At 48.8% G+C, this 52,926-nt stretch carries 75 protein-coding genes (1 of these 75 only partly in view); 16 read left to right on the forward strand and 59 right to left on the reverse strand.

What is annotated here, in order from left to right; genetic code table 11:
* Nucleotides 1–447 precede the first annotated feature (447 nt).
* Nucleotides 448–1,002 carry a gamma carbonic anhydrase family protein gene (locus LVQ79_RS02175; RefSeq protein ID WP_232863760.1) on the forward strand — a complete coding sequence of 185 codons (555 nt, stop codon included), beginning with the start codon at nucleotides 448–450 and terminating at the stop codon, nucleotides 1,000–1,002.
* On the opposite strand, the gene LVQ79_RS02180 is transcribed toward LVQ79_RS02175, so the two are convergent.
* From LVQ79_RS02180 to dprA, 6 genes are read right to left on the reverse strand one after another with little or no spacing between them, the layout of a single operon-like run.
* Nucleotides 978–1,235 carry a DUF1488 family protein gene (locus LVQ79_RS02180; protein WP_232863761.1) on the reverse strand — a complete coding sequence of 86 codons (258 nt, stop codon included), beginning with the start codon at nucleotides 1,233–1,235 and terminating at the stop codon, nucleotides 978–980. The genes LVQ79_RS02175 and LVQ79_RS02180 overlap by 25 nt on opposite strands.
* Complete coding sequence (gene aroE, locus LVQ79_RS02185) at nucleotides 1,232–2,050, reverse strand: shikimate dehydrogenase (protein WP_232863762.1); 819 nt, start codon at nucleotides 2,048–2,050, stop codon at nucleotides 1,232–1,234. Before aroE ends, LVQ79_RS02180 begins: the two co-directional genes overlap by 4 nt.
* A 3-nt stretch (nucleotides 2,051–2,053) precedes the next feature.
* Nucleotides 2,054–2,626: an L-threonylcarbamoyladenylate synthase type 1 TsaC gene (tsaC, locus tag LVQ79_RS02190; protein WP_232863763.1), complete on the reverse strand. Its 573-nt coding sequence runs from the start codon at nucleotides 2,624–2,626 to the stop codon at nucleotides 2,054–2,056.
* 5 nt (nucleotides 2,627–2,631) lie between these two features.
* On the reverse strand, nucleotides 2,632–3,174 hold the full coding sequence (locus LVQ79_RS02195; RefSeq protein WP_034461750.1) for a DNA topoisomerase family protein: 543 nt from the start codon (nucleotides 3,172–3,174) through the stop codon (nucleotides 2,632–2,634).
* 24 nt (nucleotides 3,175–3,198) lie between these two features.
* A complete protein-coding gene (gene smg, locus LVQ79_RS02200; protein ID WP_064542994.1) occupies nucleotides 3,199–3,672 on the reverse strand; it encodes a DUF494 family protein Smg in 474 nt (157 codons plus the stop codon).
* Nucleotides 3,644–4,768 (reverse strand): DNA-protecting protein DprA, encoded by a 1,125-nt coding sequence (gene dprA / locus LVQ79_RS02205; RefSeq protein ID WP_232863764.1) that lies wholly within the window; start codon nucleotides 4,766–4,768, stop codon nucleotides 3,644–3,646. The genes smg and dprA overlap by 29 nt, the downstream gene beginning before the upstream one ends.
* Nucleotides 4,769–4,896: 128 nt before the next feature.
* Here dprA and def point away from each other — a divergent pair, with 128 nt between their 5' ends.
* The 5 genes from def to mscL all read left to right on the forward strand — a co-directional run bounded on the left by def (nucleotide 4,897) and on the right by mscL (nucleotide 9,738).
* On the forward strand, nucleotides 4,897–5,406 hold the full coding sequence (gene def, locus LVQ79_RS02210) for a peptide deformylase (protein WP_064514237.1): 510 nt from the start codon (nucleotides 4,897–4,899) through the stop codon (nucleotides 5,404–5,406).
* Between the two features lie 21 nt (nucleotides 5,407–5,427).
* Nucleotides 5,428–6,375 carry a methionyl-tRNA formyltransferase gene (gene fmt, locus LVQ79_RS02215; RefSeq protein ID WP_232863765.1) on the forward strand — a complete coding sequence of 316 codons (948 nt, stop codon included), beginning with the start codon at nucleotides 5,428–5,430 and terminating at the stop codon, nucleotides 6,373–6,375.
* Between the two features lie 76 nt (nucleotides 6,376–6,451).
* Complete coding sequence (gene rsmB / locus LVQ79_RS02220; RefSeq protein WP_232863766.1) at nucleotides 6,452–7,741, forward strand: 16S rRNA (cytosine(967)-C(5))-methyltransferase RsmB; 1,290 nt, start codon at nucleotides 6,452–6,454, stop codon at nucleotides 7,739–7,741.
* Between the two features lie 47 nt (nucleotides 7,742–7,788).
* On the forward strand, nucleotides 7,789–9,165 hold the full coding sequence (gene trkA / locus LVQ79_RS02225) for a Trk system potassium transporter TrkA (protein WP_034461757.1): 1,377 nt from the start codon (nucleotides 7,789–7,791) through the stop codon (nucleotides 9,163–9,165).
* 159 nt (nucleotides 9,166–9,324) lie between these two features.
* A complete protein-coding gene (mscL, locus tag LVQ79_RS02230) occupies nucleotides 9,325–9,738 on the forward strand; it encodes a large-conductance mechanosensitive channel protein MscL (protein WP_034461758.1) in 414 nt (137 codons plus the stop codon).
* Here the strand turns inward: mscL and LVQ79_RS02235 are convergent.
* The 31 genes from LVQ79_RS02235 to rpsJ form a co-directional block, all read right to left on the reverse strand.
* Nucleotides 9,692–9,955 (reverse strand): alternative ribosome-rescue factor A, encoded by a 264-nt coding sequence (locus LVQ79_RS02235; protein ID WP_232863767.1) that lies wholly within the window; start codon nucleotides 9,953–9,955, stop codon nucleotides 9,692–9,694. The genes mscL and LVQ79_RS02235 overlap by 47 nt on opposite strands.
* A gap of 61 nt (nucleotides 9,956–10,016) precedes the next feature.
* Complete coding sequence (gene zntR / locus LVQ79_RS02240; RefSeq protein WP_232863768.1) at nucleotides 10,017–10,436, reverse strand: Zn(2+)-responsive transcriptional regulator; 420 nt, start codon at nucleotides 10,434–10,436, stop codon at nucleotides 10,017–10,019.
* Nucleotides 10,437–10,438: 2 nt separating this feature from the next.
* On the reverse strand, nucleotides 10,439–10,807 hold the full coding sequence (locus LVQ79_RS02245; RefSeq protein ID WP_232864018.1) for a DnaJ family domain-containing protein: 369 nt from the start codon (nucleotides 10,805–10,807) through the stop codon (nucleotides 10,439–10,441).
* 113 nt (nucleotides 10,808–10,920) lie between these two features.
* Nucleotides 10,921–11,307, reverse strand: coding sequence for a 50S ribosomal protein L17 (rplQ, locus tag LVQ79_RS02250; RefSeq protein WP_034461760.1), 387 nt, complete (start codon nucleotides 11,305–11,307; stop codon nucleotides 10,921–10,923).
* A gap of 40 nt (nucleotides 11,308–11,347) precedes the next feature.
* Complete coding sequence (locus LVQ79_RS02255; protein ID WP_034461761.1) at nucleotides 11,348–12,337, reverse strand: DNA-directed RNA polymerase subunit alpha; 990 nt, start codon at nucleotides 12,335–12,337, stop codon at nucleotides 11,348–11,350.
* A gap of 25 nt (nucleotides 12,338–12,362) precedes the next feature.
* Complete coding sequence (gene rpsD, locus LVQ79_RS02260; RefSeq protein WP_034461762.1) at nucleotides 12,363–12,983, reverse strand: 30S ribosomal protein S4; 621 nt, start codon at nucleotides 12,981–12,983, stop codon at nucleotides 12,363–12,365.
* A 31-nt stretch (nucleotides 12,984–13,014) separates the two neighbouring features.
* Complete coding sequence (gene rpsK, locus LVQ79_RS02265; protein ID WP_004138423.1) at nucleotides 13,015–13,404, reverse strand: 30S ribosomal protein S11; 390 nt, start codon at nucleotides 13,402–13,404, stop codon at nucleotides 13,015–13,017.
* A 16-nt stretch (nucleotides 13,405–13,420) separates the two neighbouring features.
* Entirely contained in the window at nucleotides 13,421–13,777 is a 357-nt protein-coding gene (rpsM, locus tag LVQ79_RS02270) for a 30S ribosomal protein S13 (protein ID WP_034461763.1), read from the reverse strand.
* Nucleotides 13,778–13,923: 146 nt separating this feature from the next.
* Entirely contained in the window at nucleotides 13,924–14,040 is a 117-nt protein-coding gene (gene rpmJ, locus LVQ79_RS02275) for a 50S ribosomal protein L36 (protein ID WP_000868187.1), read from the reverse strand.
* A gap of 30 nt (nucleotides 14,041–14,070) precedes the next feature.
* The gene (gene secY / locus LVQ79_RS02280; RefSeq protein WP_034461764.1) at nucleotides 14,071–15,402 is read right to left on the reverse strand and encodes a preprotein translocase subunit SecY; all 1,332 of its coding nucleotides are present in this window, start codon (nucleotides 15,400–15,402) and stop codon (nucleotides 14,071–14,073) included.
* 7 nt (nucleotides 15,403–15,409) lie between these two features.
* Nucleotides 15,410–15,844: a 50S ribosomal protein L15 gene (rplO, locus tag LVQ79_RS02285; RefSeq protein WP_034461765.1), complete on the reverse strand. Its 435-nt coding sequence runs from the start codon at nucleotides 15,842–15,844 to the stop codon at nucleotides 15,410–15,412.
* Between the two features lie 3 nt (nucleotides 15,845–15,847).
* Nucleotides 15,848–16,027 (reverse strand): 50S ribosomal protein L30, encoded by a 180-nt coding sequence (gene rpmD, locus LVQ79_RS02290; RefSeq protein WP_004846568.1) that lies wholly within the window; start codon nucleotides 16,025–16,027, stop codon nucleotides 15,848–15,850.
* A 6-nt stretch (nucleotides 16,028–16,033) separates the two neighbouring features.
* Nucleotides 16,034–16,534 carry a 30S ribosomal protein S5 gene (rpsE, locus tag LVQ79_RS02295; RefSeq protein WP_034461766.1) on the reverse strand — a complete coding sequence of 167 codons (501 nt, stop codon included), beginning with the start codon at nucleotides 16,532–16,534 and terminating at the stop codon, nucleotides 16,034–16,036.
* Between the two features lie 14 nt (nucleotides 16,535–16,548).
* Complete coding sequence (rplR, locus tag LVQ79_RS02300; RefSeq protein ID WP_034461768.1) at nucleotides 16,549–16,902, reverse strand: 50S ribosomal protein L18; 354 nt, start codon at nucleotides 16,900–16,902, stop codon at nucleotides 16,549–16,551.
* Nucleotides 16,903–16,911: 9 nt separating this feature from the next.
* The gene (gene rplF / locus LVQ79_RS02305; protein WP_034461769.1) at nucleotides 16,912–17,445 is read right to left on the reverse strand and encodes a 50S ribosomal protein L6; all 534 of its coding nucleotides are present in this window, start codon (nucleotides 17,443–17,445) and stop codon (nucleotides 16,912–16,914) included.
* A gap of 13 nt (nucleotides 17,446–17,458) precedes the next feature.
* Nucleotides 17,459–17,851 carry a 30S ribosomal protein S8 gene (rpsH, locus tag LVQ79_RS02310; protein ID WP_034461770.1) on the reverse strand — a complete coding sequence of 131 codons (393 nt, stop codon included), beginning with the start codon at nucleotides 17,849–17,851 and terminating at the stop codon, nucleotides 17,459–17,461.
* A gap of 30 nt (nucleotides 17,852–17,881) precedes the next feature.
* The gene (rpsN, locus tag LVQ79_RS02315; RefSeq protein ID WP_034461771.1) at nucleotides 17,882–18,187 is read right to left on the reverse strand and encodes a 30S ribosomal protein S14; all 306 of its coding nucleotides are present in this window, start codon (nucleotides 18,185–18,187) and stop codon (nucleotides 17,882–17,884) included.
* 13 nt (nucleotides 18,188–18,200) lie between these two features.
* Entirely contained in the window at nucleotides 18,201–18,740 is a 540-nt protein-coding gene (rplE, locus tag LVQ79_RS02320) for a 50S ribosomal protein L5 (protein WP_034461772.1), read from the reverse strand.
* A 14-nt stretch (nucleotides 18,741–18,754) separates the two neighbouring features.
* Entirely contained in the window at nucleotides 18,755–19,069 is a 315-nt protein-coding gene (gene rplX, locus LVQ79_RS02325; protein ID WP_034461774.1) for a 50S ribosomal protein L24, read from the reverse strand.
* 10 nt (nucleotides 19,070–19,079) lie between these two features.
* Complete coding sequence (gene rplN / locus LVQ79_RS02330) at nucleotides 19,080–19,451, reverse strand: 50S ribosomal protein L14 (RefSeq protein ID WP_002438705.1); 372 nt, start codon at nucleotides 19,449–19,451, stop codon at nucleotides 19,080–19,082.
* Between the two features lie 166 nt (nucleotides 19,452–19,617).
* On the reverse strand, nucleotides 19,618–19,872 hold the full coding sequence (gene rpsQ, locus LVQ79_RS02335) for a 30S ribosomal protein S17 (RefSeq protein ID WP_034461775.1): 255 nt from the start codon (nucleotides 19,870–19,872) through the stop codon (nucleotides 19,618–19,620).
* A complete protein-coding gene (gene rpmC, locus LVQ79_RS02340) occupies nucleotides 19,872–20,063 on the reverse strand; it encodes a 50S ribosomal protein L29 (RefSeq protein ID WP_008457158.1) in 192 nt (63 codons plus the stop codon). The genes rpsQ and rpmC overlap by 1 nt, the downstream gene beginning before the upstream one ends.
* Nucleotides 20,063–20,473: a 50S ribosomal protein L16 gene (gene rplP, locus LVQ79_RS02345; protein WP_008927134.1), complete on the reverse strand. Its 411-nt coding sequence runs from the start codon at nucleotides 20,471–20,473 to the stop codon at nucleotides 20,063–20,065. The genes rpmC and rplP overlap by 1 nt, the downstream gene beginning before the upstream one ends.
* A gap of 11 nt (nucleotides 20,474–20,484) precedes the next feature.
* Nucleotides 20,485–21,186, reverse strand: coding sequence for a 30S ribosomal protein S3 (gene rpsC, locus LVQ79_RS02350; RefSeq protein ID WP_000529945.1), 702 nt, complete (start codon nucleotides 21,184–21,186; stop codon nucleotides 20,485–20,487).
* Nucleotides 21,187–21,203: 17 nt separating this feature from the next.
* Nucleotides 21,204–21,536, reverse strand: a complete 333-nt coding sequence (gene rplV, locus LVQ79_RS02355; RefSeq protein WP_034461779.1) for a 50S ribosomal protein L22 — start codon at nucleotides 21,534–21,536, stop codon at nucleotides 21,204–21,206.
* A gap of 13 nt (nucleotides 21,537–21,549) precedes the next feature.
* Entirely contained in the window at nucleotides 21,550–21,828 is a 279-nt protein-coding gene (gene rpsS / locus LVQ79_RS02360) for a 30S ribosomal protein S19 (protein WP_001138115.1), read from the reverse strand.
* 16 nt (nucleotides 21,829–21,844) lie between these two features.
* Nucleotides 21,845–22,666 (reverse strand): 50S ribosomal protein L2, encoded by an 822-nt coding sequence (rplB, locus tag LVQ79_RS02365; protein WP_034461780.1) that lies wholly within the window; start codon nucleotides 22,664–22,666, stop codon nucleotides 21,845–21,847.
* Between the two features lie 17 nt (nucleotides 22,667–22,683).
* Nucleotides 22,684–22,986: a 50S ribosomal protein L23 gene (gene rplW, locus LVQ79_RS02370; protein WP_034461781.1), complete on the reverse strand. Its 303-nt coding sequence runs from the start codon at nucleotides 22,984–22,986 to the stop codon at nucleotides 22,684–22,686.
* Nucleotides 22,983–23,588 (reverse strand): 50S ribosomal protein L4, encoded by a 606-nt coding sequence (gene rplD, locus LVQ79_RS02375; protein WP_034461782.1) that lies wholly within the window; start codon nucleotides 23,586–23,588, stop codon nucleotides 22,983–22,985. The genes rplW and rplD overlap by 4 nt, the downstream gene beginning before the upstream one ends.
* Before the next feature lie 10 nt (nucleotides 23,589–23,598).
* Nucleotides 23,599–24,228: a 50S ribosomal protein L3 gene (rplC, locus tag LVQ79_RS02380; RefSeq protein ID WP_064514251.1), complete on the reverse strand. Its 630-nt coding sequence runs from the start codon at nucleotides 24,226–24,228 to the stop codon at nucleotides 23,599–23,601.
* A 31-nt stretch (nucleotides 24,229–24,259) separates the two neighbouring features.
* Nucleotides 24,260–24,571, reverse strand: coding sequence for a 30S ribosomal protein S10 (rpsJ, locus tag LVQ79_RS02385; RefSeq protein ID WP_034461784.1), 312 nt, complete (start codon nucleotides 24,569–24,571; stop codon nucleotides 24,260–24,262).
* 386 nt (nucleotides 24,572–24,957) lie between these two features.
* On the opposite strand from rpsJ, the gene LVQ79_RS02390 reads away from it, so the two are divergent.
* Complete coding sequence (locus LVQ79_RS02390; protein WP_255666926.1) at nucleotides 24,958–25,470, forward strand: prepilin peptidase; 513 nt, start codon at nucleotides 24,958–24,960, stop codon at nucleotides 25,468–25,470.
* On the opposite strand, the gene bfr is transcribed toward LVQ79_RS02390, so the two are convergent.
* The 11 genes from bfr to fkpA all read right to left on the reverse strand — a co-directional run bounded on the left by bfr (nucleotide 25,454) and on the right by fkpA (nucleotide 33,630).
* The gene (bfr, locus tag LVQ79_RS02395) at nucleotides 25,454–25,930 is read right to left on the reverse strand and encodes a bacterioferritin (protein ID WP_064514255.1); all 477 of its coding nucleotides are present in this window, start codon (nucleotides 25,928–25,930) and stop codon (nucleotides 25,454–25,456) included. The two genes, LVQ79_RS02390 and bfr, sit on opposite strands and share 17 nt — an antisense overlap.
* A 72-nt stretch (nucleotides 25,931–26,002) precedes the next feature.
* Nucleotides 26,003–26,197, reverse strand: coding sequence for a bacterioferritin-associated ferredoxin (gene bfd, locus LVQ79_RS02400; RefSeq protein ID WP_034461786.1), 195 nt, complete (start codon nucleotides 26,195–26,197; stop codon nucleotides 26,003–26,005).
* Between the two features lie 150 nt (nucleotides 26,198–26,347).
* Entirely contained in the window at nucleotides 26,348–27,532 is a 1,185-nt protein-coding gene (gene tuf / locus LVQ79_RS02405) for an elongation factor Tu (protein WP_232863769.1), read from the reverse strand.
* A gap of 73 nt (nucleotides 27,533–27,605) precedes the next feature.
* The gene (gene fusA / locus LVQ79_RS02410; RefSeq protein WP_034499038.1) at nucleotides 27,606–29,720 is read right to left on the reverse strand and encodes an elongation factor G; all 2,115 of its coding nucleotides are present in this window, start codon (nucleotides 29,718–29,720) and stop codon (nucleotides 27,606–27,608) included.
* Nucleotides 29,721–29,813: 93 nt separating this feature from the next.
* On the reverse strand, nucleotides 29,814–30,284 hold the full coding sequence (rpsG, locus tag LVQ79_RS02415) for a 30S ribosomal protein S7 (RefSeq protein WP_034499040.1): 471 nt from the start codon (nucleotides 30,282–30,284) through the stop codon (nucleotides 29,814–29,816).
* A gap of 90 nt (nucleotides 30,285–30,374) precedes the next feature.
* Nucleotides 30,375–30,749: a 30S ribosomal protein S12 gene (gene rpsL, locus LVQ79_RS02420; protein WP_003023654.1), complete on the reverse strand. Its 375-nt coding sequence runs from the start codon at nucleotides 30,747–30,749 to the stop codon at nucleotides 30,375–30,377.
* A gap of 126 nt (nucleotides 30,750–30,875) precedes the next feature.
* Nucleotides 30,876–31,163: a sulfurtransferase complex subunit TusB gene (gene tusB, locus LVQ79_RS02425; protein ID WP_151993636.1), complete on the reverse strand. Its 288-nt coding sequence runs from the start codon at nucleotides 31,161–31,163 to the stop codon at nucleotides 30,876–30,878.
* A 6-nt stretch (nucleotides 31,164–31,169) separates the two neighbouring features.
* Nucleotides 31,170–31,529: a sulfurtransferase complex subunit TusC gene (gene tusC, locus LVQ79_RS02430; protein WP_232863770.1), complete on the reverse strand. Its 360-nt coding sequence runs from the start codon at nucleotides 31,527–31,529 to the stop codon at nucleotides 31,170–31,172.
* Nucleotides 31,529–31,915: a sulfurtransferase complex subunit TusD gene (tusD, locus tag LVQ79_RS02435; RefSeq protein WP_064514263.1), complete on the reverse strand. Its 387-nt coding sequence runs from the start codon at nucleotides 31,913–31,915 to the stop codon at nucleotides 31,529–31,531. Before tusD ends, tusC begins: the two co-directional genes overlap by 1 nt.
* A complete protein-coding gene (locus LVQ79_RS02440) occupies nucleotides 31,915–32,637 on the reverse strand; it encodes a helix-turn-helix transcriptional regulator (RefSeq protein ID WP_034460202.1) in 723 nt (240 codons plus the stop codon). The genes tusD and LVQ79_RS02440 overlap by 1 nt, the downstream gene beginning before the upstream one ends.
* 177 nt (nucleotides 32,638–32,814) lie before the next feature.
* On the reverse strand, nucleotides 32,815–33,630 hold the full coding sequence (gene fkpA / locus LVQ79_RS02445; RefSeq protein ID WP_232863771.1) for an FKBP-type peptidyl-prolyl cis-trans isomerase: 816 nt from the start codon (nucleotides 33,628–33,630) through the stop codon (nucleotides 32,815–32,817).
* Between the two features lie 226 nt (nucleotides 33,631–33,856).
* Here fkpA and LVQ79_RS02450 point away from each other — a divergent pair, with 226 nt between their 5' ends.
* Nucleotides 33,857–34,075: a protein SlyX gene (locus LVQ79_RS02450; protein WP_034460204.1), complete on the forward strand. Its 219-nt coding sequence runs from the start codon at nucleotides 33,857–33,859 to the stop codon at nucleotides 34,073–34,075.
* Nucleotides 34,076–34,127: 52 nt separating this feature from the next.
* On the opposite strand, the gene slyD is transcribed toward LVQ79_RS02450, so the two are convergent.
* The 4 genes from slyD to kefG form a co-directional block, all read right to left on the reverse strand.
* Entirely contained in the window at nucleotides 34,128–34,718 is a 591-nt protein-coding gene (gene slyD / locus LVQ79_RS02455; RefSeq protein WP_064514268.1) for a peptidylprolyl isomerase, read from the reverse strand.
* A 99-nt stretch (nucleotides 34,719–34,817) separates the two neighbouring features.
* Complete coding sequence (locus LVQ79_RS02460) at nucleotides 34,818–35,018, reverse strand: YheV family putative zinc ribbon protein (RefSeq protein WP_034460208.1); 201 nt, start codon at nucleotides 35,016–35,018, stop codon at nucleotides 34,818–34,820.
* A 14-nt stretch (nucleotides 35,019–35,032) separates the two neighbouring features.
* On the reverse strand, nucleotides 35,033–36,841 hold the full coding sequence (kefB, locus tag LVQ79_RS02465) for a glutathione-regulated potassium-efflux system protein KefB (protein WP_064514272.1): 1,809 nt from the start codon (nucleotides 36,839–36,841) through the stop codon (nucleotides 35,033–35,035).
* Nucleotides 36,841–37,392, reverse strand: a complete 552-nt coding sequence (gene kefG / locus LVQ79_RS02470) for a glutathione-regulated potassium-efflux system ancillary protein KefG (protein ID WP_064514274.1) — start codon at nucleotides 37,390–37,392, stop codon at nucleotides 36,841–36,843. Before kefG ends, kefB begins: the two co-directional genes overlap by 1 nt.
* Nucleotides 37,393–37,517: 125 nt before the next feature.
* Between kefG and LVQ79_RS02475 the strand changes: the two genes are divergently transcribed.
* Nucleotides 37,518–39,422: an ABC transporter ATP-binding protein gene (locus tag LVQ79_RS02475; protein ID WP_232863772.1), complete on the forward strand. Its 1,905-nt coding sequence runs from the start codon at nucleotides 37,518–37,520 to the stop codon at nucleotides 39,420–39,422.
* A 250-nt stretch (nucleotides 39,423–39,672) separates the two neighbouring features.
* Nucleotides 39,673–40,614, forward strand: coding sequence for an omptin family outer membrane protease (locus LVQ79_RS02480; RefSeq protein ID WP_232863773.1), 942 nt, complete (start codon nucleotides 39,673–39,675; stop codon nucleotides 40,612–40,614).
* A 56-nt stretch (nucleotides 40,615–40,670) separates the two neighbouring features.
* On the opposite strand, the gene LVQ79_RS02485 is transcribed toward LVQ79_RS02480, so the two are convergent.
* A complete protein-coding gene (locus LVQ79_RS02485) occupies nucleotides 40,671–41,270 on the reverse strand; it encodes a LysE family translocator (RefSeq protein ID WP_232863774.1) in 600 nt (199 codons plus the stop codon).
* A gap of 62 nt (nucleotides 41,271–41,332) precedes the next feature.
* Between LVQ79_RS02485 and LVQ79_RS02490 the strand changes: the two genes are divergently transcribed.
* The 3 genes from LVQ79_RS02490 to LVQ79_RS02500 all read left to right on the forward strand — a co-directional run bounded on the left by LVQ79_RS02490 (nucleotide 41,333) and on the right by LVQ79_RS02500 (nucleotide 43,564).
* Nucleotides 41,333–42,349 (forward strand): hydrolase, encoded by a 1,017-nt coding sequence (locus LVQ79_RS02490; RefSeq protein WP_232863775.1) that lies wholly within the window; start codon nucleotides 41,333–41,335, stop codon nucleotides 42,347–42,349.
* A 1-nt stretch (nucleotide 42,350) separates the two neighbouring features.
* Nucleotides 42,351–42,569, forward strand: a complete 219-nt coding sequence (locus LVQ79_RS02495) for a YheU family protein (protein WP_034460225.1) — start codon at nucleotides 42,351–42,353, stop codon at nucleotides 42,567–42,569.
* A 113-nt stretch (nucleotides 42,570–42,682) separates the two neighbouring features.
* Nucleotides 42,683–43,564 carry a phosphoribulokinase gene (locus LVQ79_RS02500; protein ID WP_151993645.1) on the forward strand — a complete coding sequence of 294 codons (882 nt, stop codon included), beginning with the start codon at nucleotides 42,683–42,685 and terminating at the stop codon, nucleotides 43,562–43,564.
* Between the two features lie 19 nt (nucleotides 43,565–43,583).
* Here LVQ79_RS02500 and LVQ79_RS02505 read toward each other — a convergent pair whose 3' ends face one another.
* Complete coding sequence (locus LVQ79_RS02505; protein WP_034460229.1) at nucleotides 43,584–43,988, reverse strand: OsmC family protein; 405 nt, start codon at nucleotides 43,986–43,988, stop codon at nucleotides 43,584–43,586.
* A gap of 315 nt (nucleotides 43,989–44,303) precedes the next feature.
* On the opposite strand from LVQ79_RS02505, the gene crp reads away from it, so the two are divergent.
* Together crp and LVQ79_RS02515 are read left to right on the forward strand one after the other, a co-directional pair.
* The gene (crp, locus tag LVQ79_RS02510; protein ID WP_151993646.1) at nucleotides 44,304–44,936 is read left to right on the forward strand and encodes a cAMP-activated global transcriptional regulator CRP; all 633 of its coding nucleotides are present in this window, start codon (nucleotides 44,304–44,306) and stop codon (nucleotides 44,934–44,936) included.
* A 190-nt stretch (nucleotides 44,937–45,126) separates the two neighbouring features.
* The gene (locus LVQ79_RS02515) at nucleotides 45,127–47,211 is read left to right on the forward strand and encodes a YccS/YhfK family putative transporter (RefSeq protein ID WP_232863776.1); all 2,085 of its coding nucleotides are present in this window, start codon (nucleotides 45,127–45,129) and stop codon (nucleotides 47,209–47,211) included.
* Nucleotides 47,212–47,214: 3 nt separating this feature from the next.
* Here the strand turns inward: LVQ79_RS02515 and argD are convergent, their stop codons facing one another.
* From argD to ppiA, 4 genes are all read right to left on the reverse strand, one after another.
* Nucleotides 47,215–48,435, reverse strand: a complete 1,221-nt coding sequence (gene argD / locus LVQ79_RS02520) for a bifunctional acetylornithine/succinyldiaminopimelate transaminase (protein WP_232863777.1) — start codon at nucleotides 48,433–48,435, stop codon at nucleotides 47,215–47,217.
* A 97-nt stretch (nucleotides 48,436–48,532) separates the two neighbouring features.
* Nucleotides 48,533–49,096 carry an aminodeoxychorismate synthase component 2 gene (gene pabA, locus LVQ79_RS02525; protein ID WP_151993649.1) on the reverse strand — a complete coding sequence of 188 codons (564 nt, stop codon included), beginning with the start codon at nucleotides 49,094–49,096 and terminating at the stop codon, nucleotides 48,533–48,535.
* 33 nt (nucleotides 49,097–49,129) lie between these two features.
* On the reverse strand, nucleotides 49,130–49,732 hold the full coding sequence (locus LVQ79_RS02530; RefSeq protein WP_232863778.1) for a putative adenosine monophosphate-protein transferase Fic: 603 nt from the start codon (nucleotides 49,730–49,732) through the stop codon (nucleotides 49,130–49,132).
* A gap of 109 nt (nucleotides 49,733–49,841) precedes the next feature.
* Complete coding sequence (ppiA, locus tag LVQ79_RS02535; protein WP_064514292.1) at nucleotides 49,842–50,414, reverse strand: peptidylprolyl isomerase A; 573 nt, start codon at nucleotides 50,412–50,414, stop codon at nucleotides 49,842–49,844.
* A gap of 280 nt (nucleotides 50,415–50,694) precedes the next feature.
* Here ppiA and tsgA point away from each other — a divergent pair, with 280 nt between their 5' ends.
* A complete protein-coding gene (tsgA, locus tag LVQ79_RS02540; RefSeq protein ID WP_151993651.1) occupies nucleotides 50,695–51,876 on the forward strand; it encodes an MFS transporter TsgA in 1,182 nt (393 codons plus the stop codon).
* A gap of 78 nt (nucleotides 51,877–51,954) precedes the next feature.
* Here tsgA and LVQ79_RS02545 read toward each other — a convergent pair whose 3' ends face one another.
* A protein-coding gene (locus LVQ79_RS02545) for a cytosine deaminase (RefSeq protein ID WP_232863779.1) crosses the window boundary here: on the reverse strand, nucleotides 51,955–52,926 show its 3' portion. Its footprint extends 312 nt past the window's final position; 972 of the gene's 1,284 nt are visible here — the last part of the coding sequence; its start codon lies beyond the right edge, outside the window — the gene reads right to left on this strand; the stop codon is at nucleotides 51,955–51,957.

Consider the following 52,926-nt stretch of genomic DNA (forward strand, 5'->3'; position numbering starts at 1 on the left):
CTAAATGAATTACTGCTTGGTCACTCTTCAAGACTTGATATTTTTTTGATACCCGAAGGTATCTGAGATATCAATCCTGCGAGTGCCCACACAGATTGTCTGATAAATTGTTAAAGAGCAGTGAGTTACGCGCTTTCGCTTGCTAACTCGAGGTGGCGTATATTACGCTTTCCTCTTTCAGAGTCAACCCTTAATTTCAGGATATTTGACTCTCATCGCCGCGTTACTCTGTGATGTTGTTCACATGTTCCGTGTCGATGGAGGCGCATTATAGGGATCTCTTTTTATAGCACAACCCTTTTTTCGATCTTTTCTTCCGACTGATTAGTTTTCGCCCTTTTCGCTGCGATCATGTCCAATTCGCCTTATTTTTGATGCTTTACCTCCTTGCCATCGGTTAAGAAAGCAGCCACAGTCTATCTACGAAGAGAACTTTCAGAGGTATTTATGTCTGCAGTATTACGTCCTTTTCAAAAAACCTATCCTGAAGTTGGCCAAAGAGTGATGCTTGATAGTTCAAGTGTTGTGATTGGTGACGTGCGTCTTGCTGATGATGTGAGCATTTGGCCACTAGTTGCTATCCGTGGCGACGTTAACTATGTGGCTATTGGTGCTCGTAGCAATATTCAGGATGGGAGTGTGTTGCATGTAACGCATAAATCTTCCTATAACCCGGAAGGCAATCCACTTATTGTCGGTGAAGATGTGACTGTGGGACATAAGGTCATGCTGCACGGCTGCACGATCGGTAACCGCGTGCTCGTAGGAATGGGATCGATTTTGCTGGATGGTGTAGTAATAGAAGACGATGTAATGATCGGTGCAGGAAGTTTGGTGCCGCAAAATAAACGTCTTGAGAGCGGCTTCCTTTATCTGGGTAGCCCAGTAAAGCAGATCCGCCCTCTTACGGCTGGAGAACTGGAAGGCTTAAAATACTCAGCCAATAACTACGTTCGCTGGAAAGATGAGTATCTTGATCAGGAAAGCCAAACGCAGCTTTGATTGTCATGTTCACCAGTTGCAATTAACTCCTCTGCTTCGTCTTCCAAATCCCAACGATTAAGACGAAAGAGCTCGAGCCATGATTCTTTATTATCGCCACCATAACGGCTGGCGATAGTTTCCCCGGTAATACCGCACATCATCTGAAAGCCATTTACTAATGCAGGAAAGCAGACCGCCAGAAGTTGATCGTCCCATTGCTCGCGATCGGGAAACTGGATCGACTGGTTCACTTCGACATTTCCTGCTTTAGCTTCTCTATTACTGGCGCGATTTCTGGTAACACACCGTGCCACAAGAAAAAGGCATGTGCAGCCTGACCCACCAGCATTCCTAAACCATCGGCATAATGTTGAACACCATGTTGTTTGCACCAATGCAAGAACGGTGTATCGCCCTTTTGATAGAACATGTCATAGCAATGAACATTATGCGAAAGCAACGAAGTTGGAATGACAGGAATATCACCAGCAATGCCGCTAGAGGTGGCATTAATAATAAGATCGAACTCATGCCCCTCCAGCTCAGACTGCTCTAACGCCTGAATACTGCCAGTGTGGCTAAATAGTTGTGCGAGCTCCATGGCTCGAGAAAATGTCCGGTTGGTTATCGTTACAGAGCAATCAAGCGAGAGCAAAGGTAGTAAAACGCCCCGTGCCGCGCCACCAGCCCCCAACAGTAAAATTCGCCGACCCGGTTTGATCAGCGATAAACGCTCCAGATCGGTTAAAAGACCAATCCCATCGGTGTTATCGCCGAGCAGGCGCCCATCGTCCAGGCGCTTAAGCGTGTTCACCGCACCGGCTAATGCAGCACGCTCGGTCAGTTCATCAGCACGGGCAAATGCTTGCTCTTTAAAAGGAACAGTAATATTGACGCCTTTACCGCCCGCCTGGAAAAAATGCTCAAGAGTTTCAATAAAAGCATCAACAGGTGCCAACACACGGCCATATGGATGCTCTATTTTTAACTGCTCAGCAAACATCTGATGAATTTGCGGTGATTTGCTGTGCTGAATTGGGTTACCAAAAACGGCAAAGGTGTTCATTAATTACCCCTGGCGGAAAAGTTCGCCGGTCAAAGCGTCACGAATTTCAGACGGATTCAGCCTGCCTCCGGTATCGCCACGCAGTACCGGGAAGCCATCACCAAATTGAGCCAGGACTTCATCAGCCGTACGACAAGGTGGTAAACCAGATAAATTGGCACTGGTAGAAACCAAAGGTTTGCCAAAAACCAGGCATAAATCACGAACCAATGGATGATCAGTGACCCTCACGGCTAAGGAATCAAATCGACCCGTTAGCCAGCGCGGTGTTGAAGGAAGAGCTGGGAAAACAAAGGTCACAGGCCCTGGCCAACGAGAGAATACGGTTTCTCGCTGCATTTGCGAAAGCACGGAGCTATCTATATATGGAACAAGTTGCTCGAAACTCGCAGCTATCAGGATAAGGCCTTTGTCTACGGGGCGATGTTTTAACTCTAGTAAACGCGTAACTGCCAGCTCACTGTCAGGATCACAACCGACGCCAAACACTGCTTCGGTTGGATAAGCGATCACTTGTTGTTGTTTTAAGGCGGCAACGATCTCTTGGAGTTGCTCTGTTTGCAGGTTTGTCTTCACAAGCTTTATTCCGCCGTTACCGGCTTTCCACATTGTTTGCTGGCACAGAATTGTTTCAATCCCTGCGCCGTTTTCTTTTCGATGAGTAACGGATAGTGACACGCAGGGCATTCGCCTGCCACTGGTTTGCTATTAATGACGAATTGACAGGTCGGATAGCTATCACATGACCAAAAGGTTTTACCAAACCGAGAGCGTCTTTGGACTAATTTACCTTTCTGGCATTGAGGGCAATTGATTGCAGTTTCATCGGGTTTGTCGATAACTTCGGTATGATCACAAGTTGGGTAATTGCTGCAACCAATGAACATGCCGAAACGCCCCTGGCGTAATACCAGGTTTTCCTGGCATACAGGACAGTGTTGACCTTCAAGTACTTTAACCACATGGCCATCAGCCAGGCTTTTTAGCGGGCGAACATAATCACATTCCGGGTAATGGGAACAGCCAAGAAAAGGGCCGTGTTTACCAGAACGAATGACTAACCCTGCCCCACATTGGGGACAGGGTTCATTTTTAGGCACAGTGAACAGTGCTGATTTGGTCATAACATCTCATGCCGCGGCTTTAATTTAATGCAGCATACCTTCATTTACTTCGAAGAGTAATTCTTCCATTTGCTGATATGCATTTTCGCACCCCGGAATGTTGAACAGTACCATTAGCACCACCCACTTTAAGTCTTCCAGTTCGAACTCAGCGGTGTCTAATGCTAATACTCGTTCAATGACCATTTCACGGGTTTCGAGGTTCAGCACCTGAATCTGTTCAAGGAACAGTAAAAACCCCCGACAAGTTGCATCAAGTCGCTGGCATTCATCTGCGGTATACATACGCATTGAAAGTGGGTCAGCGGCCAGTTGCATGGGTTCAGTCAGACCTTCCTGATAGTCCGCCAGTTTTTCAAGCCATACAAGAGCGTTATAAATGTCTTCATGATCAAAACCGGCGTCGGCGAGATCACGCGTCAATTTATCTTGATCAACTCGCATTTCCACTTCGTTGTGGATGTAGGTTTCAAATAAGTACATTAGTACGTCGAACATGGCATGCCCTCCTCAATCGGACATAGCCGCCGGGTACAGCTGCGATCCATCCTGCTAACTCCAGTTCGAGTAGCTGGGCTACCGTCTCTGGCACAGGTTGGCCGGCACGTTCAGCGACGACGTCAACAGGTGTAACCTCATCTCCTACGTTAGCCAACAGCTCAGGAAATGGCAATGTGCGATCCCCTTCATTGTGTGAATATATTAATGCTTTGTGAGGTGAAGGAAGCCATTGCAGTTCGTTTTCCAGGTGCTCGAGTATGTCCGAAGGATGGCTTACCAGTGTAGCGCCTTGCTTAATCAACCAGTGTGGCCCTTCACTGCCGGGGCTACCCACTGCGCCTGGTAACGCAAACAGTTCCCTGCCTTGCTCGAGTGCATAACGGGCCGTGACCAGCGACCCACTGCGCTCACTGGCTTCGACAACAAATACCGCACGACTCAGCCCACTGATGATGCGATTTCTGCGCGGAAAATTGCCCGGATAGGGAGAGGTCGTTAGGGGAAATTCAGAGATGATCGCCCCTCCTTCCGCAATTATCTGTTCGGCCAATTGCTTATGGCGCCTGGGGTAAATTCCAGCCAGCCCATTCCCCAATACCGCGATGGTTTTCCCGTGAATGTTGATTGCCGCGCGGTGTGCCACAGCGTCGATACCCAGAGCCAAACCACTGGTTATCGTTAACCCGGCAGTAGCTAATGGTTCGCAAAACATCCGGCACCAACGCTCACCATATTGGGAAATATTCCGATTACCGACCACGGCGAGTTGGTTACTGGAAAGAAGCCGAATATCCCCCCTGACAAATAAGGCTGCAGGGTAGCAATCTATTGCACGCAACTGAGCGGGATAATGCTCACAGTCGGCCGTGAGAAGATGATGATCAGGTACTTCAAGCCAGTCCAATGACTCTTCCAGTTCTTTGTCACTAAATTCCAGAAAATGAGAAATCTGCTGGGTAGATAAGCCTGCACTCGTCAGAGAAACAACCGAACACTCAGGCTCCTTCAACAAGAAATGGGCAATTTTTAATAGCTTATCGCCACTCAGGCTTTGAACCGCCATCAGGCGTAGCCAAATCTCCATTGGTGACATAATTCCCTCCTGCCATAAGCTATAAAAGCAATCCTTGCGATTGGTCACTGATGCTGTCAATCAGGCCGGGAAATGTCTAGAATAGAGGTAATAATCTTTCTATCAATTGAACACAGCTCTGGATATTTATGTCAGTTTTGCAGGTATTACATTTTCCGGACGAGCGCCTTCGCACTGTGGCGGCTCCGGTCAAAGAGGTGAATGCTGAAATTCAGCGGATTGTCGATGATATGTTCGAGACAATGTACGCAGAGGAAGGTATTGGCCTTGCAGCAACACAGGTGGATATCCATCAACGTATCATTGTGATTGATGTTTCTGAAAACCGCGACGAGCGCCTGGTTTTGATTAACCCTGAGTTGCTGGAAAAAAGCGGCGATACTGGTATCGAAGAGGGTTGCCTGTCCATACCAGAACAACGTGCTCTTGTTCCTCGAGCGGAAAGAGTCAAAATTCGCGCTCTGGACCGTGAAGGTAAGCCATACGAACTGGAAGCTGATGGCCTGCTTGCCATTTGTATTCAACACGAGATGGATCACCTGGTTGGCAAACTCTTCGTTGATTACCTTTCACCGTTGAAGCGTCAGCGTATTCGTCAGAAACTGGAAAAAATGGCTCGTCTGAATAAGAGTGCCTAATCCATCACACAAGGGAATAATGTGTCTGATTCACTGCGTATTATTTTCGCTGGCACTCCTGACTTTGCAGCGCGTCATCTTGACGCGCTGTTGTCTTCTCAGCACCAGGTAGTTGGCGTATTCACACAACCCGATCGTCCTGCTGGGCGTGGCAAAAAGTTGATGCCAAGCCCAGTTAAAGTACTGGCGACTGAAAGGGATATCCCTGTATTTCAACCAGCCTCTTTGCGCCCTGCTGAAAATCAGGAACTGGTTTCCAGCTTGAACGCTGATGTCATGGTGGTTGTAGCTTACGGTCTGATTCTGCCAAAAGCGGTTCTGGATATGCCACGCCTGGGCTGTATTAATGTTCATGGTTCGCTGCTGCCACGCTGGCGTGGTGCTGCACCTATCCAGCGTTCGTTATGGGCTGGTGATGCCGAAACAGGCGTGACCATTATGCAGATGGACGTGGGTCTGGATACTGGCGATATGCTGGTGAAACTCTCCTGCCCAATTGAAGCCACTGATACCAGCGCAACGCTCTACGATAAGCTGGCAAACCTTGGCCCTGTGGGGTTATTAGAAACGTTAAATCAGTTGGCTACAGGCCATGCAAAACCTGAAGTTCAAAATGAAGAACTGGTGACGTACGCTGAAAAACTCAGCAAGGAAGAGGCACGTATCGACTGGTCGCTTTCTGCCTCACAACTTGAGCGGTGCATCCGCGCTTTTAATCCGTGGCCAATGAGTTGGCTGGAAATTGACGGGCAGCCCGTTAAAGTCTGGCAGGCATCAGTGATTAACCAACCGATTAAAGCAGCACCCGGAACCATTGTTGAAACCAACAAACAGGGTATTCAGGTGGCAACTGGTGAAGGGATTTTAAATCTGGAATCACTTCAACCTGCTGGAAAGAAAGCGATGACTGCACAGGACCTCCTGAACTCTCGCAGTGAATGGTTTAAGCCAGGTGCACTTCTCGCCTGAGAAAAGAAATTCTTTGCGCCCAGGTCAATCACCTGGGCATTTTTGTTTTTAAGCGCCGAAAAACCAGAGCGTACGTATGAAAAAAACATTAAATCTTCGCAGTATGGCCGCACAGACGATTGAACAAGTTGTGGAACAAGGTCAATCGCTCAGTAATGTCCTGCCTGCTATGCAACAAAAAGTCTCTGATAAAGATAGAGCATTGCTTCAGGAGCTTTGCTTTGGCGTATTACGCACTCTGCCTCAGTTGGAATGGTTGATTGGTAAATTGATGTCTCGCCCGATGACGGGCAAGCAACGCACCATCCACTATTTGATTATGGTAGGTTTTTATCAGCTCCTTTATACCCGCATTCCTGCTCATGCTGCTCTGGCAGAAACAGTTGAAGGGGCAGCTGCTATCAAGAAGCAATCACTTAAAGGTTTGATTAACGGCGTATTACGCCAGTTCCAGCGCCAACAAGAAGAGCTGATGGCAGAAGCGGCTAAACATGAAAGCCGTTTCTTACACCCGAGCTGGTTACTGCAACGTTTGAAAAAAGCCTATCCGGGCCAATGGCAATCTATTGTCGATGCCAATAATCAGCGCCCTCCTATGTGGCTGCGTGTTAATCGCCAACACCATACTCGTGAAGAATGGATGGCGTTATTAGCAGAAAAGGGGCTGGAAGGTCATGCTCATCCACAATATCGCGATGCAGTGCGCCTTGAAACTCCTGCTCCTGTTCACGCATTACCGGGGTTTGAAGAAGGTTGGGTGACAGTTCAGGATGCCTCAGCACAAGGTTGTGTTGATCTACTGGATCCGCAAGATGGCGATGCGATCCTCGATTTGTGTGCAGCACCTGGTGGCAAAACCACTCATATACTTGAAGCTGCACCTAAAGCACGCGTGATGGCTGTCGACATTGATGAACAGCGCCTGAAGCGTGTGCACGAAAACTTGCAACGTCTGGGTATGAGTGCAGAGGTTAAATCAGGAGACGGGCGTTTCCCTGAACAGTGGTGTGGTAATCAACAATTTGATCGCATTCTTCTTGATGCACCGTGTTCAGCTACAGGTGTTATTCGCCGCCACCCGGATATCAAATGGTTGCGTCGCGACAGAGACATCGCTGAATTAGCTGCACTGCAAAAAGAGATTCTGGAAGCTATTTGGCCAAAACTGAAATCGGGTGGCACATTGGTTTACGCCACATGTTCTATCCTGCCAGAAGAAAACTATCAGCAAGTCGCGGCATTCCTGGCGCAGCATCCAGAAGCAAAACTGGTGGAAACAGGTACACCAGAAATGCCAGGGATCCAGAATCTCCCTTCTCCGGAAGATGGTGATGGCTTCTTTTACGCTAAGCTAATTAAAAGCTGATTCAGGTTTGCTGAGTCTTAGGTTTCATCTCATGAAGCTATAAAACAATGAAAATAATAATTCTCGGTGCGGGCCAGGTCGGCGGCACACTGGCAGAAAACCTGGTAGGTGAGAACAACGATATAACTGTTGTTGATACCAATCAGGATCGCCTACGCAGCTTGCAAGATAAGTTCGATTTACGCGTTGTGCAGGGGCACGGCTCGCATCCGCGCGTTTTGCGTGAAGCAGGCGCCGATGATGCCGATATGTTGGTCGCAGTAACCAGTTCTGATGAAACGAACATGATTGCCTGCCAGGTAGCATATTCGCTTTTTAATACGCCAAACCGAATCGCGCGAATTCGTGCACCTGATTACGTTCGTGATGCCGAGCGTTTATTCAACGCCGAAGCCGTGCCAATTGATCACCTTATCGCGCCTGAACAGCTAGTCATCGACAATATTTATCGCCTGATTGAATATCCAGGTGCACTTCAGGTGGTGAATTTTGCTGAAGGGAAAGTAAGCCTTGCCGTTGTGAAAGCTTATTACGGTGGGCCACTCGTCGGAAATGCACTTTCGACTATGCGCGAACATATGCCGCATATCGAAACGCGCGTTGCGGCGATTTTCCGTCATGACCGTCCTATTCGCCCGCAAGGTTCGACTATCGTTGAAGCCGGAGATGAAGTCTTCTTCATTGCCGCCTCTCAGCATATCCGCGCCGTAATGAGTGAATTGCAACGACTCGAAAAACCTTATAAGCGCATTATGCTTGTTGGTGGCGGTAATATTGGGGCAGGTCTGGCACAGCGTCTTGAAAAAGATTACAGCGTTAAGCTCATTGAACGTGATCCGCAACGTGCTGCCGAACTTGCCGAAATGCTGCAAAACACCATCGTATTCTATGGTGATGCTTCCGATCAGGAACTGTTGGCCGAGGAGCATATTGAACAAGTTGATTTGTTTATCGCCGTCACCAATGACGATGAAGCAAATATTATGTCCGCTATGTTGGCTAAACGTATGGGTGCCAAGAAAGTCATGGTGCTTATCCAACGTAAAGCCTACGTCGATTTGGTGCAGGGCAGCGTAATTGATATTGCAATTTCACCACAGCAAGCCACCATTTCGGCATTATTGGGCCATGTGCGTAAAGCCGATATCGTAGGGGTATCATCTTTACGTCGTGGAGTGGCTGAAGCCATCGAAGCGGTTGCCCATGGCGATGAAAGTACTTCACGCGTAGTAGGTCGTTCTATTGATGAAATAAAGCTTCCGCCAGGTACGATAATTGGTGCTGTCGTCAGGGGAAACGATGTCATGATCGCTAATGACAATTTACGTATAGAACAGGGCGACCATGTAATTATGTTCCTGACAGATAAGAAATTTGTGAGCGATGTGGAACGTCTATTCCAGCCAAGTCCTTTCTTCCTATAACCTCTAGCGGGTAGATAAAAAATCTACCCGTCATTCTCTTAACCCAATAAACCCTCTGAATATTAAGGTATTAGCAGGGAATTCTTATTTCCTGATGTAATGGCAATCGGGTCATCATTTGTTAGACTTATTAACGTCAGCCGGTACAAGGAGAGAAAAATGAGCATGTTAAAAGAATTCCGTGAATTTGCTATGCGCGGAAATGTTGTGGATTTGGCAGTAGGTGTAATTATTGGGGCCGCATTCGGGAAAATTGTTTCATCATTAGTTGCGGATATTATTATGCCACCACTTGGGTTGTTAATTGGTGGCGTGGATTTTAAACAGTTCGCTTTAACATTAAGACCTGCAGCGGGTGATATTCCTGCCGTTGTGATGCATTACGGCGTATTTATTCAGAATATCTTTGATTTCGTAATTGTTGCCTTCGCGATTTTCCTTGCGATCAAAGCGATAAACAAACTGAATCGTAAGAAAGTCGAAGAACCTGCAGCACCACCGGCACCAACTAAAGAAGAAGTATTACTCAGCGAAATTCGCGACCTGCTGAAACAGCAGAACGAACGAATCTGAATGCGCTAGTGAAAAAAGGAAGGCCAGTGGTAAAAAAGCGATTTGCTTGTTTGCCACTGGCCTCCCAGTTACCTCGTTTGCCATGTTTTGTATTACGTTGGTAACTCCCTTTCCCTTTCTTATTCTGCTCAACTCTTTGACGAAATAGTGGGTCATGTAGCAATGCCTCAATGGCATTATCTTTGATGATCCCTCTCTTATGCTGATACTTGCTCATACAAACTCCAAATTGATTAAAATAACGGCGCGATTTTATGCCTTTATCTGAAAAATACAATTTAATCTTTTCGCTGGCTAGCTCCCTGCTCCAACGCTTCAAGGATTGAACAATATGCGCTGCTGTGGGCAGTGCCACAACATGCATCATTTAATCTCTGTAACGAGCGCTGCATATGCTGAAGCTCTTTAATTTTGGACTCCACCTCTGTCAATCTCGATTGCACAATGCTCTTCGATTCCTGGCAGGTGTGATGCTCGGGATCGATTCGGATCGACAGTAGTTCACGGATAGTTTCCAGCGTGAAACCTAACTGTTTTGCATAACGGATAAACTTCAGGCGCTGCAAATCACTTTCACTATAAAGCCGAAAGCCTCCTTCAGTTCTGACTTCATGATCCATCATTTGCTGCTTTTCATAATAGCGGATGGTATCGGGCGTCACATCTGCCAGTCTGGCCAACTCTCCAATACGAAACATGATCATTCCTCATCAATTTTATGAAGCAATCTATCAGCATACTCTCCATGTAGGAAATCAGTACTCATTCCTGCATTCTGAAGTTTGAGCTCAAGTAATAGCAATTTCTTTCTGATACCTGTGTATTCAGGATGGCTATGACCTATCGATTTGAGTAAATCATTAAGCTCAATAGCATCCTTACGATGTTGAAGCTCGGGAGGTAAGCAACCAGAATTTATCAACAGACGCCAAGCCGCTCGTAATTCGAGTGGGATATGTGAATCATCATCAAGTTCGAGAGGCTTCCCTGACCCAGGTAGTGAATCAAACTCACCATTGCGTTGTGCATCAAGAATATGACGTTCTGCCCATTGATCAAGTAACCACATAATCAACTCTGCAATAACTGGAGATGTAATAAAGATATGCTGGAAAAGCACGGGAGGACGAATTTCAGATATAAAAAAACCGGGCAAGCCCGGTTTTTTCACGTTACTACAGATTACTCTGCAGCAGCTTCTGTTTGAGACTCGGCGCGATCAACCAGCTCGATGTAAGCCATCGGAGCATTGTCACCTGCACGGAAGCCACACTTAAGAATGCGAGTGTAACCACCAGTACGGGCTGCAAAACGCGGACCCAATTCATTAAACAGTTTTGCCACGATCTCGTTATCACGAGTGCGGGCGAATGCCAGACGACGATTAGCAACGCTATCAGTCTTGGCAAGAGTAATCAGCGGCTCAACTACGCGACGCAGCTCTTTCGCTTTAGGCAGAGTCGTCTTGATGATCTCATGACGAACCAGTGAACCTGCCATATTGCGGAACATAGCCTGGCGATGGCTGCTGTTGCGGTTCAGTTGACGACCACTCTTACGATGGCGCATGACCTTATCCTTCTCAGTAAAACCTTAACCTGTGATCCGGTTACTCGTCAGCGATGCTTGCCGGTGGCCAGTTTTCCAGGCGCATGCCCAGAGACAAACCACGGGAAGCCAGCACGTCTTTAATCTCGGTAAGAGATTTTTTACCCAAGTTAGGCGTTTTGAGCAGCTCAACTTCGGTACGCTGTACCAGATCACCGATATAGTGGATAGCTTCTGCCTTAAGGCAGTTAGCAGAGCGGACAGTCAATTCCAGATCGTCAACAGGGCGCAGCAGGATCGGATCGAACTCTGGTTTCTCTTCTTTAACTTCTGGTTGACGAACATCACGTAAGTCAACGAAAGCTTCAAGTTGTTCAGCCAGAATGGTTGCCGCACGACGAATCGCCTCTTCAGGATCGATTGTACCGTTGGTTTCCATTTCGATGACCAGCTTATCCAAGTCAGTACGCTGTTCTACACGCGCAGCTTCAACATTGTAGGCAATTCGCTCTACAGGGCTGTAGCAGGCGTCGACCAGCAGACGACCAATTGGGCGCTCATCTTCTTCCGAATGAATTCGGGCAGAGGCCGGCACATAACCGCGACCGCGCTGAACTTTGATACGCATACTAATAGATGCGTTCTCATCAGTCAGGTGGCAGATCACATGTTGCGGCTTGACGATTTCGACATCACCATCATGGGTGATATCGGCTGCAGTCACAGGGCCAATGCCAGACTTATTCAGAGTAAGAATAACATCATCTTTACCTTGAACTCTCACCGCCAGCCCTTTCAGGTTGAGCAGGATTTCCAGGATATCCTCCTGAACGCCTTCTTTGGTGCTGTACTCGTGTAGTACACCATCAATCTCAACCTCTGTCACCGCGCAACCCGGCATCGATGAGAGCAGAATACGGCGCAGTGCATTACCAAGAGTATGGCCAAAGCCACGCTCTAAAGGCTCAAGGGTCACCTTGGCGTGCGTCGAACTCACTTGCTCGATATCTACCAGGCGCGGTTTTAGAAACTCTGTCACAGAACCCTGCATTGTGTCCTCTCTTTGGTACTAAGCTTTACTTGGAGTAAAGCTCGACGATCAGGTGTTCGTTAATGTCCGCAGACAGATCAGTACGCTCAGGCTTACGCTTGAACACACCTTCCATCTTAGCAGCATCAACTTCCAGCCAGGTTGGCTTTTCACGCTGTTCAGCCAGCTCCAGAGCGGCCTTCACGCGAGATTGCTTTTTGGCTTTCTCACGGATGCTAACTACGTCATTCGGAGTTACCTGATAAGAAGCGATGTTAACAACGCGACCATTTACCATAACTGCTTTGTGGCTAACTAACTGACGTGATTCTGCACGAGTAGCGCCAAAGCCCATACGGTAAACAACGTTGTCCAGACGACCTTCAAGCAGAGCCAACAGGTTTTCACCGGTGTTGCCTTTCAGACGTGCTGCTTCTTTATAGTAGTTACGGAACTGACGCTCCAGAACACCGAACATGCGGCGAACTTTTTGCTTTTCACGCAACTGCACACCATAGTCAGACAGACGCGGTTTACGCGCACCGTGCTGGCCAGGAGCTTGTTCAATTTTACACTTGGTATCGATCGCGCGAACACCAGACTTCAGGAACAGGTCTGTGCCCTCGCGACGGCTCAGCTTGAGCTTAGGACCCAAATATCTTGCCATTTTCTTTCTCCAACATTCCTAAAAACGAGCGTTATACGCGACGTTTTTTCGGCGGACGACAACCGTTGTGAGGGATCGGAGTCACATCAGTAATATTAGTGATGCGGAAACCAGCGGCGTTCAGAGCACGAATAGTAGATTCGCGGCCTGGACCCGGTCCCTTAACCATAACTTCAAGGTTCTTGATACCGTATTCTTTCACAGCTTCTGCGCAACGCTCTGCTGCAACCTGAGCTGCGAACGGAGTGGACTTGCGAGAGCCACGGAAACCGGAACCACCGGCAGTTGCCCAACCCAATGCATTACCCTGACGATCAGTGATAGTAACGATTGTGTTGTTGAAAGAAGCATGGACATGAGCCACGCCGTCAGAGACTTGTTTTCTTACACGCTTACGTGCACGAACTGGTGCCTTTGCCATTATTCAATCACCCCGATTATTTCTTGATCGGTTTGCGCGGACCCTTACGGGTACGTGCGTTGGTCTTCGTACGCTGACCGCGTACTGGCAGACCACGACGATGACGCAAACCGCGATAGCAACCAAGGTCCATCAGACGCTTGATGCTCATACTCACTTCACGGCGCAGATCACCTTCAACGACAAATTTGGCAACTTCGTCACGCAGCGTGTCGATTTGTTCTTCAGACAGCTCTCTGATCTTAACATCTTCAGCGATACCCGCCGCAGCACAAATGGCCTTTGAACGAGTCTTGCCTACACCGTAGATCGAAGTTAAAGCGATCACGGTATGTTTTTGATCAGGAATGTTAATGCCTGCTATACGGGCCACTATGCACTCCTACTATTTAGATTATGCGTCCCATACCGAAAAGCCCGTTTTCAGGATACTCAAATGGAAACGCATAGACATACAAAAGATTGGCTGGCTAATCTAGCCAGCTCAACCCAACTTTGCAAGAAAAATATACGAGATAATCAGCCTTGACGCTGTTTATGCTTCGGTTCGGCGCTGCAAATCACGCGAATAACACCGTCACGCTTAACGATTTTGCAGTTACGACATAATTTCTTGACGGAAGCACGAACTTTCATTTTTACTCTCCGTAACTTCTCAAGCGACTATTAACGGCCGTAGCCTTTCAGATTCGCTTTCTTCAATGCAGACTCGTACTGACTAGACATCATCAGAGTTTGCACTTGAGCCATAAAGTCCATGATAACCACGACAACAATGAGCAGCGAGGTTCCACCGAAGTAGAAAGGCACTTTCATTGCATCACGCATGAACTCCGGGATTAGGCAGATAAAGGTAATGTACAACGCACCAACCAAGGTCAGGCGGGTCATCACTTTATCAATATACTTCGCCGTTTGTTCTCCCGGACGAATTCCTGGTACAAATGCACCGGACTTCTTCAGGTTATCTGCTGTTTCACGTGGGTTGAAAACCAACGCTGTGTAGAAGAAACAGAAGAAGATGATTGCAGACGCATAGAGTAACACATAAAGCGGTTGCCCAGGCTGCAAATACAGCGAAATTGTAGTCAGCCAGTTCCAACCGGTACCGCCCCCAAACCACGATGCAATCGTTGCTGGGAACAGAATAATACTGGAAGCAAAAATTGCTGGAATAACACCAGCCATATTCACTTTCAGCGGTAAATGCGTGCTCTGCGCAGCATAGACACGACGACCCTGTTGACGTTTTGCGTAGTTTACCACAATGCGGCGTTGACCACGTTCAACAAAAACAACGAAGAAGGTCACTGCGAATACTAGTACTGCAACCAACAGCAACAGAAGGAAGTGCAGGTCGCCTTGCCTTGCTTGTTCGATAGTATGGCCAACGGCCGGCGGCAAACCCGCAACAATACCAGCGAAGATTATGATTGAAATACCGTTGCCGATACCACGCTCAGTAATCTGTTCACCAAGCCACATAAGGAACATAGTCCCCGTGACAAGGCTCACAACAGCTGTGAAGTAGAATGCAAAGCCTGGGTTTAACACCAAGCCTTGCATACCAGGCATATTCGGTAAACCGGTAGCAATACCGATTGACTGGAATATTGCCAGCACCAGAGTGCCATAACGGGTGTACTGGCTGATCTTACGACGACCAGACTCCCCTTCTTTCTTCAACTCTGCTAACGCTGGATGAACCACCGTTAACAGCTGGATAATAATCGATGCCGAAATATACGGCATGATACCCAATGCAAAGATAGAAGCACGGCTGAGAGCACCACCAGAGAACATGTTAAACATTTCAATGATAGTGCCTCGCTGTTGCTCAAGCAGTTTGGCAAGTACAGCGGCATCAATACCAGGGATCGGAATAAAAGAGCCAATACGGAACACAATCAGCGCACCGATAACAAACATCAGTCTGCGTTTCAGCTCGCCAAACCCGCCTTTAGCACTTTGAAAATCTAATCCCGGTTGCTTTGCCATCTGCTACTTATTCCTCGATTTTACCGCCAGCAGCTTCGATAGCAGCACGAGCGCCTTTAGTGACACGCAGGCCGCGAACAGTTACCGGACGAGAAACCTCGCCAGACAGAATCACTTTCGCGAACTCGATCTGGATACCGATAATGTTTGCTGCTTTCAGCGTGTTCAGGTCAACTACGTCGCCTTCAACTTTCGCCAGATCGGAGAGACGAATCTCACCAGTGATCATTGCTTTGCGAGAGGTGAAACCGAATTTCGGCAGACGACGGTACAACGGCATCTGGCCACCTTCGAACCCACGACGTACGCCACCGCCAGAACGAGAGTTCTGACCTTTGTGACCACGACCGCCGGTTTTGCCGAGACCAGAACCGATACCACGACCCAGACGCTTTGAAGCGTGCTTAGACCCTTCGGCCGGAGACAGAGTATTTAAACGCATCTCTTACTCCTCAACTTTAACCATGTAGGAAACCGCGTTGACCATACCACGTACAGCAGGAGTATCCTCGCGCTCTACGGTGTGGCCAATACGACGCAGACCCAGGCCAAGCAGCGTTGCCTTGTGTTTCGGCAAACGACCGATCGCACTGCGGGTTTGTGTAATTTTAATAGTCTTTGCCATGGTCAATTACCCCAGAATTTCTTCAACGGATTTACCACGCTTGGCAGCGACCATTTCCGGAGACTTCATATTCGCCAGGCCATCAATAGTTGCACGAACCACGTTAATCGGGTTGGTGGAACCATATGCTTTAGCCAAAACGTTATGAACTCCAGCGACTTCCAGAACGGCGCGCATTGCACCACCGGCAATAATACCGGTACCCTGGGAAGCCGGCTGCATGAACACACGAGATCCTGTGTGCACACCTTTAACAGGGTGCTGCAGGGTGCCGTGGTTCAGCGCGACGTTAATCATGTTGCGACGGGCTTTTTCCATCGCTTTCTGGATAGCTGCTGGAACTTCACGCGCTTTTCCGTAACCAAAACCAATGCGACCGTTACCATCGCCAACCACTGTCAGTGCAGTGAAGGAGAAAATACGACCACCTTTAACGGTTTTAGATACGCGATTTACCGCGATCAGCTTTTCCTGCAGTTCGCCAGCTTGTTTTTCGATGTGAGCCATCTTACACCTCTACCTTAGAACTGAAGGCCAGCATCACGGGCAGCATCTGCCAGTGCCTGGACACGACCATGATATTGGAAACCAGCACGGTCAAAGGATACTTTCGTAATACCTTTTTCCAGTGCGCGCTCTGCAACAGCTTTACCCACAGCTGTAGCGGCGTCTTTATTTCCAGTGTACTTCAGTTGCTCAGCGATAGCTTTCTCTACAGTAGATGCAGCTACCAGGACTTCTGAACCGTTTGGTGCGATAACCTGTGCATAAATATGACGAGGCGTGCGGTGAATCACCAGACGAGTCGCACCCAGTTCTTTGAGCTTGTGACGTGCGCGGGTCGCACGACGGATACGAGCAGATTTCTTATCCATAGTGTTACCTTACTTCTTCTTAGCCTCTTTGGTACGCACGACTTCGTCGGCGTAACGAACACCCTTGCCTTTATAAGGCTCAGGACGACGGTAGGCGCGCAGATCAGCAGCCACTTGTCCAATCATCTGCTTATCAGCGCCTTTCAGCACGATTTCAGTTTGAGTTGGACATTCAGCAGTGATTCCCGCTGGCAGAGCATGTTCAACAGGATGAGAGAAGCCCAGGGCCAAACTCACCGCATTGCCTTTAACTGCTGCACGATAACCTACACCAACCAGCTGCAGCTTCTTAGTGAAGCCTTCGGTAACACCGATAACCATTGCATTTAACAGCGCACGAGTGGTACCCGCTTGGGCCCACGCGTTAGCAAAACCTTCGCGCGGAGCGAAAGTCAGTGCATTATCAGCGTGTTTAACTTCAACAGCATCGTTGATTGTACGAGTCAGCTCGCCGTTCTTACCTTTGATCGAAATAACCTGACCGTTGAGTTTTACCTCTACGCCAGCAGGAATAACGACCGGTGCTTTAGCAACACGAGACATTTTATTCCTCCAATTAGGCTACGTAGCAGATAATTTCGCCACCAAGACCAGCTTGGCGCGCTGCACGATCAGTCATAACACCTTTAGAGGTAGAAACGACAGCAATACCCATACCGGCCATAACTTTAGGCAGCTCATCTTTTTTCTTATAGATGCGCAGACCTGGGCGGCTGACTCGCTGAATGCTCTCTACCACAGCCTTGCCCTGGAAATACTTAAGAGTCAGTTCCAGTTCAGGCTTGATGTCGCCTTCGATTTTAAAATCTTCAATATAGCCTTCTTCTTTCAGCACGTTGGCAATTGCCAATTTCAGCTTGGAGGAAGGCATGGTGACCGCAACTTTATTCGCGGCTTGACCGTTACGGATACGGGTCAGCATATCCGCAATTGGATCTTGCATGCTCATCTGTCTTTACTCCCGTGATTCAATTGGATATTACCAGCTAGCCTTCTTCAAGCCAGGTACTTCACCGCGCATAGCGGCTTCACGAAGCTTGATACGGCTCAACCCGAATTTGCCCACATAACCATGCGGACGACCAGTTTGGCGGCAGCGGTTACGCTGACGGGACGGGCTGGAATCACGCGGCAGAGACTGCAGCTTAAGAACAGCATCCCAACGTTCTTCGTCGGATGAGTTCACACCAGAGATGATAGCTTTCAATTCCTCGCGTTTAGCGCGGTATTTGTCGGCCAGTTTCACGCGAACGACTTCGCGTGCTTTCATCGATTGCTTAGCCATTAGTAACCCTACCTTACTTACGGAATGGGAAGTTAAAGGCTGCCAGCAGAGCACGGCCTTCATCATCAGATTTCGCAGTAGTGGTAATGGTAATATCCAAACCACGAACGCGATCGACTTTGTCATAGTCGATTTCTGGGAAGATGATCTGCTCACGGACACCCATGCTGTAGTTACCACGGCCATCGAATGACTTAGCGGACAAGCCACGGAAGTCACGGATACGTGGTACAGCAATGGTGATCAGGCGCTCAAGAAACTCCCACATGCGTTCGCCACGCAGAGTTACTTTACAGCCGATCGGATAGCCCTGACGGATTTTGAAGCCTGCAACTGATTTGCGTGCTTTGGTGATCAACGGTTTTTGACCGGAGATTGCTGTCAAGTCAGCTGCTGCATTATCCAGCAGTTTCTTGTCAGCGATCGCTTCACCCACACCCATGTTCAGGGTGATCTTCTCGACCCGAGGGACTTGCATGACAGAATTGTAGTTAAACTCAGTCATGAGTTTTGTAACTACTTCGTCTTTGTAGTAATCATGCAGTTTCGCCATCGTACTACTCCAAATTACTTGATAGTTTCGCTGTTAGATTTGAAGAAACGGACTTTTTTGCCCTCTTCGAATCTAAAGCCTACACGGTCAGCCTTGCCGGTTGCCGCATTGAAGAGTGCAACGTTAGAAACTTGAATAGCAGCTTCTTTTTCAACGATGCCACCTGGTTGGTTCAGGGCCGGAACCGGCTTCTGATGTTTCTTAACCAGGTTGATACCTTCAACAATTAGCTTGCCGGAAGACAAGACATTCTTAACTTTACCGCGCTTACCTTTATCTTTACCGGTTAACACGATAACTTCGTCATCACGACGGATTTTAGCTGCCATGATTCGCTCCTTAGAGTACTTCTGGTGCCAGAGAGATAATTTTCATGAACTTTTCATTACGCAGTTCACGAGTTACCGGCCCAAAAATACGCGTGCCGATTGGTTGCTCGCTGTTATTGTTTAAAATAACGCATGCATTACCATCGAAGCGAATGACAGAACCGTCCGGGCGACGAACACCCTTCCTGGTGCGCACCACTACCGCTTTCAGGACATCGCCTTTCTTCACCTTACCACGAGGAATTGCTTCCTTGATGGTAATTTTGATGATGTCGCCGACGCCTGCGTAGCGACGGTGCGAGCCACCCAGAACCTTGATACACATTACGCGACGCGCGCCGGAGTTGTCGGCTACGGTCAGCATAGTCTGTTCTTGGATCATTTCAGTGCTCCGCTAATGTCAACTACTACTTCGGGACCCATAATTAGGTCGTTAAAAAGCCCCATAAACGAGGGCGCGGCATTATAACACCGGTTCCTGAATATGGGTAGAAAAAATAAACGGCTCATTTACTGAGCCGTTTATTCGTTAGACAAAGCTCACTGTATTACAGAACAGCTTTATCTACAACGCGAACAAGCGTCCAAGACTTAGTCTTAGACAGTGGGCGGCATTCGCGGATTTCAACCACGTCACCGATACCACATTCATTGTTCTCGTCATGTACGTGCAGTTTGGTCGTACGTTTGATGAATTTACCGTAAATCGGGTGTTTCACCACACGTTCGATAGCAACAACAATGGATTTCTCCATTTTGTCACTAACAACGCGACCTTGCAGAGTACGGATTTTATCGGTCATTACGCACCCGCCTTCTGAGTCAATAAAGTCTTAACACGTGCAACATCACGACGCACTTGCTTCAGCAGGTGAGTCTGTTGCAGCTGGCCACTTGCTGCTTGCATACGCAGATTGAACTGCTCACGCAGCAAATTCAGCAGCTCGGTGTTCAGCTCTTCAACACTCTTTTCACGCAGCTCTTTTGCTTTCATTACATCACCGTCTTAGTTACAAAGGTGGTTTTAATCGGCAGTTTCGCTGCTGCCAGCTTGAATGCTTCACGGGCCAGCTCTTCTGGTACGCCGTCCATTTCATACAGGACTTTGCCAGGCTGGATCAAGGCAACCCAATACTCTACGTTGCCTTTACCTTTACCCATACGCACTTCAAGCGGCTTTTCGGTGATCGGTTTGTCCGGGAATACACGGATCCAGATCTTACCCTGACGCTTAACTGCACGGGTCATTGCACGACGTGCTGCTTCGATCTGACGTGCAGTCAGACGACCACGGCCAACAGCTTTCAGACCGAAAGTGCCGAAGCTAACATCCGTACCAGCAGCCAGACCACGGTTGCGGCCTTTGTGCACTTTACGGAATTTTGTACGCTTTGGTTGTAACACAGCGACTCTCCTTACTTACGGCCTTTACGCTGCTGCTTTTTAGGTTGAGCAGCCGGTTTTTCCGGTTGTTCAACAGCAGCCATCCCACCCAGGATCTCACCTTTGAAGATCCACACTTTAACGCCAATTACACCATAAGTGGTGTGCGCTTCAGAGGTGTTGTAGTCAATGTCAGCACGCAGAGTGTGCAACGGCACGCGACCTTCACGATACCATTCGGTACGTGCGATCTCGGCGCCGCCCAGACGGCCGCTAACTTCAACTTTGATACCTTTAGCGCCCAGACGCATGGCATTCTGTACAGCACGCTTCATAGCACGACGGAACATAACACGACGTTCCAGCTGTGAAGTGATGCTATCAGCAACCAATTTTGCGTCCAGTTCAGGCTTACGAACTTCGGCGATATTGATCTGTGCAGGAACGCCAGCGATATCCGCTACGACCTTGCGCAGTTTTTCTACGTCTTCGCCTTTCTTACCGATTACGATGCCAGGGCGAGCAGTGTGAATAGTCACACGGATGCTCTTAGCTGGACGCTCGATAACGATACGAGATACAGACGCCTTCGCCAGTTCCTTAGTCAGGTACTGACGAACTTTAAAATCGCTGTCCAGGTTGTCAGCGAATTCTTTGGTGTTCGCAAACCAAGTAGAGTTCCAAGGTTTTACAATACCCAGGCGAATACCATTAGGATGTACTTTCTGACCCATTGCTAGTCTCCAGAGTCTCAGCGATCGGACACAACCACAGTAATGTGGCTGGTGCGCTTCAGGATGCGATCTGCACGACCTTTTGCACGCGGCATAATGCGCTTCATGCTTGGGCCTGCGTCTACGAAGATTTTCGCGACTTTCAGATCGTCAATGTCAGCGCCATCGTTGTGTTCAGCGTTAGCAATGGCAGATTCCAGAACTTTCTTGACCAATACCGCAGCTTTCTTGTTGGTGAAGGTCAAAATTTCCAGTGCCTGCGACACTTTCTTACCGCGAATAAGGTCTGCAACAAGGCGAACCTTTTGAGCAGAAGAACGAGCGTGGCGATGTTGAGCTAAAGTTTCCATCTCTTCCTCCTACTTATTTCTTCTTGGCTTTTTTATCAGCAGCATGGCCGCGATAAGTACGTGTCGGTGCAAATTCACCCAGTTTGTGACCGACCATCTCGTCGGAAACAAATACCGGAACATGCTGACGACCATTATGGACAGCGATGGTCAAACCGATCATGTTAGGAAAGATCGTTGAACGACGGGACCAAGTGCGCAGGGGCTTCTTGTCACCGCTTTCCACCGCTTTCTCTACCTTCTTCAGCAAGTGCAGGTCAATAAAAGGACCTTTCTTGAGAGAACGTGGCATGGCTTATCCTCTAAAATTATTTGCTACGGCGACGTACGATGAATTTATCAGTACGCTTGTTGCTGCGGGTCTTCTTACCTTTGGTCTGAACGCCCCACGGAGTTACCGGGTGCTTACCAAAGTTACGACCTTCACCACCACCGTGTGGGTGGTCGACTGGGTTCATCGCAGTACCGCGAACGGTAGGACGAACACCACGCCAGCGAGCAGCACCTGCTTTACCCAGAACGCGGAGCATATGCTCAGAGTTACCGACTTCGCCCATGGTTGCACGGCAGTCAGCTTCGACTTTACGCATTTCACCAGAACGCAGACGCAGGGTAACGTAAGCACCATCACGTGCAACGATCTGCACATAGGTACCAGCAGAACGTGCAAGCTGACCGCCTTTACCTGGTTTCATTTCTACGTTATGAACGGTAGAACCAACCGGGATATTGCGCATCGGCAGGGTGTTACCTGCTTTGATTGCAGCATCAACGCCAGATTGAATCTGGTCGCCAGCTTTCAGGCCTTTAGGGGCCAGGATGTAACGGCGTTCGCCATCTTTGTACAGAACCAGTGCGATATTCGCAGAACGGTTCGGATCGTACTCAAGACGTTCAACAACTGCCGGGATACCGTCTTTGTTGCGTTTAAAGTCAACAATACGATAAGCCTGCTTGTGACCACCACCGATGTGACGAGTAGTGATACGACCATTGTTGTTACGGCCACCGGATTTGCTGTTTTTTTCAACCAGCGGAGCAAATGGTTTGCCCTTATGCAGCTCAGGGTTGACCACTTTAACTACGTGGCGACGACCCGGAGATGTCGGTTTACATTTAACAACTGCCATTGTTTTTCTCCTCCGACTTACTCAGCGCCGCCGACGAAGTCCAGATTCTGGCCTTCCTTCAGGGTGACGTAAGCTTTTTTCCAGTCGCTACGACGACCGATACGCTGTCCATGACGCTTAGTTTTACCTTTAACAAGCAAGGTATTAACGCCTTTAACTTCAACTTCGAACAGTTTCTCAACAGCAGCAACGATCTCTGCTTTGGTCGCGTCTTTTGCAACTTTGAGAACGATGGTATTAGTTTTTTCCATCGCCATAGATGCTTTTTCAGATACGTGCGGCGCGCGCAGTACTTTCAGCAGACGTTCTTCACGGATCATGCCAGCATCTCCTCAACTTGCTTAACTGCATCAGCAGTCATAACGACTTTGTCGAAGGCGATCAGGCTAACTGGATCGATTGTTGCTGCGTCGCGCACGTCAACCTTATGCAGGTTACGCGCAGCCAGGAACAGATTCTCATCCAGTTCGCCAGTTACGATCAGCACATCTTCCAGGGCCATGTCTTTCAGTTTCTGAGCAAGCAGCTTAGTTTTAGGCGCTTCAACAGAGAACTGTTCGACAACGATCAGACGATCCTGACGTACCAGTTCGGACAGAATGCTTTTCAGCGCTCCGCGGTACATCTTTTTGTTAACTTTTTGACTGTGGTCCTGCGGGCGAGCAGCGAAGGTTACGCCACCGGAACGCCAGATCGGGCTCTTGATAGAACCTGAACGCGCACGGCCGGTACCTTTCTGGCGCCACGGCTTTTTGCCGGAACCAGTTACTTCAGCACGGGTCTTCTGAGCACGAGTACCTTGACGGGCACCAGCTGCATAAGCAACTACAACCTGGTGTACCAGCGCTTCGTTGAAATCACGACCGAAGGTAGTTTCGGAAACAGTCAGCGCGCTTTGCGCGTCTTTCAATACTAATTCCATTGCTATCTCCTCACGCCTTCACAGCTGGTTTAACAATAAGGTCGCTACCGGTTGCACCCGGAACTGCACCCTTAACCAGCAGCAGGTTGCGCTCAGCGTCAACGCGTACTACATCCAGGCTCTGAACAGTTACACGTTCGTTGCCCAGTTGGCCTGCCATTTTCTTGCCTTTGAACACTTTGCCCGGAGTCTGGTTCTGACCGATAGAACCCGGAACGCGGTGAGACAAGGAGTTACCGTGTGTAGCATCCTGGGTACGGAAGTTCCAGCGCTTAACGGTACCTGCGAAACCTTTACCTTTAGAGGTGCCAGTTACGTCAACTTTTTTAACTTCAGCAAACAGCTCAACGCTAACGTCTTGACCTACAGTGAACTCTTCGCCTTCTGCAAGACGGAATTCCCAAAGGCCACGGCCAGCTTCTACGCCAGCTTTAGCGAAGTGACCAGCTTCCGGCTTAGTTACACGGCTAGCTTTTTTAGCGCCAGTGGTAACTTGAACAGCACGGTAGCCATCGTTAGCCAGGTCTTTGACCTGAGTAACACGGTTTGCTTCTACTTCGATCACGGTTACTGGGATAGAAACGCCGTCTTCAGTGAAGATACGGGTCATACCCAATTTTTTACCGACTAAACCAATCATTGTTTCAACCTCTCAATCGTCAATGACCTGATTAACCCAGGCTGATCTGCACGTCAACACCAGCAGCCAGATCCAGACGCATCAGAGCATCAACGGTTTTCTCAGTTGGCTCAACGATGTCAACCAGACGCTTGTGAGTGCGAATTTCGTACTGATCACGCGCGTCTTTGTTGACGTGCGGAGAGATCAGAACGGTAAAGCGCTCTTTGCGGGTCGGCAGCGGGATCGGACCACGTACTTGCGCACCAGTGCGCTTAGCAGTCTCGACGATTTCCGCAGTTGATTGATCAATCAGACGATGATCAAACGCTTTAAGACGGATACGGATTCTTTGGCTCTGCATGAGACCATAGCTCCAATTATTTTATAGACGAAAAAAATCACTACTCACACCCATTACGATTGATGGGGGAGTGTAATCGTTCATACATAGTTCCCCAATTGGGAACATTGTCGACAGCAACTTCACTGTCAGGCTCGTATTGAGCCAGCCGTCGATTAAGACAGGCCCGCGCATTATACGTAAATATGCCCCTTAATCAAGCCATGGATACGAATTAAACAATCTTTTATGCGGGGGTACGGCACACCTTCAACTCGAGATGCAAAATTGACTAACCATAGAATATTCCCTGGAGGGCTGCTCGCGCCTGAATAATCTTCATTTTGTTTTCACATGTATATTAATTTAGTGTTGAAAATCATATCACTGCAGAGTCATCAATGGCTATGTCTACATCCCCTACCCTATTCGAACTTCCCTTTCTCGCACTCTATATTGGGCTTTTACTACGGCTAGCCTGGATAGATTATCGATGCATGTTGCTCCCGGATAATCTGACCTACTCTTTGTTATGGTCTGGGTTACTGTATCAGCTGTTTTTTATACCCGAGAATTTAGCAACATCAGTACTTGGCGCTATTTGCGGGTATGTCAGTTTGTGGGGGTTGTACTGGATTTATTTTTATTGGAGAAACTGTGAAGGCATCGGCTACGGCGATATGAAGCTTTTGGCTGCCTTAGGAGCATGGCATGGATGGCAGAGTTTGGGGTGGATATTGTTCACAGCCTCATCATTGGGCCTGTTTTCAGTGTTAATAAAAAAGTTACTAAGAAAGAACAGAATGTCACTGACTACCACTCCGCTACCCTTTGGCCCATACCTTGCGATAGCGGGTGGTTCAGCAGGATGGATATATTCCTCCTTCCCACTGTTTAAAGAACTCAATTTCCTTCTTTGATTTGCGACTGAATATAATTCTGCAAACCAATTTTAGAGATGAGATCTAATTCAGTTTCCAACCAATCGATATGATGCTCTTCCTCTGCAAGAATTTGGATCAGCATGTCTCGACTGACATAGTCATGAATGGTATCTGCGTAAGCAATGGCTTCACGCAAATCTTTGGCACCTTCCATTTCTAATTTAAGGTCAGATTGAAGCATTTCTTCAACATCTTCACCAATATGGAGCTTGCCTAAATCTTGCAGATTTGGAATGCCTTCGAGAAATAAAATACGCTCGATGTACTTATCGGCATGTTTCATTTCATCAATGGATTCGTGGTACTCAACTTCGTTGAGGCGCATCAGGCCCCAGTTTTTGAACATTCTCGCATGGAGAAAATACTGATTTATCGCGACAAGCTCGTTTCCCAACAATTTATTGAGATAATTTATTATCTTAGTATCACCTTTCATTTTTTACTCCCTCCGCTTCCACTACATGAAGCGTAGATGTAGCACGGAGTAAGTCAAAAAAAAGTGACCGTCTTAGGCAATCTCTTTAAATTCTGGGATCTGCAATAGCTCTTCTTGCATGATTTCTCGTGCTGCGCGAATGCATTTGCCACATTGGTTTCCCACTGGCACAAACTTGCGAAGCTGCTGGAAAGATTGTGGATGAAACTGGCGCACTGCCTGCCGAATTTTTTTATCACTTACACCATTACACAAACAAACGTACATAAGCACTCCCGTTCAAATTACGCGCAAAGTGTAAATGAGAATAGTTATGATTACAATAGCACACCCATGTTGCTTGAGTGAGTAAGCGGCAAAAATAGCAAAAAAAAAAGAGCGCCTAAGCGCTCTTTTTTCATACAAAGGTATCAGCGATTAAGCGATAACTTTAGCAACAACGCCCGCGCCTACAGTACGGCCGCCTTCACGGATTGCGAAACGCAGACCGTCGTCCATCGCGATTGGGTGGATCAGGGTAACAACCATTTTGATGTTGTCGCCCGGCATTACCATCTCAACGCCTTCTGGCAGTTCGATGGTGCCAGTCACGTCAGTTGTACGGAAGTAGAACTGTGGACGGTAGCCTTTGAAGAACGGAGTATGACGGCCGCCTTCGTCTTTGGACAGGATATAAACTTCTGACTCGAACTGAGTATGTGGCTTGATAGAGCCTGGCTTAGCCAGTACCTGACCACGTTCGATATCTTCACGTTTAATACCACGCAGCAGAACACCAACGTTCTCACCAGCACGGCCTTCGTCCAGCAGTTTGCGGAACATTTCAACGCCAGTACAAGTTGATTTCACGGTATCTTTGATACCAACGATTTCAACTTCTTCACCAACTTTAACGATACCGCGCTCTACACGACCGGTAACAACAGTACCACGACCGGAGATGGAGAATACGTCTTCGATTGGCAGCAGGAACGGCTTGTCGATAGCACGTTCTGGTTCCGGGATATAGGTATCCAGGTAGCCAGCCAGTTCGATGATTTTAGCTTCGTAATCCGCGTCGCCTTCCAGTGCTTTCAGCGCTGAACCACGTACGATTGGAGTATCGTCGCCTGGGAAGTCGTACATAGACAGAAGTTCACGAACTTCCATTTCTACCAGTTCCAGCAGCTCTTCATCATCAACCATGTCGCATTTGTTCAGGAACACGATGATGTAAGGAACGCCAACCTGACGACCCAGCAGGATGTGCTCACGAGTCTGTGGCATTGGGCCATCTGTCGCAGCAACAACCAGGATAGCGCCGTCCATCTGAGCAGCACCGGTGATCATGTTTTTAACGTAGTCGGCGTGCCCTGGGCAGTCAACGTGCGCGTAGTGGCGAGTCGGGGTGTCATATTCAACGTGGGAAGTGTTGATGGTGATACCACGAGCTTTTTCTTCTGGTGCGTTATCGATCTGGTCGAAAGCACGAGCAGAACCACCGTAGGTTTTAGCCAGAACGGTAGTGATTGCTGCAGTCAGAGTGGTTTTACCATGGTCAACGTGGCCGATAGTACCGACGTTGACGTGCGGTTTTGTACGTTCAAATTTTTCTTTAGACACGGCTATATTCCTTACTGTTGCGCTCTCCCCTCAAGGAGAGAGCACGGGATCAATGTTTTTTAAAACTCTGGGCTTATTTGCCGCGAGCTTCGATTACGGCCTGAGCAACGTTGTTTGGCGCGTCATCATACTTCAGGAATTCCATGGAGTAAGATGCACGACCTTTGGTCAGTGAACGCAGTTGAGTTGCGTAACCGAACATTTCAGACAACGGAACTTCAGCGTGAATCTGAACGCCAGTAGCGTTAGATTCTTGACCTTTCAGCTGACCACGACGACGGCTAAGGTCACCGATAACGTCACCGGTGTTCTCTTCCGGAGTTTCAACTTCAACCTTCATGATAGGCTCAAGCAGAACTGGTTTCGCTTTCTTAAAGCCATCTTTGAAGGCAATAGAAGCGGCCAGTTTAAACGCCAGTTCAGAGGAGTCAACGTCGTGGTAAGAACCGAAGTGCAGACGCACGCCGAGATCCACTACTGGGTAACCCGCCAGAGGACCAGACTTCAGCTGCTCCTGGATGCCTTTATCAACAGCAGGGATGTATTCCGTTGGGATCACACCACCTTTGATGTCGTTGACGAACTCGTAACCTTTCGGATTCGAACCCGGCTCCAGTGGGTACATGTCGATAACAACATGACCGTACTGACCGCGACCACCAGACTGCTTAGCGTGTTTACCTTCAACATCGGTAACTTTCGCGCGAATCGCTTCACGGTAAGCAACCTGAGGTTTACCAACGTTAGCTTCAACGTTGAATTCACGTTTCATACGGTCAACGATGATGTCGAGGTGAAGTTCACCCATACCAGCGATGATGGTCTGGTTGGTTTCTTCATCAGTCCATACGCGGAATGATGGATCTTCTTTAGCCAGACGACCCAGAGCCAGACCCATTTTTTCCTGGTCAGCTTTGGTTTTTGGTTCAACAGCGATAGAAATTACCGGTTCAGGGAATTCCATGCGCTCCAGAATGATCACATTGTCCTGATCACACAGGGTATCACCAGTAGTCACTTCTTTCAGACCAATAGCTGCAGCGATATCGCCCGCGCGAACTTCTTTGATCTCTTCACGTTTGTTAGCGTGCATCTGTACGATACGGCCCAGACGCTCACGTGCTGATTTCACCGGGTTGAACACGGTGTCACCAGAGTTAACCACGCCAGAGTAAACGCGGAAGAAGGTCAGGTTACCAACAAACGGGTCAGTTGCGATTTTGAACGCCAGAGCAGCAAACGGCTCGTTGTCGTCTGAGTGACGAACAGCCGGAGTGTCTTTACCGTCGTCCAGCATACCGTTAATCGCGGTAACGTCAGTTGGAGCTGGCAGGTATTCAACAACCGCATCCAGCATCGCCTGAACACCTTTGTTCTTAAATGCAGAACCACAGGTAACCAAGATAATTTCGTTGTTCAGTACGCGCTTACGCAGAGAAGTTTTGATCTCTTCTTCAGTCAGCTCTTCGCCACCAAAGAATTTCTCCATCAGTTCGTCAGAACCTTCAGCGGCGGCTTCAACCAGTTTCTGGCGCCATTCTTCGGCCAGTTCCTGCATATCAGCTGGGATCTCTTCGTATTCGAAGGTCACGCCCTGATCAGCTTCGTTCCAGTTGATGGCTTTCATTTTCACCAGGTCAACAACACCGGTGAATTTCTCTTCCGCGCCGATAGCCAGTTGCAGAGGCACCGGAGTTGCGCCCAGACGTTTTTCGATCTGGTCAACAACTTTCAGGAAGTTAGCACCCATACGGTCCATTTTGTTAACGAACGCGATACGTGGAACTTTATATTTGTTTGCCTGACGCCATACGGTCTCAGACTGTGGCTGAACACCACCAACAGCACAGTAAACCATTACCGCACCATCAAGAACACGCATGGAACGTTCAACTTCGATGGTGAAGTCAACGTGCCCTGGGGTGTCGATGATGTTGATGTGGTGTGGTTCGAACTGTTTGGCCATACCAGACCAGAAACAGGTGGTCGCAGCAGACGTGATGGTAATACCACGTTCCTGCTCCTGCTCCATCCAGTCCATAGTGGCTGCGCCATCATGAACTTCACCGATTTTGTGGTTTACACCGGTGTAGAACAGAACACGTTCGGTAGTAGTTGTCTTACCGGCGTCGATGTGAGCACTGATACCAATGTTACGGTAACGCTCAATGGGTGTTTTACGAGCCATTTGATTCCTCTATATCCTAGGACGTTCATTTAAGTAACCCAAAGCGGGCAGCTCACATGAAGCGCCCGCTTGGTGACTAACACTCCGAAGGGATTACCAACGGTAGTGAGCGAACGCCTTGTTGGCTTCAGCCATACGGTGAACGTCTTCACGTTTCTTAACTGCAGTACCTTTGTTCTCTGCAGCATCAGAAAGTTCGTTCGCCAGGCGAAGAGCCATGGATTTATCACCGCGTTTACGAGCAGCTTCTACGATCCAACGCATTGCCAGAGCATTACGACGAACCGGACGTACTTCTACTGGAACCTGATAAGTAGAACCACCAACACGGCGGGACTTAACTTCGACAGTCGGACGAACGTTGTCCAGAGCGACTTCGAAAGCTTCCAGTGCTTGTTTACCAGAACGCTGAGCCAGGGTCTCCAGCGCGGTATACACGATAGATTCAGCAGTAGATTTCTTACCATCTACCATCAGAATGTTTACAAATTTGGCCAGCAACTCTGATCCGAACTTAGGATCTGGAAGAATTTTACGTTGACCAATGACGCGACGACGTGGCATGGGAATACTCCGTTGTTAATTCAGGGTTGTCCAAAACTCTATTGAGTTTGACATTTATTTAAAACGTTTGGCCTTACTTAACGGAAACCATTAAGCCTTAGGACGTTTCACGCCATACTTGGAACGAGATTGCTTACGGTCTTTAACGCCGGAGCAGTCAAGTGCACCACGAACGGTGTGGTAACGAACACCTGGCAAGTCTTTTACACGACCGCCACGGATCAGGATCACGGAGTGTTCCTGCAGGTTGTGACCTTCACCGCCGATGTAGGAGGTAACTTCAAAACCGTTAGTCAAACGCACACGGCATACTTTACGCAGTGCGGAGTTTGGTTTCTTAGGAGTGGTAGTATATACACGAGTACATACGCCACGTTTCTGCGGGCAGGCTTCCAGCGCAGGCACGTTGCTTTTTGCAACTTTGCGAGCGCGTGGTTTGCGTACCAGCTGGTTAACTGTTGCCATTAAATAGCTCCTGGTTTTAGCTTTTGCTTCGTAAACACGTAATAAAACGGCCTCATATAATATGAGGACGCAGAATTTTAGGGCTGAGCCGAAAAGGTGTCAAGAAATATACAACAATCCTGGATTTTACCAGGAAATATGTTGTTCGTGTTTAACCGTCAATGCAACGAAGTCAGTATAGCTGACCTTGCCTACACCGGTTGAAATTTGAGCAGTTAAGCCGCGAGCCTCGATATCTTCCTGCAGAGCATACACAGAAATGGGGGCTGAGAGCAGTAAATCAAGGGCTTTGGTCCCTGAGATGGCTGCAATGACCGCATCTTGCCGTAATAAAAGTTCATCACCGCATTTCAAACAGCGAAGCAACGATTCAAAATCGGCCTGAAAAGGTGAGTGTTGTAAAATATGCAGCATGTTGCCTCAGAAGGTTAGCACCACATCAAATTGGTGCAGCATTTCGCACAATGCATCAGGCTCAAGCGGTTTAGCATCGAGAACCCAGGTTCTTTCTGGCGATAATCCTCGTTCACGAATCGACGCCGCGCAGAGATAACACTGCTCGATATCGTACAATGGCAGCACGCGGAATGTCGCGATGTAGTCTCTGGAGAGGATAAGGCCTGGTTGCTGATCTGGTATCAGTTGCAAAACCCCATCGCCAATGAAAAACACGCCGATATCTTCGGTTAGTGCTGATGTGGCAAGTAAGGCATCAAGCCCTTCACGCCCGCTGGCGCTTCCATGAGGTGCTGATTTAAATACGAATGCTACACGCTTCATCAGAATTGTACCGTCCGATCACAGCTCAACGAAGCCTGAGCCAGTGCCCCTAACCCACTAAGGGTGAAGCCAGGCTGCATATTATGACAAGGTAAACCAAGCTGTTTAGCTTGCTCTGCGTCAGTAACACCGCGACGCAGAGCCGCTGCAACACAGATGTGCAATTCAACGCCATGCTGTTCATTGAGCTGCTGCCATGCTCGAACAATATCAAATTCATCATTTGCAGGGGATGTAAGAAGGTTTGCGTTATAAACACCTTCGCGGTAGAAGAACACGCTTTCTAATGTGTGTCCTTGAGCAATAACGGCCTGAGAAAACTGCAATGCACTACTCGCCTGCTGCGTACCATAAGCCGGGCCTGTCACCAGGATGGCAAAACGCATTACTTATCCTGCCCCTGGAAATCACCGTTTTTGAATTGACGGATGTAAAGATAAACCGTGTGCTTAGAAATATTCAAACGATCGGCAACCTGGTTAATCGCATCTTTGATATCAAAGATACCTTTCTCGTAAAGGTTCAGCACAATCTGCCGATTCTTGGCATTGTTGGACACATTGCGATCGGCATTCACTTCTTCAATCGTGAATTCCAGAGCCTGCATAACCAAATCTTCAACTGAGGACGCAAAGTTCACCGATGAAGCCACTTCAGGCGTTTCTGGCGGAATGAACGTCGACATAATTTGCGAGAATGGAACATCAAGATTGATGTTGATACACAACAGGCCGATAACACGTTCATCACGGTTACGAATGGCGATAGTCTCTGACTTCATCAGGACACCGCTTTTTGCACGGGTGAAATAGCATTTGGAAACACTACTATCCGCACCGGTCATATCATGCAGCATGCGTAAGGCAAGATCGGTAATCGGGGAGCCAATTTTTCGCCCAGTGTGTTCACCATTTGCGATGCGAATAGCGGAACACTTCAGATCTTGCAGCGAGTGCAACACAATTTCACAGTGAGAACCAATCAGCATCGCTAACCCGTCCACCACCGCTTCGTAGGATTTTAATATTTCAAAGTCGGTTTGTTCGAAAGGACGCTGGTCCAGTAAATCAAGCTCACTGGTTTCATTGGTTAAAAGCGAATTGGACATTTAAAGATACCACCCTCTACAGAGAGCCTGTCGCGCTTAAATGGTGTCAGGGCAGACTCATACTCGTTGTTGCGCAGCCTGCTAAGGTAATACAGCGTAAGAGGCGCTTTCCAGCTTTTATTATATCCTGCCTCAAATAAAAAACCGCCGCCCCTGAGGACGGCGGTTAATAATGCCTTATTTGCTCTTAGCTGCATCAGCTTCTGGAGCGGCTTCTGGTTTCGCGTCAGCTTTAGGTGCTGGCTTGATATCCAGCAACTCTACGTCAAATACCAGAGTTGAGTTAGCAGGGATCCCCGGAACGCCAGTCTTGCCATAAGCTAGTTCTGGTGGAATAACCAGTTGGATTTTACCGCCCTTCTTCAAGTTCTTCAGGCCTTCAGTCCAACCAGGGATTACACCATCAAGACGGAAAGAGAGTGGTTCGCCACGGGTGTAAGAGTTATCGAACTCTTTACCGTCGATCAGCGTACCTTTGTAGTTAACGACAACAGTATCGCTGTCAGTTGGTGCTTCACCTGTACCCGCTTTGTCGATTTTATACATCAGACCAGTTGGAGAAGTTTTAACACCTTTCTCTTTTGCGAAAGTATCACGGAAGGTTTTGCCTTTATCCGCGTTTTCTTTAGCATCTTTTTCCATTTTCGCTTGAGCGGAAGACTTCACGCGAGCTTCGAAAGCTTGCAGCGTCTGCTCAATTTCCTGATCGGATAATTTGCTCTTATCAGCAAATGCATCCTGAACACCAGCGATAAGCTGGTTCTTATCCAGCGTGATCCCCAGCTTTTCTTGTTCTTTCAGAGAGTTTTCCATATAACGGCCCAGCGAAGCACCCAATGCATACGCAGATTTCTGATCGTCATTTTTGAATGCCGCATTGCTTGCAGCTGGGGCATCTTTAGCGGCAGCAGTTGCCGGGGCAGCGAACGCCGGAGCGCTCAGGGCAACGGCCATCGTGGTCGCCAGTAGCGTTACTTTAAACAGTGATTTCATCCATTTCTCCAGGGCCGGGGCCTCTAACCCCAAGGTTATTATCAACTAAGACACGTACTATAACGTCGTGGAAGAAATCTACACAATCTCTCCGCGCCTTATCGAGACAAATTCAGACTCTTTTTGTATAAAGAAGTTTCTTCCTAAGTAAAACAGCGCTGTAACGTGCTGGATTTTTCAGTAGAATCGCCCGAAATTGTCCATCCGCAGGCCAGGAGTATTAGCCATGCAACAGAAATCGACCGAACAACGGCTAGAAGAACTTGAGAGTCGTCTCGCTTTCCAGGAGATTACTATAGAAGAGTTAAATCAGACGGTAACGGCTCATGAATTGGAGATGGTCAAACTGCGCGAGCATTTCCGCTTGCTGGTTGAAAAACTAAAAGCAAGCCAGCCTTCGATGGTGGCATCAGAAGCCGAAGAGACTCCACCTCCGCATTACTAGTTCCCAAAAGAAAAGGCGTGTCACTGACACGCCTTTTTTTATCTTTCGCAGATTAGTGGCAACCGCAACCGCCATTACCGCCACAACCGCCTTTCCCATGTTCATGTTCATGGTCGTCGCCGTGACCGTGACCACCACAGCAACCACCTTCATGGTCGTGATCATGGTGATGATCGTGCTCGCCGTGAACGTGGCCATGAGCCAGTTCTTCAGCAGTTGCTTCGCGAATCGCGATAACTTCTACGTTGAAGCTCAGATTCTGGCCTGCCAGCATGTGGTTGCCATCGACAACAACGTGTTCATCTTCAACGCCAGTAATTTCAACTGGTACTGGACCCTGGTCGGTGTCAGCCATAAAGCGCATACCAACTTCCAGCTCATCAACGCCCATGAACACGTCTTTAGGAACGCGTTGCACCAGATTTTCGTCATACTGGCCGTAAGCGTCATTTGCGCCAACATTCACGTCGAAACGATCACCAACAACGTGACCTTCCAGCGCAGTTTCCAGACCTGAAATCAGGGAGCCGTGACCATGCAGATAGTCCAGCGGCGCACTCACCGGAGACTCATCAACCAACACACCGTCTTCTGTACGTACCTGGTAAGCCAGGCTGACCACCAGATCTTTTGCTACTTTCATGATATCTCCTGAGCGAGCGTGAGAAAAAAAACTGGCGCCGATTGTAGCGGAATTTAGCGCCGGTGTACCCCTAAGCTTAAAAAAAGCTGGGGCATCTCGCTAGTCCGGATGAAAAATCCCAATGACTTGCTCTTGTTCGCGAACATGCTCACGAACTTGCTTATCGGCTTCACGCATTTGGTGGCCGCACTTAACACACTCAACAATATCGACATTATTCTCACGCCACATCGCGAGGGAATCTCGCGCCTGGCATTCGGGGCAAACAGCCCCGGCAATAAAACGTTTACGCACCGGCATTCGCTTCACCTTATTTATTCAAATTCATCCCAACCATCGAACTGCCGACGCTCTTGCTGCATCTCGCGTTCGAAAATCTCTTCTAACTCACGACGCGCTTCACGCACCCTGGAAATTTGTGCGTTATCAGTATGAATTGGCATTAACTCACGCAGCATACTCATATCCAGACGGCGGAAATGGAGCTGTGCGCGGTGCGCCTGATGAGGATGCATCCCCAATGTCATCAGCGCCTTGCGCCCTAATTCCAGCGCACTGGAGAAGGTTTCACGTGAGAACTGTGTCACTCCAGCTTGCAACAATTCATGCGCTTCTACACGCCCTCTGGCTCGCGCCAGTATCGCCAGATGTGGAAAGTGTTGTTGACACAAATGGACGACTTTCATTGTGTCTTCCGGCTCATTACAGGTGATAACAATAGATTTTGCGGTCTCCGCTCCTGCCGAACGCAGCAACTCAAGCTCGGTGGCATCGCCGTAATAGACCTTGTAGCCATATTTGCGCATCAGACTAACGGAGCTAATGTCTCTCTCAAGAACTGTAATGCGCATTTTGTTCGCCATCAGCAAGCGGCCAATCACCTGCCCAAAACGCCCAAAGCCCACAATAATGACTTGCGGCTGATCGTCTTCCACATAAGGCTTTTCATCGTTTTCGTCATCAGCAACATTAAATCGCCGCGCCAGAATGGCATCAACGCCTTTCATCAATAGCGGCGTAGTCATCATTGAAAGTGTGACCGTCACCAGTAACAGTGGCATCTGGTCACCGCTGAACAGCTTTTGCGATGAAGCCGTCGAGAAAAGTACGAATGCGAACTCCCCGCCCTGGCTTAGTACACCTGAAAACTGTAGGCGCTCAGAGCTACGCAACCCGAAAAACCACGACAGGCCATACAGCACGCCGGCTTTAACTGCCACCAACACCACAACACCTAAAACAACCCAGAAGATATGGGTGTAAAGCACCCCGAGGTTTAATGCCATGCCAACGGAGATAAAGAACAAGCCGAGCAATAATCCTTTAAAAGGGTCGATCGCGATTTCCAGTTCGTGCCGGTATTCACTTTCCGCCAATAGCACGCCCGCGATAAATGTCCCAAGCGCCATTGAAAAGCCCAGCGCATCCATAAATAGCGCCGAACCCAAAACCAGCAACAATGCCGCCGCCGTAAACACTTCCCGTACCCCGGAACCCGCAATAAAGCGGAACACAGGTTTCAGCAGATAACGCCCGCCAACCAACATCCCCGCAAAAGCCAGCACTTTGAAGCCGATCTTTATCCAGTCGGTATGGCCGCCGTCATTGCCGGCTAACAACGGTACCAGCGCAATCGCCGGAATTACCGCCAAGTCCTGAAACAGCAGCACTGAAAAGCCCAGTTGTCCGGACTCGTTGCGATTCATGCCCTTATCACGCATCAGCTGTAGCGCCATCGCCGTTGACGACATCGCCAGGCCAATCCCGCCAATCACCGCGGCTTGCCAGGAAAACTGCGTCAACATCAGTAATCCAGCCAGGATCGTGGCACTGAGTAAAACTTGTGCCGCACCGACACCAAATATCGAACGCCGAAGCTGCCAAAGCTTGGAAGGGTTCAGTTCCAGCCCGATGATAAACATCAGGAATACAACGCCCAATTCCGAGAAGTGAAGGATTTCATCTACATCGCTGATAAATCCTAATCCCCACGGCCCAATCGCAATACCTGCCAGTAAATAGCCCAGCACCGCGCCAATACCTAAACGCGCAGCAATTGGCACAGCCACAACCGCAGCAAACAAAAACAACACGCCAGCCAGCAATACATCTGAACCTTCCATCAGCGGCCTCCCGGTAATGTCGGTGAAGCCAACCATTCGCCATAAGCTTTCGCATGGCTGGCCAGCTCTTGGGGAGATTGCCGACGTGCCCAGTAAACAATCATCGGGTTCATCCAGTGCATACGGCACATGGCGGCAGTGAGTTCAAAGGGACGTAAAATATCGGTCAGCGGGAAGCGGTTAAAACCATCGTGCCGGTAAGCACCTTCTGGCTCGCCGGTGGTAATCACACTACGCCAGTACTTTCCCGCCAGAGCAGTACCTCCGACACCACTGGCAAAACCACGACTTAGAACGCGATCCAGCCACTCTTTGAGTAACGCCGGGCAGCTATAGGTATAGAGAGGATGTTGAAAGACGATGACATCGTGCTCTTGCAGCAATGCCTGCTCGCGATAGATATCAATAAAAAAGTCGGGATAGTGCGCATAAAGGTCATGCACAGTGACATTGGCAAGCTGCTGCGCCGGCTGGAGTAAGACGCGGTTTGCGACCGAGTCTTGTGACTCCGGATGGGCATATAGCAGCAAAACTTTCGGCGGCTGCGACATCATTACCCTCCAGGGCGTCGTCATAGTGATTTTTTTGGGCTACCATGCAGCCCGACGCGGTGCCGATGGCATCACGTTACCTTAATATAATGACAATTTAACATACTCTGAACATACGGCGCTTTATGATTGTTTTCTCCTCGTTACAAATTCGTCGCGGTACCCGCGTTCTGCTGGATAACGCCACCGCTACCATCAATCCGGGCCAGAAAGTGGGTCTGGTGGGTAAAAACGGCTGCGGTAAATCCACGCTGCTGGCGCTGCTGAAGAACGAGATCAGCGCCGATGGCGGAAGTATGACCTATCCTGGTAACTGGGCGCTGGCCTGGGTAAACCAGGAAACCCCTGCACTGGCGATGCCAGCCATTGAATATGTTATTGATGGCGATCGTGAATTCCGCCAGCTTGAAGCGGAACTGGCAAAAGCCAATGAGCGCAACGATGGCCACGCGATTGCACTGGTGCACGGTAAACTTGACGCGGTTGATGCCTGGACGATTCGCTCACGCGCGTCGAGCCTGCTGCACGGTTTAGGCTTCAGCAATGAACAACTTGAACGCCCGGTCAGTGATTTTTCCGGTGGCTGGCGTATGCGCCTGAACCTGGCACAAGCGCTGATCTGCCGCTCAGATTTACTTCTGCTTGATGAACCAACCAACCACCTGGATTTAGACGCCGTTATCTGGCTTGAGCGCTGGTTGAAAAGTTATCAGGGCACATTGATTCTGATTTCTCACGACCGCGACTTCCTTGACCCGGTGGTGGGCAAAATTATTCATATCGAACAAGAGTCGATGTTTGAATACACTGGCAACTACTCTTCGTTTGAAGGCCAGCGCGCGACGCGCCTTGCTCAGCAGCAGTCGATGTATGAAAGCCAGCAGGAGCGTGTTGCTCACTTGCAAAGCTTTATCGATCGTTTCAAAGCCAAAGCCAGCAAAGCAAAACAAGCGCAGAGCCGCGTGAAGATGCTCGAGCGCATGGAATTGATTGCTCCGGCACACGTCGACAACCCGTTCCAATTCAGTTTCCGCGAGCCAGAAAGCTTGCCGAATCCGCTATTGCGAATGGAAAAAGTCAGTGCTGGTTATGGCGAGCGCGTCATCCTTGATTCAATCAAACTGAATCTGGTGCCTGGCTCGCGCATTGGTTTGCTCGGCCGCAACGGTGCTGGTAAATCAACGCTTATCAAACTGCTGGCGGAAGAAATCAAACCGTTGCAGGGCGATATCGGCCTGGCAAAAGGCATCAAGCTCGGCTACTTCGCTCAGCATCAGTTGGAATATTTACGCGCTGACGAATCCCCGCTTCAACATCTTGCACGTATCGCACCAAAAGAGTCTGAACAGCAACTGCGTGATTATCTCGGCGGTTTCGGCTTCCGGGGCGATAAAGTTACCGAGCAAACAGCTCGTTTCTCTGGTGGCGAAAAAGCACGTCTGGTTCTGGCATTGGTTGTTTGGCAGCGCCCTAACCTACTGCTGCTCGATGAACCGACCAACCACCTTGATCTCGACATGCGTCAGGCGCTAACCGAAGCGTTAATTGATTTCGAAGGCGCGCTGGTAGTGGTATCGCACGACCGTCACCTGCTGCGTTCAACCACAGACGATCTCTACCTGGTTCACGATGGCAAAGTGGAAGCGTTTGATGGCGATCTGGAAGATTATCAGCAATGGCTTATTGATCTGCAAAAGCAGGAAAACCAGCCTGATGATTCCGCGAAAGATAACACCAATAGCGCCCAGGCACGTAAAGACCAGAAACGCCGTGAAGCTGAATTACGCACACAAACTCAGCCGCTGCGTAAGCAAATCACCACGCTTGAAAAACAAATGGAAAAGTTAAATGCGCAGCTTACTGAAGTCGAAGAAAAACTGGCTGACAGCGCCATTTACGATCAAAGTCGCAAAGCAGAAATGACCGAATGTCTGCAAACTCAGGTGAAAGTGAAGTCAGCTCTGGAAGAATGCGAGATGGAATGGCTTGATGCTCATGATCAGTTAGAACAGATGATGCAAAGCGAATAAATAAACTCGCGAAAATTATCACTTATCCCGGGAGAACTCTATAAGATAACATCCCGGGAAACCTCCTATTTCTTCGCATATATGAATCTTATCGCAATGATGGATTTGTTACATTGCTTATTCGTTAATCAATAGAGTACAACTGTGCCAGATAACATGTTTATTCGTTATCACGCACACTATATTTTTACAGCCATCTACACAATGACGGTCATAAAATATAAAAACTCACTTCAATGGAATGAATATAATGAGACGACTAATTACATCCATCATTATGCTTTCTGCATTTGACCAACTGGCCTATGCAAATGACTTTAATAATTTTGCACCCTCACTAGAACCCGAAAGTTTATCTATAGGAACATCGCTAGGTATTCTGGGCGGAAAATCTACAGAACGAGTATATGATGACAAAAGCGGTAAAAAAATAAGTCAACTTGAGTGGAAAATAAAAAACACTCCTGTTCTTAAAGGTGAAATAAACTGGGATGCCTGGCAAAGACTCACACTTAATGCCAGAGGGTGGACATCTCTGGCCTCGCGCGGCAACACGATGGACGACTATGACTGGCTTGATGATAAAAAATCTGGCTGGAGTGACTGGTCACATCATCCCAATACCCCTCTCAATTACGCTAATGAATTTGATCTCAGTCTCAGGGGTTGGTTATTAAAAGCTGACAACTACAAATTAGCAGCAGTGGCTGGTTATCAACAAACTCGATTTAGCTGGAGTGCATATGGTGGTAACTACAATTACGATAATGGGACTGATATTGGTAACTTACCCGATGGCAAGCGCACTATTGGTTACCAACAGAAATTTTCATTACCCTATATCGGCTTTGCTGGTCAATACCTATATCAAGGTATAGAGATTAATACATTATTGAAATTCAGCGATTGGGTTACCGCAAAAGATAATGATGAGCACTATTTACGAGATACCACATTTCGTGAAAAAACAACGAACTCTCGTTATTATTCGGCCGCAATCGAAGTCGGATATTACATTACACCGAATGCGAAAGTCTCGACTGAGTTTGCTTATAACTATTATTCAGAAGGTAAGGGCGGGAGTGAAATGATCAACCGCGCGACAGGCAAAACTGAATACTCAGGTGGTGATTCTGCAGGAATTAAAAACGAAAATTACATCATTTCCGCCGGAGTCCAATACCGCTTTTAATCAAACAAATTGGCCCACTTGTGGGCCAATTACTCGTCTGAACATTGACTTCATTCTTAGTGCCAAATCAGCAACACACACGCCGCAGTCAGTAATCCCATAAAGACGTTAAACAGAGTCCAGGCACGGCGACTACGCAGAAGCGTACCTATCAAGCTACCAAACGCAATCCAAATCATCCCCGCAACAATGTTAACCAGTGCAATACCGATGCTGATTAACGCCACAGAATGCAAGTACTGAGAACCCGCCAGACTAAAACTTGCGACAGCACCTAGCGCCATCAACCAAGCTTTTGGGTTAATGACTTGCAGCAAACCGCCCTGCCAGAATGGAATTGGCTCGGGTGGTGGCGCATCTGTTTCCAGGCGTTCGTAGGTCGCTGTACCAATTTTCCATGCCAACCATAAAAGATAAGCACTACCGGCAACCTTCAGAATCAGGTGTAAAGCGGGGTACAATAGAATTAAGCTACCCACACCAAAAGCTACCAATAATAAAATGCACTGCATACCAAGCATGATACCTATCATCAATGGTATGGTGCGCAGGAATCCGTAATTCGCGCCGGATGAAGTGAGTAGCATGTTGTTTGGGCCTGGTGTGATAGCAGCAACCCAGAGAAAGCCCAGCATTGAGAGAAAAAGCGTTTCCATGAAATGGGTGTTCCACACCCCGTAAAGTTAATTAGCAAACTAAATGAAACTAACAGTGTGATATGGCTACGACAAGTCCCGCAGTATTGAATTTTAATCACGAAGAAGATGAACAATTCCGTCCGTTGAAGGGTGTCAGTAATCCACACCTGCAAACCATGCTTCCGCGTTTGATTCGCCGTCGCCTCAATTTCAAACCTCACTGGCAGCGTCTTGACATGCCGGACGGGGATTTTGTCGATCTAGCCTGGAGCGAGGACCCGCGCCAGGCAATGCATAAACCACGGTTAGTCGTTTTTCATGGACTCGAAGGTAGCCTGCACAGCCCATACGCCCATGGTTTAATCGAGGCCGCCAGCAAGCAAGGCTGGTTAGGCGTGGTAATGCATTTCCGCGGATGTAGCGGGGTGCCAAACCGCATGAAGCGCATTTATCACTCGGGTGAAACTGAAGACGGAAGCTACTTCTTAAACTGGCTGTCTGAGCGTTATGGCAAAGTACCGACGGCGGCGGTCGGTTTTTCTCTCGGCGGCAACATGCTCGCCTGCCTGATGGCAAAACAGGGTGCCGATTGTACGCTTCAGGCTGGTGTAGTGGTTTCAGCCCCACTGATGCTTGAACATTGCAGCGCACATATTGAAAAAGGTTTCTCCCGCGTTTATCAGCACTATCTTTTGAATCTGCTGAAGAAGAATGCCGCACGTAAGCTAAGAAGCTATCCGGGCACACTCCCGGTAGATATGCGTCAGCTTAAAGGAATGCGTCGTCTACGCGAGTTTGACGATTTGATTACTTCAAAAATTCACGGCTTTGCTGACGCTATCGATTATTACCGCCAGTGCAGCGCGATGCCGCTGCTGCCACAAATCAAAACGCCGACGCTCATCATCCATGCAAAAGATGACCCGTTTATGGATCACCATGTGATCCCCGATAAAGCTATCTTACCTGCCAATATCGAGTATCAGCTGACACGCTACGGCGGGCACGTTGGATTTGTTGGTGGCACGCTGCGTCGCCCGGAAATGTGGCTTGAGCAACGTATCCCACAGTGGCTGAATAAATTCCTGGACCAGTAATATGATGATTCCCTGGCAAGATCTTCCTCCCGAAACGCTTGATAATCTGATTGAATCCTTTGTATTACGCGAAGGCACCGATTATGGTGAACAAGAGCGTTCACTGGAGCAGAAAGTGGCCGATGTTAAGCGCCAGCTGCAAAGTGGTGAGGCTGTGCTGGTATGGTCGGAACTCCATGAAACGGTAAATATTATGGCTCGCGGGCAGTTTCGCGGCTAAGCGTTTAACTTCTATACTGCATAATAAAACCACCCTCACCCAGCTATCTCCCTGAGAGTGAGGGCCAGCCCTTACTTACACACACTTGCGATCACCCATGGAGTTGTTGCCTTATGTCAGCCAAACATCCGGTTATTGCCGTAACAGGTTCCAGCGGCGCGGGAACGACAACCACCAGCCTTGCCTTCCGTAAAATCTTCCAGCAACTCAATTTACGTGCAGCGGAAGTCGAAGGTGACAGTTTCCATCGTTTCACTCGTCCTGAAATGGATATGGCTATTCGTAAAGCACGCGACCTGGGGCGCCATATCAGCTATTTCGGCCCAGAAGCCAATGACTTTGGTTTGCTTGAACAGACGTTCATTGAATACGGTAGAACCGGGCAAGGTAAGTCACGCAAGTATCTACATACTTACGATGAAGCCGTACCCTGGAACCAAATCCCCGGAACCTTTACGCCATGGCAGCCATTGCCAGAACCCACTGATGTTTTGTTTTATGAAGGTTTGCACGGCGGTGTAGTCACGCCACAGCACGATGTGGCTAAAGCCGTCGATTTGCTGGTTGGTGTGGTACCGATTGTGAACCTGGAGTGGATACAAAAGTTAGTGCGAGATACCAGTGAGCGCGGGCATTCCCGAGAAGCGGTAATGGACTCTGTGGTTCGTTCTATGGACGACTATATCAATTACATCACACCGCAATTCTCCCGCACCCACATCAACTTCCAGCGCGTCCCAACTGTTGATACCTCTAACCCATTTGCAGCTCGCGGCATCCCGTCTCTGGATGAAAGTTTTGTGGTGATTCATTTTCGCGGGCTGGATGACATCGATTTCCCGTATTTGCTCGCCATGCTACAAGGCTCATTTATTTCGCATATCAATACATTGGTGGTGCCGGGCGGCAAGATGGGGCTGGCGATGGAATTGATTATGACACCGCTGGTTAAGCGTCTGGCAGAAGGTCGGAATATCAATAATCAGGGCGGTTGAACCCGCCCGTTTTCACTCTTTAGCCTTCAATCACTTCATAGCTATGTGTAACGTTTACCGCTTTTTCAAGCATCAGTGCAACAGAGCAGTACTTCTCAGCAGAGAGGTCTACTGCACGGGAAACTGCAGCATCTTTTAGCTCTTTGCCTGTCACGATGAAATGCAGATTGATATGCGTAAACAAACGCGGAGCCTCTTCACGGCGCTCAGAGGTTAGTTTCACTTCACAATCGGTCACGGTGTAGCGGCCTTTTTGCAAAATAGAAACTACGTCAATTGCACTGCAACCGCCAACGGACATCAGCACCATTTCCATTGGGCTTGGTGCTTTATCACCTGAATTGCCATCCATAAGGATCTGGTGCCCTGAAGCGGACTCGCCCAGGAAGGTAAACCCTTCAACCCATTTCACTCGTGCCTGCATGCTACTCACTCCTGTAGAAAAATTACCTTTCAGAGTACGCAGATTCAGCAAATCTGGCAACGGAAGGCGACATGCGTCAAGCTGAAACGAGACAACAGGAGACACTTGTCAAAAGCTATGCTAAAACAATCCAGATGCTACATCGATACATTGACGTTATGCATGTATGCAGAGGACATCACTAATTACAGGCAGCAAGAATGACTTGCATGCCATCTCCCCAAGGTGGGGAATATTCTAATTACTTGCAACGCCAGACAGGATGTTTAGCGTCCTGTCGTTGGTAGCCAGTTATAAAACAGAGGATAACCGCGCATGGTGCTTGGCAAACCGCAAACAGACCCGACTCTCGAATGGTTCTTGTCCCATTGCCACATTCATAAGTATCCATCGAAGAGCACACTCATTCACCAAGGTGAGAAGGCAGAGACGTTGTATTACATCGTCAAGGGCTCTGTGGCTGTTCTGATTAAAGATGAAGAGGGCAAGGAAATGATCCTCTCCTATCTAAATCAGGGCGATTTCATTGGTGAGTTAGGGCTGTTCGAAGAAGGTCAGGAACGTAGTGCCTGGGTTCGTGCTAAAAGTGCCTGTGAAGTGGCTGAAATTTCTTATAAAAAATTCCGCCAGCTGATCCAGGTCAATCCAGACATTCTGATGCGCCTGTCTTCACAGATGGCTAACCGTCTGCAAGTCACTTCAGAGAAAGTAGGCAACCTGGCATTCCTGGACGTTACCGGTCGCATCGCGCAGACGCTGCTGAACCTGGCTAAACAACCTGATGCAATGACTCACCCAGACGGTATGCAGATTAAAATTACCCGTCAGGAAATCGGTCAGATCGTGGGTTGCTCTCGCGAAACTGTTGGTCGTATCTTGAAAATGCTGGAAGATCAAAATCTGATCTCCGCTCACGGTAAAACGATCGTCGTATACGGCACTCGTTAATCTCCGTCTAAAAAATGGCGTGTTGCTTCATAACACGCCTTTTTTGTCTCTAAAAAACTAAATCCGAAACCCGATTAATTGAAGTTGCAGCAAGGCAGCAAGTGAGTTCATCCCGATGAGCTTACTCAAGTAAGTGATTCGGGTGAATGAACGCAGCTAACGCCGCTGCAGCTTTAAGTAAGAAGGGTTTATGTGGCGAAGACTGATCTACCATCCCGAAGTTAACTACGCACTGCGGCAGACGCTGGTGCTGTGCCTTCCGGTGGCAGTAGGTTTGCTCGTCGGCGATCTCCAGTCTGGTCTGCTTTTCTCTTTAGTCCCTGCCTGTTGCAACATTGCCGGTCTTGATACTCCGCACAAACGTTTCTTCAAACGCCTGATCGTCGGTGGCTGTCTGTTTGCTGCCAGCAGTTTGATCATGCAGCTTTTGCTGCTTTACACCACTGTGCCACTGCCCGTCATTCTTGTTGTGATGGCGCTCTTGCTGGGTGTCACGGCAGAAATCAGTTCCCTGCACGCTCGTCTGCTTCCCGCATCACTCATTGCTGCCATATTTACGCTCAGCATGGCCGGGAATATGCCGATCTGGAAACCGATGCTGCTGTATGTCTCCGGTACGATTTGGTACGGCGTATTTAACTGGTTTTGGTTCTGGATGTGGCGCGAGCAGCCACTGCGGGAATCATTGAGTCTGCTCTATCGGCAGTTGGCAGATTACTGTGAAGCAAAATACGGCATGCTGACTCAACATACCGATCCGGAAAAAGCGCTCCCACCGCTGCTGGCTCGTCAGCAAAAAGCGGTGGATCTCATTACCCAGTGCTACCAACAGCTTCATATGCTGGCGGCAAACCAGCAAAACGGCTACAAGCGTTTGCTGCGTGCATTCCAGGTAGCATTGGATTTGCAAGAGCACATCTCGGTAAGCCTTCACCAACCAGCTGAAGTTCAGAAGCTCGTCGAGCAAAGCCATGCAGAAGCAGTTATTCGCTGGAATGCACAGACCATCGCGGCGCGGTTACGTGTACTGGCTGACGACATTCTTTACCATCGTTATCCACAGCGTTTTACGATGGAAAAACAGATCGATGCCCTTGAGAAAATCGCCCGTCAAAATCCAGATAACCCGGTTGGGCAATTTTGCCATTACCACTTCAGCCGTGTCGCTCGCGTGCTACGCACCCAACGCCCACTGTATGTCCGTGATTTAATGGAAGACCGGCAACGCCGTTTACCGTTGTGGGCGGCATTGAAAAGTTATTTATCATTGAAGTCAGCGGCGCTTCGCAACGCAGCAAGATTGGGTGTGATGCTCACGATAGCCAGTCTGCTGGGTGCATTTTTACATCTGCCCAAGCCCTACTGGATTTTAATGACGGTAATGTTCGTGACGCAAAACGGCTACGGTGCCACACGAGTTCGTATTCTCCACCGTTCGGCTGGCACCATTGCAGGCCTTGCCATCGCAGGTATTGCGCTTCACTTCCACTTCCCGCAAAGCATTGCTCTGGGCGCGATGCTGGTCATTACGTTGGTGAGCTATCTGTTTATTCGCAAAAGCTACGGCTGGGCGACGATAGGCTTTACGGTGACCGCCGTTTATACCCTGCAATTGATAACATTAAGTGCCGAGCAGTACATCGTCCCTCGCCTGATAGATACCTTGCTAGGCTGCTTGATAGCCTTTGGCGGCATGGTGTGGCTGTGGCCACAATGGCAGAGTGGCTTGTTACGCCAGAATGCCCACGATGCGCTGGAAAGAGATCAAAATGCAATTCGCCTGATTCTAAGTAATGACCCCGAACCAACGCCGCTCGCTTATGAACGTATGAAGGTTAACCAGGCACATAACGCCCTGTTTAACTCCCTGAACCAGGCGATGCAGGAACCTGGGTTTAACTCGCATTATCTGGCGGATATGAAATTGTGGGTGACGCACAGTCAGTTTATCGTCGAGCACATCAATGCGATGACGACTCTCGCCCGCGAGCATAATATGCTGACGCCGGATCTCGCCCAGCGTTATCTGCAGTCGTGCGAAATCGCGCTACAACGATGCCAACAGCGGCTTCAGTATGATGGGCCGGGGGAAACCAATGACGCGAATATTCTCGACCCGCTGGAAGGGCTTCCAAACGGGCCATTAAGTACGATGGAACAACATTTACAGCGGATACTGGGCCATCTGAGCACCATGCATACCATATCTTCGGTTGCCTGGCGTCAACGGCCACATCATGGCATCTGGCTAAGCCGCCTACGACGGCCAGGCTAAGTATTACGCTTTAATCACCTTCGCAACTGCTTTAGCGAAACGCTTCATACCTTCTTCAATATCGGTATCTTCAACAATCAACGCAGGTGCGAAACGCATTACGTCAGGCCCGGCATTCAGCACCATCACACCCTCTTCCGCTGCCGCGTAAAGGAACTCACGTGCGCGGCCTTTGTATTGCGGTTTGAGCTCAGCACCGATCAATAACCCCATCCCACGGATATCGCTAAACAGATCAAACTGCTCATCGATCTGTTGTAAATGGCTGACGAACTGTTGCCGCTTCGCCGTCACACCACTGAGCACTTCAGGTGTGTTGATGATATCAAACGCCGCGCCCGCGACCGCGCAGGCCAGAGGGTTACCGCCGTAAGTTGAACCGTGTGTACCGACATGAAACGCCGATGCAATTTCCTGAGTCGTCAGCATCACGCTGACCGGGAAGCCACCGCCGAGTGCTTTTGCGCTGGTCAAAATATCTGGCGTCACGCCGTAGTGCATATAGGCAAACAGCTCACCGATACGCCCCATGCCACACTGCACTTCATCAAATACCAACAAAGCTTTGTGCTCATCACACAGTTCGCGCAAGCCTTGCAAGAACTCTGGTGTTGCCGCCGTAACGCCGCCCTCACCCTGAATCGGCTCAACCACGACCGCGCAGGTATGGTCGTCCATCACGGCTTTTACCGCGTGCAAATCATTAAATGGCACATGAATGATGTCAGCTGGTTTCGGGCCAAAACCATCGGAATACTTAGGTTGCCCACCAACTGAAACAGTAAACAGAGAGCGACCATGGAAGGCGTTATGGAAAGCGATAATCTTGGTTTTATACGGGCTATGGCGCGTGGAAGCGTAGTAGCGGGCCAGTTTAAAGGCTGTTTCATTCGCTTCGGTGCCGGAATTCATAAACAGCACGCGTTCAGCAAAAGTGGCGTCAATCAGCTTGCGGCCAAGGCGTAGAGCGGGTTCATTGGTGAAAACGTTGCTGGTATGCCATAACGTTTCGCCCTGAGTTTTTAGCGCTTCAACTAAAGCTGGATGGCAGTGACCTAGCGCAGTAACAGCAATCCCACCTGCGAAATCCACATATTCTTTCCCTTGTTGATCCCATACGCGGCTACCTTTACCTTTTACCGGGATAAACTCTGCCGGTGCATAAATCGGCAAAATAACTTCATCGAAAGTTGCGCGGGTAATTGCTGATTGTTCAGTTGCCATTTATTGCCCATCCCCTTTTTACGCGTGAAAGCTTCATGAGAAAATGAAAATATAATCATGAAATATGCATAAAAAATCATTAACTGGCAATAAAAAATCAACGTTTAAGGAAATTGGCTAACAGCTGGTGTCCCTGCTCGCTGAGAATGCTTTCTGGGTGAAACTGCACACCTTCCAGGTCAAGTTCGCGATGGCGAATGCCCATAATTTCCTGCTTATCCGTCCAGGCGGTCACTTCAAAACAGTCGGGTAAGGTGGCGGGGTCGATCACTAAGGAGTGATAACGCGTTACGGTTAAAGGGTTGTTCAGGCTGTGGAAAACACCGTGATTGCTATGCGAGATAACCGAGGTTTTACCGTGCATCACTTTTTGCGCGCGAACAATAGTCGCGCCGAATGCCTGCGCAATCGCCTGGTGTCCAAGGCAAACGCCGAGAATCGGCAACTGCCCGGCGAAATGCGTAATCGCCGCAAGAGAAATTCCTGCTTCGGTGGGCGTGCAAGGGCCAGGAGAGATGACCAGTTTTTCTGGTGCCAGGGCAGTGATATCAGAAAGAGTCAGCTCATCGTTACGTTTCACCACCACTTCTGCGCCTAATTCACAAAAGTATTGATAAAGGTTCCAGGTAAATGAGTCGTAATTGTCGATAAGCAGTAGCATCGCGGCTCCAGGGTAAATAAGAACCGCGCTATTCTATTCGCTTTCGCGCGCTTCACTCACGACTTTAGTGAAAATCTCGATGAGCAGTGTCAAATCACCCAACGCCCCGGTTTGATTCGCCGTTGCCCATGCTTCAGGCGATACGTCTTTCCAATCGAGGATGTAACCGGCATGAATCGCTAACTGCTCGAAGAACACACGCTGCGCCCGACCACTGCCAACAAAGAACGGATGAAGGACGTTAATTTCACAATAGTAATGTGACAGGCGCAGAACGAACTCAGTTCTGGAAAGTCCGACGAGATAATGCTCGTCCTCCATTTCTTGCATCAGATCGTTGCCTTCATTTTCGATGTACTCGAAATGACAGAACTGTATCTCCCCTTTGGAAATATCAACATCTCGTAGCTCGCCTGCCCAGTCGAAAACATCCTGAAAAAGCTGCTGATGGATGGCACACAACCAGGGTAAGCCGCGATGCAACGGGCCAAGTTCAATCGTATCTACACGCTGCGCGATAATCTCATCTTGCGCATGAGGCTCAAGGATATCCAGCCGGCTGCTGGCATGAAATGAACGGCTGCGCAATTGCTGCCAAAGGCGGGATTTTTGTTTGTCGGTCAGTTTCTTTGCCATGATGCCTCCCTAAATGACGACCCGTTGTTGCCACAAGTATAAGCAGCAATCGGTGGAAGTGCAGGAAGCGGTAGATTGCGCGAGTACGGAATACTCGCGCAGGAATTTTTTACGGCAGGACTTTAGCGGAGAGGATAACTACAGGTTTTGACGGAACATTTTGGTATGGGCCGACATCATGAGTCTGGACCTGGGAGATCTTATCGGCAACGTCCATCCCTTTCACAACTTTACCAAATACTGCATAACCGAAGTCGCGCTGGCCGTGATCGAGGAAGGCGTTATCTGCCACATTGAGGAAGAACTGGCTGGTCGCGCTGTCTTTATCGGCAGTACGCGCCATGGAAATAGTACCGCGAGTGTTACGCAAGCCGTTATCGGCTTCATTTTTAATCGGTGGGTTAGGCTGCTTCTGATTCATATCTGCAGTGAAGCCGCCGCCCTGAAGCATGAAGCCCGGGATCACGCGATGGAAAATGGTGTTGTTGTAGAAACCGCTGTTAACGTAATCCACAAAGTTTTTCACAGAGACTGGGGCTTTCTGGCTATTTAACTCAAGCTCAATTTCACCCGCTGATGTGGTCAACAGGACATGTGGGTCACCTTTAGCAGCAAGTGCCGCAGGAGAGAGAGCGGTTAGAGCAAACACAGTTGCTACAGCCGCCAGAGTCGATTTGAGCATGAATAATTCCTTACGAATGCAGTGAATGAGGCAAGTTGCTAGATTGTAAAGACGCACTCAAGTATGCGCCAGCCATTTACGGTTTTTTACTTTCACACAAATCAATAAGTTAAATGAATCAATAATCAAATAACACGATTAATCGTGACGCTGGTCACCTTAAATACAAGTCGTTGCAGCAAATGAATTATAAATTGTATGAATGAGTCACGTTTTTGACTAAAATCCATTCTTCTCGAGTGCTGTCAAAGCACTTTACATTTCTATTCACAGGCTTGTCATGACTAACAGCAACCGCATTAAGCTCACATGGATCAGCTTCTTCTCCTACGCACTCACTGGTGCGTTGGTAATCGTCACCGGGATGGTGATGGGCAATATCGCCGAATACTTCCACGTCCCCGTTTCCAGCATGAGTAACACCTTTACTTTCCTGAACGCCGGCATTTTGATTTCTATCTTCCTTAATGCCTGGTTAATGGAAATCGTACCGCTCAAAACTCAACTGCGTTTTGGTTTCATCCTGATGGTGCTGGCCGTTGCCGGACTTATCTTTGGCGATAACCTGACTATCTTCTCAGTCGCGATGTTTGTACTCGGGCTGGTCAGCGGTATCACGATGTCCATTGGTACGTTCCTGATTACGCACATGTATGAAGGCCGTGAGCGTGGTTCACGCCTACTGTTTACCGACTCCTTCTTCAGTATGGCAGGGATGATCTTCCCAATGGTGGCCGCGATTCTGCTGGCTCGTAGCATCAACTGGTATTGGGTTTATGTCTGCATCGGTCTGGTTTATGTCGCTATCTTCATCCTGACCATCGGTTGTGACTTCCCGGCATTGGGTAAACACGCACCGCAACCGGAAAAAGTCGCCGAGAAAGAAAAATGGGGTGTGGGCGTACTGTTCCTGTCCATCGCAGCTTTGTGCTACATCCTCGGCCAACTGGGCTTTATCTCCTGGGTTCCGGAATATGCCAAAAGCCTGGGTATGAACCTGAATGACGCAGGCCAACTGGTCAGCGATTTCTGGATGTCTTACATGTTCGGGATGTGGGCGTTCAGCTTTATTCTGCGTTTCTTCGATTTGCAACGTATTCTGACTGTTCTGGCGGGTGCGGCGACTGTTCTGATGTACCTGTTTAACAAAAGCGAACCGGCACATCTGGCATGGTTTATTTTGGCGCTTGGCTTCTTCTCCAGTGCGATTTACACCTCTGTAATCACCCTGGGTTCATTGCAGACCAAAATCGCTTCGCCAAAACTGGTTAACTTCGTACTGACCTGCGGCACCATCGGCACCATGCTAACCTTCGTGGTCACTGGCCCGATTGTGGCTCACAGCGGCCCGCACGCGGCTCTGCAAACTTCAAACGCCTTGTACGCAGTGGTATTTATCATGTGCCTGATTCTCGGCCTGGTAACGAAACACCGCCAGCATAACGCTGCTGCTGCGCACTAAAAGCGTCGGCTTACGCTACGTTTATCCGCCCTACGCGGTTTTGTAGGGTGGATAAGCTCAAGCGTCATCCACTACTTCTCACCCACGAAACGTTATCTCTTCAGCTCCATCCAGCATCACCCAGGTTTGTGACAACTGCGTGGTCGCAATCACCTTCCCAGCGCGAATAGACCAACGCACCGGCACCTGACGGCGCACAGCATCAAAGCCATTTTCTGCCGGAAGAATAATCAGGTTCGCCGCATTCCCCTCAGCAATACCGTAATCTTTCACGCCAAAAGTGCGCGCGCTGTTATCGGTAATCAGCTTCAAACCTTCATCAATTTGCTGGTAACCCATCATCTGACAGACATGCAGCCCCATATGCAGCACCTGCAACATATTGGCTGTTCCGAGCGGATACCACGGGTCAAACACATCGTCATGACCAAAGCAGACGTTAACTCCTGCTTCTAGCAACTCTTTCACGCGAGTGACGCCCCGGCGTTTCGGGTAGTCATCAAAACGCCCTTGCAGATGAATATTCACCAGCGGGTTGGCGACAAAGTTAATGCCGGACATTTTCAACAAGCGGAACAAGCGCGAAGTATAAGCGCCGTTGTAAGAGTGCATCGCCGTGGTATGGCTGGCGGTTACGCGCTGCCCAATACCATCTCGCAGCGCCAGGGCTGCAACGGTTTCGACAAAACGCGATTGCTCATCGTCAATTTCATCGCAATGAATATCTAACGGGCGATCGTATTTCTGCGCCAGAGCGAACGCCTTGTGCAGCGATTCCACGCCGTATTCCCGGGTAAATTCAAAATGCGGGATTGCCCCAACGACGTCTGCACCCAGTTGCAACGCTTCTTCAAGCAGCGCCTCACCGTTGGGGTACGACATAATCCCTTCTTGTGGGAAAGCGACGATCTGCACTTCAATCCAGGGGGCAGCTTCTTGCTTCACTTCCAGCATAGCTTTGAGCGCCGTCAGCGTCGGATCTGAAACATCAACGTGGGTACGCACATACTGAATGCCGTTGGCGATTTGCCATTTCAGTGTTTGCCAGGC

This window comes from Buttiauxella cochleicola (assembly GCF_021282405.1).
In the GTDB taxonomy this organism is placed as follows: domain Bacteria; phylum Pseudomonadota; class Gammaproteobacteria; order Enterobacterales; family Enterobacteriaceae; genus Buttiauxella; species Buttiauxella massiliensis.

Coding starts and splice junctions, on each gene's coding strand:
- LVQ79_RS02175 (WP_232863760.1), top strand. CDS start 448: ATGTCTGCAGTATTACGTCCTTTTCAAAAAACCTATCCTGAAGTTGGC.
- aroE (WP_232863762.1), bottom strand. CDS start 2,050: ATGAACACCTTTGCCGTTTTTGGTAACCCAATTCAGCACAGCAAATCA.
- LVQ79_RS02195 (WP_034461750.1), bottom strand. CDS start 3,174: ATGACCAAATCAGCACTGTTCACTGTGCCTAAAAATGAACCCTGTCCC.
- smg (WP_064542994.1), bottom strand. CDS start 3,672: ATGTTCGACGTACTAATGTACTTATTTGAAACCTACATCCACAACGAA.
- dprA (WP_232863764.1), bottom strand. CDS start 4,768: ATGTCACCAATGGAGATTTGGCTACGCCTGATGGCGGTTCAAAGCCTG.
- def (WP_064514237.1), top strand. CDS start 4,897: ATGTCAGTTTTGCAGGTATTACATTTTCCGGACGAGCGCCTTCGCACT.
- rsmB (WP_232863766.1), top strand. CDS start 6,452: ATGAAAAAAACATTAAATCTTCGCAGTATGGCCGCACAGACGATTGAA.
- trkA (WP_034461757.1), top strand. CDS start 7,789: ATGAAAATAATAATTCTCGGTGCGGGCCAGGTCGGCGGCACACTGGCA.
- mscL (WP_034461758.1), top strand. CDS start 9,325: ATGAGCATGTTAAAAGAATTCCGTGAATTTGCTATGCGCGGAAATGTT.
- LVQ79_RS02235 (WP_232863767.1), bottom strand. CDS start 9,955: ATGAGCAAGTATCAGCATAAGAGAGGGATCATCAAAGATAATGCCATT.
- zntR (WP_232863768.1), bottom strand. CDS start 10,436: ATGTTTCGTATTGGAGAGTTGGCCAGACTGGCAGATGTGACGCCCGAT.
- LVQ79_RS02245 (WP_232864018.1), bottom strand. CDS start 10,807: ATGTGGTTACTTGATCAATGGGCAGAACGTCATATTCTTGATGCACAA.
- rplQ (WP_034461760.1), bottom strand. CDS start 11,307: ATGCGCCATCGTAAGAGTGGTCGTCAACTGAACCGCAACAGCAGCCAT.
- LVQ79_RS02255 (WP_034461761.1), bottom strand. CDS start 12,337: ATGCAGGGTTCTGTGACAGAGTTTCTAAAACCGCGCCTGGTAGATATC.
- rpsD (WP_034461762.1), bottom strand. CDS start 12,983: ATGGCAAGATATTTGGGTCCTAAGCTCAAGCTGAGCCGTCGCGAGGGC.
- rpsK (WP_004138423.1), bottom strand. CDS start 13,404: ATGGCAAAGGCACCAGTTCGTGCACGTAAGCGTGTAAGAAAACAAGTC.
- rpmJ (WP_000868187.1), bottom strand. CDS start 14,040: ATGAAAGTTCGTGCTTCCGTCAAGAAATTATGTCGTAACTGCAAAATC.
- secY (WP_034461764.1), bottom strand. CDS start 15,402: ATGGCAAAGCAACCGGGATTAGATTTTCAAAGTGCTAAAGGCGGGTTT.
- rplO (WP_034461765.1), bottom strand. CDS start 15,844: ATGCGTTTAAATACTCTGTCTCCGGCCGAAGGGTCTAAGCACGCTTCA.
- rpmD (WP_004846568.1), bottom strand. CDS start 16,027: ATGGCAAAGACTATTAAAATTACACAAACCCGCAGTGCGATCGGTCGT.
- rpsE (WP_034461766.1), bottom strand. CDS start 16,534: ATGGCTCACATCGAAAAACAAGCTGGCGAACTGCAGGAAAAGCTGATC.
- rplR (WP_034461768.1), bottom strand. CDS start 16,902: ATGGATAAGAAATCTGCTCGTATCCGTCGTGCGACCCGCGCACGTCAC.
- rplF (WP_034461769.1), bottom strand. CDS start 17,445: ATGTCTCGTGTTGCTAAAGCACCGGTCGTTATTCCTGCTGGCGTAGAG.
- rpsH (WP_034461770.1), bottom strand. CDS start 17,851: ATGAGCATGCAAGATCCAATTGCGGATATGCTGACCCGTATCCGTAAC.
- rpsN (WP_034461771.1), bottom strand. CDS start 18,187: ATGGCTAAGCAATCGATGAAAGCACGCGAAGTCGTTCGCGTGAAACTG.
- rplE (WP_034461772.1), bottom strand. CDS start 18,740: ATGGCGAAACTGCATGATTACTACAAAGACGAAGTAGTTACAAAACTC.
- rplX (WP_034461774.1), bottom strand. CDS start 19,069: ATGGCAGCTAAAATCCGTCGTGATGACGAAGTTATCGTGTTAACCGGT.
- rplN (WP_002438705.1), bottom strand. CDS start 19,451: ATGATCCAAGAACAGACTATGCTGACCGTAGCCGACAACTCCGGCGCG.
- rpsQ (WP_034461775.1), bottom strand. CDS start 19,872: ATGACCGATAAAATCCGTACTCTGCAAGGTCGCGTTGTTAGTGACAAA.
- rpmC (WP_008457158.1), bottom strand. CDS start 20,063: ATGAAAGCAAAAGAGCTGCGTGAAAAGAGTGTTGAAGAGCTGAACACC.
- rpsC (WP_000529945.1), bottom strand. CDS start 21,186: ATGGGTCAGAAAGTACATCCTAATGGTATTCGCCTGGGTATTGTAAAA.
- rplV (WP_034461779.1), bottom strand. CDS start 21,536: ATGGAAACTTTAGCTCAACATCGCCACGCTCGTTCTTCTGCTCAAAAG.
- rpsS (WP_001138115.1), bottom strand. CDS start 21,828: ATGCCACGTTCTCTCAAGAAAGGTCCTTTTATTGACCTGCACTTGCTG.
- rplB (WP_034461780.1), bottom strand. CDS start 22,666: ATGGCAGTTGTTAAATGTAAACCGACATCTCCGGGTCGTCGCCACGTA.
- rplW (WP_034461781.1), bottom strand. CDS start 22,986: ATGATCCGTGAAGAACGTCTGCTGAAAGTACTGCGCGCGCCGCACGTA.
- rplD (WP_034461782.1), bottom strand. CDS start 23,588: ATGGAATTAGTATTGAAAGACGCGCAAAGCGCGCTGACTGTTTCCGAA.
- rplC (WP_064514251.1), bottom strand. CDS start 24,228: ATGATTGGTTTAGTCGGTAAAAAATTGGGTATGACCCGTATCTTCACT.
- rpsJ (WP_034461784.1), bottom strand. CDS start 24,571: ATGCAGAGCCAAAGAATCCGTATCCGTCTTAAAGCGTTTGATCATCGT.
- LVQ79_RS02390 (WP_255666926.1), top strand. CDS start 24,958: ATGTCTACATCCCCTACCCTATTCGAACTTCCCTTTCTCGCACTCTAT.
- bfr (WP_064514255.1), bottom strand. CDS start 25,930: ATGAAAGGTGATACTAAGATAATAAATTATCTCAATAAATTGTTGGGA.
- bfd (WP_034461786.1), bottom strand. CDS start 26,197: ATGTACGTTTGTTTGTGTAATGGTGTAAGTGATAAAAAAATTCGGCAG.
- fusA (WP_034499038.1), bottom strand. CDS start 29,720: ATGGCTCGTAAAACACCCATTGAGCGTTACCGTAACATTGGTATCAGT.
- rpsG (WP_034499040.1), bottom strand. CDS start 30,284: ATGCCACGTCGTCGCGTCATTGGTCAACGTAAAATTCTTCCAGATCCT.
- rpsL (WP_003023654.1), bottom strand. CDS start 30,749: ATGGCAACAGTTAACCAGCTGGTACGCAAACCACGCGCTCGCAAAGTT.
- tusB (WP_151993636.1), bottom strand. CDS start 31,163: ATGCTGCATATTTTACAACACTCACCTTTTCAGGCCGATTTTGAATCG.
- tusC (WP_232863770.1), bottom strand. CDS start 31,529: ATGAAGCGTGTAGCATTCGTATTTAAATCAGCACCTCATGGAAGCGCC.
- tusD (WP_064514263.1), bottom strand. CDS start 31,915: ATGCGTTTTGCCATCCTGGTGACAGGCCCGGCTTATGGTACGCAGCAG.
- LVQ79_RS02440 (WP_034460202.1), bottom strand. CDS start 32,637: ATGTCCAATTCGCTTTTAACCAATGAAACCAGTGAGCTTGATTTACTG.
- fkpA (WP_232863771.1), bottom strand. CDS start 33,630: ATGAAATCACTGTTTAAAGTAACGCTACTGGCGACCACGATGGCCGTT.
- LVQ79_RS02450 (WP_034460204.1), top strand. CDS start 33,857: ATGCAACAGAAATCGACCGAACAACGGCTAGAAGAACTTGAGAGTCGT.
- slyD (WP_064514268.1), bottom strand. CDS start 34,718: ATGAAAGTAGCAAAAGATCTGGTGGTCAGCCTGGCTTACCAGGTACGT.
- LVQ79_RS02460 (WP_034460208.1), bottom strand. CDS start 35,018: ATGCCGGTGCGTAAACGTTTTATTGCCGGGGCTGTTTGCCCCGAATGC.
- kefB (WP_064514272.1), bottom strand. CDS start 36,841: ATGGAAGGTTCAGATGTATTGCTGGCTGGCGTGTTGTTTTTGTTTGCT.
- kefG (WP_064514274.1), bottom strand. CDS start 37,392: ATGTCGCAGCCGCCGAAAGTTTTGCTGCTATATGCCCATCCGGAGTCA.
- LVQ79_RS02475 (WP_232863772.1), top strand. CDS start 37,518: ATGATTGTTTTCTCCTCGTTACAAATTCGTCGCGGTACCCGCGTTCTG.
- LVQ79_RS02480 (WP_232863773.1), top strand. CDS start 39,673: ATGAGACGACTAATTACATCCATCATTATGCTTTCTGCATTTGACCAA.
- LVQ79_RS02485 (WP_232863774.1), bottom strand. CDS start 41,270: ATGGAAACGCTTTTTCTCTCAATGCTGGGCTTTCTCTGGGTTGCTGCT.
- LVQ79_RS02490 (WP_232863775.1), top strand. CDS start 41,333: ATGGCTACGACAAGTCCCGCAGTATTGAATTTTAATCACGAAGAAGAT.
- LVQ79_RS02495 (WP_034460225.1), top strand. CDS start 42,351: ATGATGATTCCCTGGCAAGATCTTCCTCCCGAAACGCTTGATAATCTG.
- LVQ79_RS02500 (WP_151993645.1), top strand. CDS start 42,683: ATGTCAGCCAAACATCCGGTTATTGCCGTAACAGGTTCCAGCGGCGCG.
- LVQ79_RS02505 (WP_034460229.1), bottom strand. CDS start 43,988: ATGCAGGCACGAGTGAAATGGGTTGAAGGGTTTACCTTCCTGGGCGAG.
- crp (WP_151993646.1), top strand. CDS start 44,304: ATGGTGCTTGGCAAACCGCAAACAGACCCGACTCTCGAATGGTTCTTG.
- LVQ79_RS02515 (WP_232863776.1), top strand. CDS start 45,127: ATGTGGCGAAGACTGATCTACCATCCCGAAGTTAACTACGCACTGCGG.
- argD (WP_232863777.1), bottom strand. CDS start 48,435: ATGGCAACTGAACAATCAGCAATTACCCGCGCAACTTTCGATGAAGTT.
- pabA (WP_151993649.1), bottom strand. CDS start 49,096: ATGCTACTGCTTATCGACAATTACGACTCATTTACCTGGAACCTTTAT.
- LVQ79_RS02530 (WP_232863778.1), bottom strand. CDS start 49,732: ATGGCAAAGAAACTGACCGACAAACAAAAATCCCGCCTTTGGCAGCAA.
- ppiA (WP_064514292.1), bottom strand. CDS start 50,414: ATGCTCAAATCGACTCTGGCGGCTGTAGCAACTGTGTTTGCTCTAACC.
- tsgA (WP_151993651.1), top strand. CDS start 50,695: ATGACTAACAGCAACCGCATTAAGCTCACATGGATCAGCTTCTTCTCC.